The organism is Vibrio sinaloensis (assembly GCF_000808535.1).
Taxonomy (GTDB): domain Bacteria; phylum Pseudomonadota; class Gammaproteobacteria; order Enterobacterales; family Vibrionaceae; genus Vibrio; species Vibrio sinaloensis_D.
Window position 1 is genome coordinate 57,672 of the sequence record NZ_JWLV01000013.1, and the last position, 57,671, is coordinate 115,342.

At 46.7% G+C, this 57,671-nt stretch carries 55 protein-coding genes (2 of these 55 cut by a window edge); 21 read left to right on the top strand and 34 right to left on the bottom strand.

Annotation, left to right across the window (positions count from 1 at the left end; genetic code table 11):
* The 10 genes from RJ47_RS10385 to RJ47_RS10430 form a co-directional block, all read left to right on the top strand.
* Positions 1 to 1,225: the 3' portion of an NAD-dependent malic enzyme gene (locus RJ47_RS10385; RefSeq protein ID WP_039483684.1), read on the top strand. It extends 473 nt beyond the left edge of the window; only the last 1,225 of its 1,698 coding nucleotides appear in the window; its start codon lies off the left edge, out of view; it ends in the stop codon at positions 1,223 to 1,225.
* Between the two features lie 321 nt (positions 1,226 to 1,546).
* The gene (locus RJ47_RS10390; protein ID WP_039483686.1) at positions 1,547 to 3,583 is read left to right on the top strand and encodes a methyl-accepting chemotaxis protein; all 2,037 of its coding nucleotides are present in this window, start codon (positions 1,547 to 1,549) and stop codon (positions 3,581 to 3,583) included.
* Positions 3,584 to 3,678: 95 nt separating this feature from the next.
* A complete protein-coding gene (gene rlmA / locus RJ47_RS10395) occupies positions 3,679 to 4,500 on the top strand; it encodes a 23S rRNA (guanine(745)-N(1))-methyltransferase (protein ID WP_038138957.1) in 822 nt (273 codons plus the stop codon).
* Between the two features lie 79 nt (positions 4,501 to 4,579).
* Positions 4,580 to 5,509, top strand: a complete 930-nt coding sequence (locus RJ47_RS10400) for a ChaN family lipoprotein (protein WP_039483688.1) — start codon at positions 4,580 to 4,582, stop codon at positions 5,507 to 5,509.
* Positions 5,510 to 5,685: 176 nt separating this feature from the next.
* On the top strand, positions 5,686 to 6,039 hold the full coding sequence (locus RJ47_RS10405; RefSeq protein WP_038138962.1) for a hypothetical protein: 354 nt from the start codon (positions 5,686 to 5,688) through the stop codon (positions 6,037 to 6,039).
* A 115-nt stretch (positions 6,040 to 6,154) separates the two neighbouring features.
* Complete coding sequence (locus tag RJ47_RS10410; protein WP_039483690.1) at positions 6,155 to 8,044, top strand: BCCT family transporter; 1,890 nt, start codon at positions 6,155 to 6,157, stop codon at positions 8,042 to 8,044.
* A 166-nt stretch (positions 8,045 to 8,210) separates the two neighbouring features.
* Positions 8,211 to 9,788, top strand: coding sequence for an alkaline phosphatase (locus RJ47_RS10415; protein ID WP_039483692.1), 1,578 nt, complete (start codon positions 8,211 to 8,213; stop codon positions 9,786 to 9,788).
* A gap of 124 nt (positions 9,789 to 9,912) precedes the next feature.
* On the top strand, positions 9,913 to 10,218 hold the full coding sequence (locus RJ47_RS10420) for a ribbon-helix-helix domain-containing protein (RefSeq protein ID WP_005471854.1): 306 nt from the start codon (positions 9,913 to 9,915) through the stop codon (positions 10,216 to 10,218).
* 81 nt (positions 10,219 to 10,299) lie between these two features.
* On the top strand, positions 10,300 to 10,695 hold the full coding sequence (locus tag RJ47_RS10425) for a VOC family protein (RefSeq protein WP_039483694.1): 396 nt from the start codon (positions 10,300 to 10,302) through the stop codon (positions 10,693 to 10,695).
* Between the two features lie 11 nt (positions 10,696 to 10,706).
* Positions 10,707 to 10,994: a putative quinol monooxygenase gene (locus tag RJ47_RS10430; protein ID WP_039483696.1), complete on the top strand. Its 288-nt coding sequence runs from the start codon at positions 10,707 to 10,709 to the stop codon at positions 10,992 to 10,994.
* Between the two features lie 31 nt (positions 10,995 to 11,025).
* Here RJ47_RS10430 and RJ47_RS10435 read toward each other — a convergent pair whose 3' ends face one another.
* Together RJ47_RS10435 and RJ47_RS10440 are read right to left on the bottom strand one after the other, a co-directional pair.
* On the bottom strand, positions 11,026 to 12,699 hold the full coding sequence (locus tag RJ47_RS10435) for a mechanosensitive ion channel family protein (protein WP_039483699.1): 1,674 nt from the start codon (positions 12,697 to 12,699) through the stop codon (positions 11,026 to 11,028).
* A gap of 139 nt (positions 12,700 to 12,838) precedes the next feature.
* Positions 12,839 to 13,276 (bottom strand): YcgN family cysteine cluster protein, encoded by a 438-nt coding sequence (locus RJ47_RS10440; protein WP_038212878.1) that lies wholly within the window; start codon positions 13,274 to 13,276, stop codon positions 12,839 to 12,841.
* Between the two features lie 134 nt (positions 13,277 to 13,410).
* On the opposite strand from RJ47_RS10440, the gene RJ47_RS20835 reads away from it, so the two are divergent.
* The 5 genes from RJ47_RS20835 (at position 13,411) to RJ47_RS20695 (ending at position 18,289) form a co-directional block, all read left to right on the top strand.
* On the top strand, positions 13,411 to 13,659 hold the full coding sequence (locus tag RJ47_RS20835; RefSeq protein ID WP_072016683.1) for a YkgJ family cysteine cluster protein: 249 nt from the start codon (positions 13,411 to 13,413) through the stop codon (positions 13,657 to 13,659).
* Between the two features lie 145 nt (positions 13,660 to 13,804).
* Entirely contained in the window at positions 13,805 to 14,512 is a 708-nt protein-coding gene (locus tag RJ47_RS10445; RefSeq protein WP_039483702.1) for a winged helix-turn-helix domain-containing protein, read from the top strand.
* A 1-nt stretch (position 14,513) separates the two neighbouring features.
* Positions 14,514 to 16,121 (top strand): ATP-binding protein, encoded by a 1,608-nt coding sequence (locus RJ47_RS10450; RefSeq protein ID WP_039483705.1) that lies wholly within the window; start codon positions 14,514 to 14,516, stop codon positions 16,119 to 16,121.
* 107 nt (positions 16,122 to 16,228) lie between these two features.
* Positions 16,229 to 17,230 (top strand): DUF2860 family protein, encoded by a 1,002-nt coding sequence (locus tag RJ47_RS10455; protein ID WP_039483707.1) that lies wholly within the window; start codon positions 16,229 to 16,231, stop codon positions 17,228 to 17,230.
* A gap of 15 nt (positions 17,231 to 17,245) precedes the next feature.
* The gene (locus tag RJ47_RS20695) at positions 17,246 to 18,289 is read left to right on the top strand and encodes a PKD domain-containing protein (RefSeq protein ID WP_052237935.1); all 1,044 of its coding nucleotides are present in this window, start codon (positions 17,246 to 17,248) and stop codon (positions 18,287 to 18,289) included.
* 56 nt (positions 18,290 to 18,345) lie between these two features.
* Here RJ47_RS20695 and recR read toward each other — a convergent pair whose 3' ends face one another.
* The 6 genes from recR to RJ47_RS10495 all read right to left on the bottom strand — a co-directional run bounded on the left by recR (position 18,346) and on the right by RJ47_RS10495 (position 24,059).
* Positions 18,346 to 18,948: a recombination mediator RecR gene (recR, locus tag RJ47_RS10465; protein ID WP_005471790.1), complete on the bottom strand. Its 603-nt coding sequence runs from the start codon at positions 18,946 to 18,948 to the stop codon at positions 18,346 to 18,348.
* A 16-nt stretch (positions 18,949 to 18,964) separates the two neighbouring features.
* Positions 18,965 to 19,294, bottom strand: a complete 330-nt coding sequence (locus RJ47_RS10470) for a YbaB/EbfC family nucleoid-associated protein (protein ID WP_006959389.1) — start codon at positions 19,292 to 19,294, stop codon at positions 18,965 to 18,967.
* Positions 19,295 to 19,367: 73 nt separating this feature from the next.
* Positions 19,368 to 21,506, bottom strand: a complete 2,139-nt coding sequence (gene dnaX / locus RJ47_RS10475) for a DNA polymerase III subunit gamma/tau (protein WP_039483708.1) — start codon at positions 21,504 to 21,506, stop codon at positions 19,368 to 19,370.
* 28 nt (positions 21,507 to 21,534) lie between these two features.
* Positions 21,535 to 22,080 (bottom strand): adenine phosphoribosyltransferase, encoded by a 546-nt coding sequence (apt, locus tag RJ47_RS10480; RefSeq protein WP_005471880.1) that lies wholly within the window; start codon positions 22,078 to 22,080, stop codon positions 21,535 to 21,537.
* A gap of 170 nt (positions 22,081 to 22,250) precedes the next feature.
* Positions 22,251 to 22,616 (bottom strand): YbaN family protein, encoded by a 366-nt coding sequence (locus tag RJ47_RS10485; protein WP_043886846.1) that lies wholly within the window; start codon positions 22,614 to 22,616, stop codon positions 22,251 to 22,253.
* 342 nt (positions 22,617 to 22,958) lie between these two features.
* Positions 22,959 to 24,059 carry a response regulator gene (locus RJ47_RS10495; RefSeq protein ID WP_039483709.1) on the bottom strand — a complete coding sequence of 367 codons (1,101 nt, stop codon included), beginning with the start codon at positions 24,057 to 24,059 and terminating at the stop codon, positions 22,959 to 22,961.
* A 250-nt stretch (positions 24,060 to 24,309) separates the two neighbouring features.
* Here RJ47_RS10495 and RJ47_RS10500 point away from each other — a divergent pair, with 250 nt between their 5' ends.
* The gene (locus tag RJ47_RS10500; RefSeq protein ID WP_038139001.1) at positions 24,310 to 25,185 is read left to right on the top strand and encodes a LysR family transcriptional regulator; all 876 of its coding nucleotides are present in this window, start codon (positions 24,310 to 24,312) and stop codon (positions 25,183 to 25,185) included.
* A gap of 41 nt (positions 25,186 to 25,226) precedes the next feature.
* On the opposite strand, the gene RJ47_RS10505 is transcribed toward RJ47_RS10500, so the two are convergent.
* From RJ47_RS10505 to fadI, 3 genes are all read right to left on the bottom strand, one after another.
* On the bottom strand, positions 25,227 to 25,775 hold the full coding sequence (locus tag RJ47_RS10505; RefSeq protein ID WP_038212861.1) for an NAD(P)H nitroreductase: 549 nt from the start codon (positions 25,773 to 25,775) through the stop codon (positions 25,227 to 25,229).
* 97 nt (positions 25,776 to 25,872) lie between these two features.
* On the bottom strand, positions 25,873 to 27,996 hold the full coding sequence (gene fadJ, locus RJ47_RS10510; protein ID WP_039483710.1) for a fatty acid oxidation complex subunit alpha FadJ: 2,124 nt from the start codon (positions 27,994 to 27,996) through the stop codon (positions 25,873 to 25,875).
* Positions 27,996 to 29,303 (bottom strand): acetyl-CoA C-acyltransferase FadI, encoded by a 1,308-nt coding sequence (gene fadI / locus RJ47_RS10515; RefSeq protein WP_038192973.1) that lies wholly within the window; start codon positions 29,301 to 29,303, stop codon positions 27,996 to 27,998. The genes fadJ and fadI overlap by 1 nt, the downstream gene beginning before the upstream one ends.
* A 621-nt stretch (positions 29,304 to 29,924) precedes the next feature.
* On the opposite strand from fadI, the gene RJ47_RS10520 reads away from it, so the two are divergent.
* From RJ47_RS10520 to RJ47_RS10535, 4 genes are all read left to right on the top strand, one after another.
* Positions 29,925 to 30,488: a sigma-70 family RNA polymerase sigma factor gene (locus tag RJ47_RS10520; RefSeq protein ID WP_038139014.1), complete on the top strand. Its 564-nt coding sequence runs from the start codon at positions 29,925 to 29,927 to the stop codon at positions 30,486 to 30,488.
* Positions 30,481 to 31,212 carry a DUF3379 domain-containing protein gene (locus RJ47_RS10525; RefSeq protein WP_039483711.1) on the top strand — a complete coding sequence of 244 codons (732 nt, stop codon included), beginning with the start codon at positions 30,481 to 30,483 and terminating at the stop codon, positions 31,210 to 31,212. Before RJ47_RS10520 ends, RJ47_RS10525 begins: the two co-directional genes overlap by 8 nt.
* A 265-nt stretch (positions 31,213 to 31,477) precedes the next feature.
* Complete coding sequence (locus tag RJ47_RS10530) at positions 31,478 to 32,782, top strand: outer membrane protein transport protein (RefSeq protein ID WP_039477238.1); 1,305 nt, start codon at positions 31,478 to 31,480, stop codon at positions 32,780 to 32,782.
* Between the two features lie 324 nt (positions 32,783 to 33,106).
* Complete coding sequence (locus RJ47_RS10535; RefSeq protein WP_039483712.1) at positions 33,107 to 34,405, top strand: outer membrane protein transport protein; 1,299 nt, start codon at positions 33,107 to 33,109, stop codon at positions 34,403 to 34,405.
* A gap of 68 nt (positions 34,406 to 34,473) precedes the next feature.
* Here RJ47_RS10535 and RJ47_RS10540 read toward each other — a convergent pair whose 3' ends face one another.
* The 23 genes from RJ47_RS10540 to sixA all read right to left on the bottom strand — a co-directional run bounded on the left by RJ47_RS10540 (position 34,474) and on the right by sixA (position 55,888).
* Positions 34,474 to 35,244 carry a VacJ family lipoprotein gene (locus RJ47_RS10540; protein WP_039483713.1) on the bottom strand — a complete coding sequence of 257 codons (771 nt, stop codon included), beginning with the start codon at positions 35,242 to 35,244 and terminating at the stop codon, positions 34,474 to 34,476.
* 65 nt (positions 35,245 to 35,309) lie between these two features.
* Positions 35,310 to 36,527: a c-type cytochrome biogenesis protein CcmI gene (ccmI, locus tag RJ47_RS10545; RefSeq protein ID WP_039477228.1), complete on the bottom strand. Its 1,218-nt coding sequence runs from the start codon at positions 36,525 to 36,527 to the stop codon at positions 35,310 to 35,312.
* Positions 36,527 to 37,006: a cytochrome c-type biogenesis protein gene (locus RJ47_RS10550; protein ID WP_039483716.1), complete on the bottom strand. Its 480-nt coding sequence runs from the start codon at positions 37,004 to 37,006 to the stop codon at positions 36,527 to 36,529. The genes ccmI and RJ47_RS10550 overlap by 1 nt, the downstream gene beginning before the upstream one ends.
* The gene (locus RJ47_RS10555) at positions 37,003 to 37,557 is read right to left on the bottom strand and encodes a DsbE family thiol:disulfide interchange protein (RefSeq protein ID WP_038139030.1); all 555 of its coding nucleotides are present in this window, start codon (positions 37,555 to 37,557) and stop codon (positions 37,003 to 37,005) included. Before RJ47_RS10555 ends, RJ47_RS10550 begins: the two co-directional genes overlap by 4 nt.
* Positions 37,557 to 39,515, bottom strand: coding sequence for a heme lyase CcmF/NrfE family subunit (locus RJ47_RS10560; protein WP_005471649.1), 1,959 nt, complete (start codon positions 39,513 to 39,515; stop codon positions 37,557 to 37,559). The genes RJ47_RS10555 and RJ47_RS10560 overlap by 1 nt, the downstream gene beginning before the upstream one ends.
* A complete protein-coding gene (gene ccmE / locus RJ47_RS10565) occupies positions 39,512 to 39,997 on the bottom strand; it encodes a cytochrome c maturation protein CcmE (protein ID WP_005471672.1) in 486 nt (161 codons plus the stop codon). The genes RJ47_RS10560 and ccmE overlap by 4 nt, the downstream gene beginning before the upstream one ends.
* Positions 39,994 to 40,200: a heme exporter protein CcmD gene (ccmD, locus tag RJ47_RS10570; RefSeq protein ID WP_038139035.1), complete on the bottom strand. Its 207-nt coding sequence runs from the start codon at positions 40,198 to 40,200 to the stop codon at positions 39,994 to 39,996. Before ccmD ends, ccmE begins: the two co-directional genes overlap by 4 nt.
* A 2-nt stretch (positions 40,201 to 40,202) precedes the next feature.
* On the bottom strand, positions 40,203 to 40,955 hold the full coding sequence (locus RJ47_RS10575; protein ID WP_039483719.1) for a heme ABC transporter permease: 753 nt from the start codon (positions 40,953 to 40,955) through the stop codon (positions 40,203 to 40,205).
* Between the two features lie 110 nt (positions 40,956 to 41,065).
* Complete coding sequence (gene ccmB, locus RJ47_RS10580) at positions 41,066 to 41,734, bottom strand: heme exporter protein CcmB (protein ID WP_038139041.1); 669 nt, start codon at positions 41,732 to 41,734, stop codon at positions 41,066 to 41,068.
* A gap of 1 nt (position 41,735) precedes the next feature.
* Positions 41,736 to 42,356, bottom strand: a complete 621-nt coding sequence (gene ccmA, locus RJ47_RS10585; RefSeq protein ID WP_039483721.1) for a cytochrome c biogenesis heme-transporting ATPase CcmA — start codon at positions 42,354 to 42,356, stop codon at positions 41,736 to 41,738.
* A 192-nt stretch (positions 42,357 to 42,548) separates the two neighbouring features.
* Positions 42,549 to 43,043 carry a DUF2802 domain-containing protein gene (locus tag RJ47_RS10590; protein WP_038192988.1) on the bottom strand — a complete coding sequence of 165 codons (495 nt, stop codon included), beginning with the start codon at positions 43,041 to 43,043 and terminating at the stop codon, positions 42,549 to 42,551.
* On the bottom strand, positions 43,043 to 43,537 hold the full coding sequence (locus tag RJ47_RS10595) for a chemotaxis protein CheW (protein WP_005471655.1): 495 nt from the start codon (positions 43,535 to 43,537) through the stop codon (positions 43,043 to 43,045). Before RJ47_RS10595 ends, RJ47_RS10590 begins: the two co-directional genes overlap by 1 nt.
* Before the next feature lie 37 nt (positions 43,538 to 43,574).
* Positions 43,575 to 44,660 (bottom strand): chemotaxis protein CheW, encoded by a 1,086-nt coding sequence (locus RJ47_RS10600; protein WP_039483724.1) that lies wholly within the window; start codon positions 44,658 to 44,660, stop codon positions 43,575 to 43,577.
* A complete protein-coding gene (locus RJ47_RS10605; protein ID WP_005471673.1) occupies positions 44,653 to 45,429 on the bottom strand; it encodes a ParA family protein in 777 nt (258 codons plus the stop codon). Before RJ47_RS10605 ends, RJ47_RS10600 begins: the two co-directional genes overlap by 8 nt.
* Before the next feature lie 9 nt (positions 45,430 to 45,438).
* Positions 45,439 to 46,560, bottom strand: coding sequence for a protein-glutamate methylesterase/protein-glutamine glutaminase (locus RJ47_RS10610; protein WP_005471743.1), 1,122 nt, complete (start codon positions 46,558 to 46,560; stop codon positions 45,439 to 45,441).
* A gap of 24 nt (positions 46,561 to 46,584) precedes the next feature.
* Entirely contained in the window at positions 46,585 to 48,813 is a 2,229-nt protein-coding gene (locus RJ47_RS10615; protein WP_039483726.1) for a chemotaxis protein CheA, read from the bottom strand.
* A gap of 9 nt (positions 48,814 to 48,822) precedes the next feature.
* Positions 48,823 to 49,542 (bottom strand): protein phosphatase CheZ, encoded by a 720-nt coding sequence (locus tag RJ47_RS10620; protein ID WP_039483728.1) that lies wholly within the window; start codon positions 49,540 to 49,542, stop codon positions 48,823 to 48,825.
* A gap of 36 nt (positions 49,543 to 49,578) precedes the next feature.
* Positions 49,579 to 49,947, bottom strand: a complete 369-nt coding sequence (cheY, locus tag RJ47_RS10625) for a chemotaxis response regulator CheY (RefSeq protein ID WP_009600177.1) — start codon at positions 49,945 to 49,947, stop codon at positions 49,579 to 49,581.
* 43 nt (positions 49,948 to 49,990) lie between these two features.
* Complete coding sequence (locus RJ47_RS10630; RefSeq protein ID WP_038141019.1) at positions 49,991 to 50,725, bottom strand: RNA polymerase sigma factor FliA; 735 nt, start codon at positions 50,723 to 50,725, stop codon at positions 49,991 to 49,993.
* Positions 50,718 to 51,605, bottom strand: coding sequence for a MinD/ParA family protein (locus RJ47_RS10635; RefSeq protein WP_038141016.1), 888 nt, complete (start codon positions 51,603 to 51,605; stop codon positions 50,718 to 50,720). Before RJ47_RS10635 ends, RJ47_RS10630 begins: the two co-directional genes overlap by 8 nt.
* A gap of 12 nt (positions 51,606 to 51,617) precedes the next feature.
* Positions 51,618 to 53,099 carry a flagellar biosynthesis protein FlhF gene (flhF, locus tag RJ47_RS10640; RefSeq protein ID WP_038141014.1) on the bottom strand — a complete coding sequence of 494 codons (1,482 nt, stop codon included), beginning with the start codon at positions 53,097 to 53,099 and terminating at the stop codon, positions 51,618 to 51,620.
* Positions 53,100 to 53,129: 30 nt separating this feature from the next.
* Positions 53,130 to 55,223, bottom strand: coding sequence for a flagellar biosynthesis protein FlhA (flhA, locus tag RJ47_RS10645; RefSeq protein ID WP_038141013.1), 2,094 nt, complete (start codon positions 55,221 to 55,223; stop codon positions 53,130 to 53,132).
* 200 nt (positions 55,224 to 55,423) lie between these two features.
* Positions 55,424 to 55,888 carry a phosphohistidine phosphatase SixA gene (gene sixA, locus RJ47_RS10650; protein ID WP_039483730.1) on the bottom strand — a complete coding sequence of 155 codons (465 nt, stop codon included), beginning with the start codon at positions 55,886 to 55,888 and terminating at the stop codon, positions 55,424 to 55,426.
* A 317-nt stretch (positions 55,889 to 56,205) separates the two neighbouring features.
* On the opposite strand from sixA, the gene RJ47_RS10655 reads away from it, so the two are divergent.
* Positions 56,206 to 57,671, top strand: partial view of an insulinase family protein gene (locus RJ47_RS10655; protein WP_039483733.1) — the 5' portion only. The gene runs 1,309 nt beyond the window's last position; 1,466 of the gene's 2,775 nt are visible here — the first part of the coding sequence; the start codon lies at positions 56,206 to 56,208; the stop codon falls past the right edge of the window.

The window sequence follows — 57,671 nt, forward strand, 5'->3', positions numbered from 1 at the left end:
AGACCAAGGCATTGGTGGCATGGGTATCCCTATTGGCAAATTGGCGCTGTATACCTCATGCGGTGGGATCAGCCCAGCTCACTGCTTACCGATCGTTCTTGATGTGGGTACCAATAATCGCGAACTGCTTTCCGACCCTATGTATATGGGGTGGCGTCATCCACGAATTTCAGCAGACCAATACCAAGAGTTCGTCGACACATTTATCCAAGCAGTGAAACGACGCTGGCCAAATGTGCTGCTGCAATTCGAAGACTTCGCCCAGTCAAACGCCACTCCTCTTCTGGAGCGATATCGAGATCAACTTTGTTGCTTCAATGATGACATCCAAGGTACCGCCGCCGTCGTGGTTGGCACCCTGCTGGCCGCATGTCGGCGTAAAAATGAGAGGCTTTCTGATCAACGCATTGTCTTTGTCGGTGCTGGTTCCGCTGGATGCGGCATTGCCAAGCAAATCATCCGTCAAATGATGGCTGAAGGTGTCACTGAGCAAGTCGCGACAAAAAACCTCTTTATGATTGATCGTGAAGGACTCCTTACCGAAGACACTCGTCACTTGGCTGAATTTCAAACCACGTTAGTACAGAAAAAAGCCGACTTATCAACATGGTCAAATCAACAAGCGTTGACCTTACACAATGTCATCGAGCAAAGTAGTGCAAGCATACTCATTGGCGTCAGCGGACAACCTGGACTGTTTGATCAAACCACCATAGAACTGCTTTGCAATAACGCACACCAACCGATTGTGTTACCCCTTTCTAACCCCACATCACGGGTTGAAGGTACACCAGACAACATTCTGAACTGGAGTAAAGGCAAAGCAATCGTGGCAACGGGCAGCCCTTTTGAACCTGTTGAGTATTACGATGAACATGGTCATCGACAAACAAGAGTGATTTCCCAATGTAACAACAGTTATATTTTTCCGGGAGTAGGACTTGGCGTTGTGGCTGTAAGTGCAACGCGCATCAGTGATTCGATGCTAATGGCAGCAAGCCGAGCTTTGGCAGAGTGCGCTGGACATAGCGAAAGCAACCAAGGTGAAATACTTCCTCCACTGGACGAAATACAAGCGATAAGTAAGCACATTGCCTTCGCAGTTGGAAAACAAGCCATTGAGGAAGGGTTGGCGCTTCCCCTTTCAGAGGCTGCACTGAACAACGCGATTGAAACTACCTTCTGGCAACCTCAATACCGCCATTATCGACGCACATCGTTCTAACCCATACAGCAGGAGCAACCATGGCTCCTGCTCGCTTAACGGCTAAGTTTTATTATCAGGAGGTTACGTTGTAGAGACCTGATGGATTCCTTGTCAATTCAAGGACAATCCACTGAGCAGTGGACGCAACAAATACACAAGGCAAAATTTCCACCCTCATGCAATAAAGCACTTCCTCTTCGGGTCTACTCCTAGCTAGCCGTTGGCTAACGCCCTACTTTTGACAAATTACTTAATAAATATCAATTAAGTCATTTATATAAGTCGATAGCATACATTCCATAATAACCAATCAATTATAAATACTAGGAACGACACGACATGTTGCAAAAATATAGAAATCAAAGCGTCGGTTTCCAACTCAAGTTGGTGATCACCTTGTGTCTGGCGGTCGCATTTTCAAGCATATCGGTACTGGTTTACCGCAATGCGTCTGATGTATTACTTGAAAGTACCCTTAAAGAGCATCAGTCCAAGGTTGAGGCTATGGCCAAAACCATCGCAGGACAATTCAATGCGTATCTGCATACAGCGAAAGTTCTGGAATCGACTTTTCGCAATGGTTACCTTGCCGGCGTTTTTATCGAAGATTACACCGTTGATTTCCAAGGCCATCAGGTTGCAAATATTACCCAATACAGTGAAAGTTTAATCAATGATACCAATATCGTGGATAGTTTCACTCGAGATACGGGCGCAATTGCCACCATCTTCGCGCCTCTGGGCAATGATTTTATTCGCGTTTCCACATCCCTTAAAGACCCACAAGGTAATCGGGCTGTAGGTACGACACTTGGCCAAGACCACCCTGGTTATCGACAGCTTATGAATGGTCAGCCGTACTACGCTCAGATAAAACTGTATGGTCAACGCTTCATTACTTATTACGCGCCACTTAAAGACGTGCATGGCAAGGTGAACGGGATTACCTTTATCGGACTCCCCGTAGAGCGCGCTACTCAGAATTTGTTTTCCTCTTTGGAAGACGTCAAATGGGGTGACACCGGATACACCATTATTCTAGACAATGCGAAAGACAACTTAGGGCGCTACCTACTGCACCCGAAGAACAAAGAAACCGATCCACCGATTCAAAACACTCAGGACTACAATGGCAATAAGCCCTTCGACAAAATATTTGAACAGACAAGTGGACTGATCCGTTACCCTTATGAAAGCAATGGAAACGTTGGTGAGAAATACCTTGTTTATATTGAGGTGCCAGGGTGGGATTGGAAACTGCTAGGCGGTACTTTTATTAGCGAAGTGACAAAAGGCAGCCGCACATTACTGAACATTATCGTCATTATTTCTCTGATCGTTGCTGTTGGCACATTTGCTATTCTTACCCTCGTGCTCAACAAGACACTCAAACCACTGACCATCCTCAATGGTTATATGAGTCGACTTGCTAAAGGTGAAGTCAGTATCTCCATCCCGAAAACAGGCAGCGAATCACGCAATGAGATCAACAACTTGAATCTTGGTGTAGCAAACATGGCCAGTCAGCTAGACAATCTAGTCGGCCAAATTCGCTCAACCAGCGATCAAGTAGAGCAAAACTCCACCAGCGTGGTAAGCGATGCACAGCGCAATCTCGACCAATCCGACTTACAGCAAGAACAAGTAGAGCAAGTCGTTACCGCCATCGAAGAAATGGCTGCGTCAGCTCAATCTGTCGCCCAACAAGTGGAAAGCATTGCTGAAAACGTTCGCTCAGCCAATACCGATAGCCAATCAGGTTTAGAAGTCGTTGAGGGAGTGTGCATAGACGTCGCTCAATTGAATGATCAACTCGATCAATCGGCTGCGGCTATTGAACAAGTCAATGTTGATAGCGAAAGCATTCAGACCGTCACCAAAATGATTGATGAAATCGCTGAGCAGACAAATTTGTTAGCACTTAACGCCGCGATTGAAGCGGCAAGAGCTGGAGAACAAGGCCGAGGTTTTGCGGTAGTCGCGGATGAAGTGCGCACTCTTGCACATCGAACTCAAACCTCAGTGCAAGACGTTGTCTCCATTATCGAGAAATTAAGAGGGTCAACCAGTAATGCGGTCAATATGATGGCGCAAAGCCAACAAAATGCGAATAAAGTTTTGGATAAAGCCCAAGAAGCAGGCAATGCACTGGAAGCCATCGCGAGCCAAGTCGAAGCAATTGCAACCCAAGCAGATGCGATTGCGGCGACATCCGAAGAGCAAGCACAAGTCTCTCAAGAGATTGCGACCAGTGCGCATTCGATCAATGAACTTAACCGCCAAAGCCGAGACACCAGTGCGAAAACGTCAGAGAGTGCTGCAGAGCTTCAAAAGCAAGCGCAAGACTTGAAGCAGCAAGTTGACTTCTTCCACTAACCTCATCAAGAGCCGAAGTCATTCGGCTCTTTTTCCTTCGCCTCAGTTGCCTCTTTTTGTTAAAATCTCGCTCCCACATCTGTATTGAGCATGATATGAACTACCAGTGCCCTCTATGCCATCAAGCACTTTCCTTTTCACAGCGTAGCTTTCGTTGCGTCAACAATCACGCCTTTGACTTAGCCAAAGAAGGTTACGTCAATTTGATGCCAGTACAGCATAAGCGCTCTAAAGATCCCGGCGACAACAAAGAGATGATGCAAGCGCGCCGACGCTTTTTGGAAAAGGACTACTATCAGCCGATGAAGCAAAAGGTCGCTGAGCTTTGTGCTGAATTTATAGAAAGTGATGCGCCAAGCCTGTTGGACATCGGCTGCGGTGAAGGCTATTACACTACCGAAATGGCTACGCGCTTAACTGCAAAATACCCCGATGCACAAACCTATGGCCTAGATATCTCGAAAGTGGCCATCCGTTATGCAGCAAAACGCTACACAAACTGTGCGTTCAGTGTCGCCTCGAGCCATCGTCTGCCTTTTTCCGACAACAGCTTAGATGCCGTTGTACGAATATATGCACCTTGCAACGCTGAAGAATTAGCGAGAGTAGTAACCGATCAGGGCGTTGTAATCACCGTGACACCAGCAGCGCGTCACCTCTACCAATTGCGCGAAGCGATCTACTCAGATGTGCGACTTCATAGTGAAGCCCCTGAAGAAATTTTAGGTTTCACCTTAGAGAGAGAAGAAAAGCTCAGCTACGTGATGCCACTTGCTCAAGGTGATGCTTACGATCTGCTACAGATGACGCCGTTCGCATGGAAAGCCTCAGACACACTAAGAGAACAACTTCAATCGGCTACACTGTACGAATGTGAGGCGGATTTCATGTTGCGCGTTTATCGCAAACAGAGTTAATGGATAATAATTCTCATTATTATTGAAACATCAATAAGCCTCCAGTAGTATGCACGCACTAATTTCTGGAGGCTTTTTAATGCGTACTCTATTCGCGACTTCGCTTATTACTCTTTTCCTAACAGCCTGCTCAACCACGCCAGAGCAGCGTCCGACTACCTTCTATGATTACAGCTTGCTCTCTCCTGACGCTCAACCGGTCTCGTTGACTCAACTGCCAAAAACACTGGCCAACGCTGATGTCATCTTAGTCGGTGAATGGCACACTCATGCAGGTGTTCATCGCTTTCAAACCGACCTATTGAGACAATTGGTGCAAGAGCAGAAAACCATTGCCCTTTCTATGGAGCAATTCTCACGCGACAAACAAAATGTGCTGGATGAGTACCTCGCGGGGACCATTGGTGAGCAAGTCCTAATCAATAACGGCAACGCTTGGCCAAACTACGAGAGTGACTATCGCCCATTGGTTGAGTTTGCCAAAACAAGCGGCCTTGACGTCATTGCCGCCAACGCACCTAAGCCTATTGTGCGCTGCATCGGACGCCAAGGTGTCGATTACCTCGATAAACTGACGAGCAAAGAGCGCTCATTCCTCGCCAGCGACATCGATACCTCAAACTCGCCATACAAAGAGAAGTTCATGGCTTCAATGCACCATGGCAAACCAGAACAAACAGAGAAACAATTTGCCGCTCAAGTCACATGGGATGAAACCATGGCAGAAAGCATTGTCTCTTATTTAGCGCAGCATCCTGGCACTCAGGTCGTTCATATCGCAGGCAAGTTCCACACTGAGCTTGGTCTAGGAACCAAAGCATCCATTTTAAAGCGTAACCCTGATCTAAATGTTGTGGTGATTACGCCGGTGGCAAGCACCGACACTGACAGTGGCGACGACTACCGCTTGTTGGTGAGCGCGCCTCCGGTTCGTTATGTACAAATGGAAAACCGCATGAAAGCCTACCAAAAATTGAAGGGACGCAACGACAATCTGACTTGTCGCTAAAGCCTTATGGCGGGCTATTTCACCGTGTGGCCCGTCAACATTTCTTCCAGTCTCCTCTTTCCGCCAAACAGGCATACTTTATGCTTGTGTGAATTTCATACAAATTACGCATATTTTGCACAAGTTTTTCACAGGACGGCCGATACATTGGCTAAGGACAGTATAAGGAGTTCACTATGACGCCAGTAGGAATGGAGCCAGCAAAGCTAGCGACTACCCAGCAGATTAAGCCTCAGACACGTCCGATGGATAACGCACAACCTACGACACCACTGAAAGTCGAGCAAAACAAAGTTACCCTGTCAGAAGAAGGCAAAGCGCTCTTGGCGGCTCTACAGGAAATAGACAAAGAGTCTAACGTAGACAAAAGCGAGAAGACGGTTGGCGATAAAGTCGAGTCTTTTGCACACGGCGCGCTCGGGATGGATCACCCCGATAAGATAAAAGAGGAAGACGATAGTTCATACACGGCAGGGCAATTCCTTTCCGCAGCGGCAACTGTAGGCGGAATTCTACTCGCTGTTTTGTAACCCTGTATACGCTGTAACCGATTAGAATTATTGCTCTTATCGACAAACGATGACGTTTGTTGAGGAGCCATGCCGCATTCCATAATCAACCAGTTTTTGTTTATGGAAAAAGATCGTGAAAAACGCATTTTCGCTTATAGATAAGCCCACCTTTTTTGGTGCGATAGGCCTTCTGCTTGCCGTTGTATTCCCTCTCATTTTGTTCCCGCAGCAAGGGGCCGATTGGATAGCTGTCGCCAAAACCTTCATGACCGACAAACTCGGTTTCTTGTACCTTGCACTTGGTATTACTGCCTTCTTCTTCATGATTTATGTCGTATTTAGCGACATGGGCCAAATCAAACTTGGCGACCCTGATGAAAAGCCCGAGTTCGCGACCTCTTCTTGGGCAGCCATGCTGTTTTGTGGCGGTATCGGCGCAAGTATCCTCTACTGGGGCTGTATCGAGTGGGCCTATTACTACCAAAACCCACCGTTTCAACTAGACCCTGGCAGCGAAGAGGCGGTTCGCTGGGCCGCGACATACGGTATCTTCCACTGGGGGCCAATCGCTTGGTCTATTTACCTTATCCCTGCCCTGCCAATTGCTTACTTCTTCTATGTCCGAAAACAGCCGGTACTCAAAGTGTCTAGCGCACTCATGCCTGTGATTGGCGAAGAGCGCACCCAAGGCACCGCGGGCAAAGTGGTGGATGTTCTGTTTATTTTTGGTCTTCTTGGCGGCGCTGCTACCACGCTTGGCTTGGCTGCCCCGCTCATTGGTGAAGGGCTCTATTTCTTGTTCGGGATAGAGCAAAGCACGCTTAGCCAAATTGCTATTCTGCTAGTTTGTACGGCAATCTTCGCTTACTCATCGTATGCGGGGATGGAAAAAGGCATCAAAATCCTCAGCAACATCAACTTCTGGGGTGCAATGGGCCTACTCGCCTTTGTCCTAGCCGTCGGTCCTACCATTTTCATGCTGGAAACCGGTCTAGACTCGATTGGCCGCATGTTGTCGAACTTTTTCGTCATGGCGACTTGGGCAGAGCCTTTCGGGGGATATGGCAGTTTTGATGACACACATTTCCCTCAGGATTGGACGATATTCTACTGGGCATGGTGGCTAGTCTTTGCACCGAGCATGGGCCTGTTTGTCGCTCGCATTTCACGAGGCCGCACAATCAAACAGATGGTGTCGGGCTCTATCTTCTTTGGCTCATTGGGCTGTTTTTTGTTCTTCATGGTACTTGGCAACTACGGTTTGTCACTTCAGCTATCAGGAGAGCTCGATGTGGTTAGCATCCTCAATACACAAGGGGCAACCAAAGCCATTTTCTCGATGCTGGATGCGCTACCAATGGGCACCTTGGTGATTGCGGTGTTCACCCTACTCTGCGTCATTTTCACTGCCACCACATTCGACTCCATCTCTTACATTTTGGCGTCTGTGGTCCAAAACAACGTCACCGAGGAGCCGATGCGCTGGAACCGTATGTTCTGGGCGTTTGCTCTTTCGTTCTTGCCGACGGTTTTAATGTTCCTAGGTGGTTTAAGCACACTGCAAACCGCCGCCATTGTTGGTGGTCTACCACTGCTTGGCATCTCGGTGATGCTGATGATTTCAGCCGTTCGTGCCACCTCGTTGGACTTGCGCCATCAAGAGGATTACGTTGAACCGACCATCAATATCGAAGAGCTGCCTGAAATGGACCCTTGGTCTTTGGAAGGCATGGCACTGGCACGTTTTGAGCGAAGCCGTGACGCAGCCCAAGAAGCGGCGGAACAAGAACGTCAAGCATTGGCAAACGTGATGAAAGTGAAAAAGCGCATCCGTGCGTTTGCTCTTGAACATGATGGAGAAGAGGCATTTTCAGATCATCATCTGCCGCAAGAGCTGCAAGACGAACTTCAGTCTGCGCTTGATGCCGTCGCAAAAGCGCAAGATGCCAAAGAAGCAGCATCGGAACAAGCGCAAACGGCACGAAGCGAGTTCAATCAAGTGGTTCTCAACGCCGCTAACTAGTTTTCTTTAGCCTTCCTTAACTCAAGCCTACTGAACGTAGGCTTTTTTCATTCTTTTCAATCAAAATCGAATAAATACTCAGTTTTATATTTATGACATAAATACGAAACACAGTTGACACAAACCAGTGCTTTAATCAGCTCGCTTATCAAATAAGGACAATTCAATGAAGCACTTAATCAAACCTGTTATTGCCGCAGTGGCAACGTCTACGCTCTCGTTCAACGCACTTTCAGCGGAAATCAAAAACGTGATTTTGATGATTGGTGATGGAATGGGCCCCCAGCAAGTTGGCCTGCTTGAGACCTATGCCAATCAAGCGCCGAACTCCATCTATAACGGTAAAAAAACCGCGCTGTACAAACTGGCTCAAGAGGGTGTGATTGGTTCATCCCTCACCCATCCTGAAGACGCGATCGTCGTCGACTCTGCCTGTTCAGCCACCATGCTTGCAACGGGTCAATACACCGCCTCGGAAGTGATTGGCGTTGACTCTCAGGGCAACCACATTGAAACCGTTTTGGAAAAAGCGAAAAAAGCAGGTAAAGCGACTGGCCTGGTTTCGGATACTCGTTTAACCCACGCCACACCAGCCGCTTTTGCTGCACATCAACCTCACCGCTCACTGGAAAACGAAATTGCGTCAGATATGCTGGCGACAGGTGTGGATGTCATGCTATCTGGCGGCTTACGCCATTGGATCCCGAAATCCACCAATGACAAAGGGGAAACATACAAAGCGCTTCAAACTCTGACGCAAGGTGACGTTTACCTCAAATCAAAACGTAAAGATGAACGCAACCTGCTTACCGAAGCTCAGCAAGACGGATACCAGCTGGCTTTCAACCGCTCAATGCTCAATGATGCGAACGGTGACAAATTGCTAGGCTTGTTCTCCTACTCAGGAATGGATGACGGCATCGCATACAGCAACAAAAAAGCGGATACAAAACGCACTCAGCCAAGCCTGAAAGAGATGACTGAGAAAGCGATCGATGTTCTATCGAAAGACAAAGACGGCTTTTTCTTAATGGTAGAAGGTGGTCAAATCGACTGGGCGGGTCATAGCAATGACGCAGGCACCATGCTGCATGAAATGATCAAGTTTGATGAAGCGGTTGAATCGGTATACCAATGGGCCAAAGATCGTGACGATACCATCGTAATTGTCACTGCGGATCATGAAACCGGATCGTTTGGTTTCAGTTACTCGTCTCAAAACTTGCCGAAGCCTCAAAAGCGTTCTGGAGAAGCCTTTGCTAAGCGAGACTACGCACCGAACTTCAACTTTGGCTCATTTGATATCCTAGACGGATTATACAACCAAAAACAAAGCTACTACGGCATGATCAGCCAATTCCAAAAGCTGGACAAATCACAGCAAACCCCGCAGAAACTGGCTGAGATTGTGAACCAAAACAGCGCGTTCCCGATTACCGCAAAACAAGCGGAAAACGTCCTGGCGAGCAAGCCAAACCCTTACCGTCTTGCGCAACACAAGTACTTAGCGGAAGAGAATGTCCCTGCGATCAACGACTTTGACGCCTTCTTCCCATACAACGACCGTGGCAACCTGTTAGCAAGAGAGCAAGCTACTGGGCAAAATATTGTTTGGGGAACAGGAACACACACTCACACTCCGGTAAACGTTTTTGCATGGGGACCCGCTGAAAAGATCCTGCCTGTTTCCAAAATCATGCACCACTCAGAACTGGGTGAGTTCATTAAACAGCAGGTTAACTAAGCTGATTATCACCAACTTGCACTACTCAGCGCCCTTCGGGGCGTTTTTTTGTTTGCGGCGCAGTGATTGACTCTCAGCGAGGGAGAGATAAGAATAGACCCAGCAATAACTAAGGTCTTCGAACATGTGTGAAATATTCTCCCAACAGCCACAAGAAAACTACCAAACGGTCGCTCGCTCCATTCGCATTGATGGCCACGCCACCAGCATTAAACTTGAGGCCAGCTTTTGGCAAATCCTCGAAGAGATCGCTGCAAAGCAAGAGATGTCACTCCCTCGCTTTATTAGCTCTATTCACAACGAAGCCTTGCAGCACAACGGTGAGATTAGCAACTTCACTTCGCTACTTCGCTGCGCGTGCCTCATTTACCTGCGCCAACCAAATAATGTAATGGAAGAGGTAAAACAGCAACTGCATGAGTTCGCGTAAAAATGGCCGTGTCGTACTCTAGTACTACCTAATCTGTTTTCGCTGCCCGTATTCTACCCAAATCAGAAGTAAGAGGCAGTTATGACAAAACTCATTCACTCCATGGTCAGGGTTAGCGACCTTGCCCGCTCAATCGTTTTTTATCGCCAAGCCTTAGAGCTTGAAATCAAAGACCAGTTTATGTTCGATGACTTTAGCTTAACCTACTTGGCAAATGCGGAAACCGGGTTCGAGCTAGAGCTGACGCACAACCACGGCCAAGAAGAACCCTACAGTCATGGCACTGGATATGGGCATTTAGCGGTAAGTGTCGAAGATATTGAGCAAGCACACAAACGCATTAAAGCTCTGGGCATTGACGCATCGGATGTCAAAGCGCTCGATCACAATGGCACTCACCTTGCGACCTTCTTTTTCATCACCGATCCAGACGGATACAAAATCGAGTTTTTGCAGCGCCAAGGGCGTTATCTTTAAAGAGTATGACTATGATCCATTTAACCGCGACTTTTGACGCCAAAGATGGCGCCGAGCAAGATTTACAGACGCTATTAACAGCGCTAATTGAACCCACTCGTAATGAGCCAGGCTGTGTGTCTTACCGTTTATTTAAAGATACAAACGTAGCAGGCCGTTTTGTTTTTCAAGAACAATTCGCCGACCAAGAAGCTTTCGACTTTCATAGCCAGCAACCCTATTTGCAAAACTTACTCGGCCAGCTTGATGGCGTCTTGAAAGGTGAACCCGTCATTACTTTCTTCGAAGAAATCGAATAACAAAGAGCGCCCTAAGTGGCGCTCTTATTGTTTATCCCTCTTGCTCTTTCACCATATGCAAATGAACATCTTGCTGTGGGAACGGAATGGAAATTCCTTCTTGGTCAAAGCGCAGTTTCACTTCCTTAGTGACGTCCCAATAGACATCCCAGTAATCGTCCGTTTTTACCCAAGGGCGGACAATAAAATCGACGGATGAAGTATTCAAGGTGTGCACTTTAATGTTCGGCTCAGGTGAACGTAAGACCAATGGGTGCGAGGTGACGATATCAGTCAATACTTGTTCTGCTTTGAGCAAGTCATCACTGTAACCGATCCCAAATACCATATCGACGCGACGAACACGCTCATGAGTCACGTTCTTAATCACATCCCCCCAAATTTTGCTGTTAGGAATGATGATGATTTGGTTGTCGAACGTTTTAATCGTCGTATTGACCAAACTCATATGGCTCACCTTACCATCCACACCACCCGCAAACACGAAATCGCCAACATCAAATGGGCGATAAATCAGCAGCATCATGCCCGCCGCAAAATTGGATAGCGTATCTTGTAATGCAAAACCGATAATTACCCCAGCAATACCAAAACCGGTTAACACTGGCGCAAGGTTCAAGCCGACTTGTGACAGCGAAACCAGAATACCAATCACCCATACGATGTTACCCGACATGTTAATAAAGAACTCTTGCATCAACTGAGAGAGTTTTAAATTCTTCGAGATCACCGTTTTACTCACGACTTTGCGAGTCAATTTCGCCACCATGCTGGTCGCTAAAATCAGTAGTGCAAACACAAACAGTTGGAACAGGTGCTGAGGCGCGTTGTTGGCAATCCAATCCCAAATATTGGTCGACCAATTAGACAGAATCGACAACAAGACTTGCCCGTCGAGTAAATCCTGGGTAATGCTGCCCGTCACCTCAAAGATCAATCGCTTGTACTCAGACGTATCGATATTCAACTGATCAGCGATCGAGATAAGCGAGTTTAAGCTGTCGACCGCGATGTTCATGCGTTGCTTAATCACCAACTGAGTCAATTGAAGCGACGACTTTTCAGATTCAGGGCTCACCGTTAACTGCTTGCCAACGACACTCACCTGCTGATTGAAGTACTCGACAGACGCAGATATCAAGCGTAAGCGTTTACTCACTAACTCACTAAACGTCTGTTCAGCGAGCGTTTCATCAACACCCAACTGCTTCAACCACTGAATATTCTGCCAGTTGGCTTCAATGATGGTATCGAGATAATGCTGCAACTCTTGGTAGTCATTGAGTAACGTCAGCCGTTCTTCTTCTTTGGCTGTGTTGATTTTTTCTGATAGCGTTTTGATTTTCTCTTCCAAAAAAACTGATGCATTTTGGGAATACTTTTGCTGCATCTCAACTTGTCTAACGAGCTCATTCTTCGGAATCGAGTCTCGATTGATGGCCGCAGATAAAGCGCTTCTTAAATCCTCATTTTTCTGGAAAAGCTTAAGCTGCAACGCGTCTTTTTCTTCGCCACTGGCATTCATTAGCGCATCGGAGAGATCTTTTAAGTCCGAGTTGATGGTTTCGATGTTCAACTGAGCTTCAGACTTAACCGGCTCTGTCACTTCTTGCGCAGCAAACGCCGAGAAACTCAGCATGGCCGCCAGTAGCACAAACACAATACCTTTTGGTAACCCTAAACAACGGTGAGAAAGCAATCGCATGACAACCTCAAACAATAAGTCTTTGTTTCTTTTGTAGATAGCAGTAAGTGTACACCACAAACAGAAAAAGAAATGCGTGCTGAACGTTAAAGAACAGCAAATAGAAAAACAGCCGCATAATGCGGCTGTTTCAAAGAGATTAACGGTTAGGATGATTTAAGATGTGGTCCTCCCAATTGACCACTTCTATCTCATAGACCACTTTGTTGCGCACACTTTCCCCTGCCGCATGCATGGCCGATTTAGAGCCTGTAATCAATGGATGCCACTCAGGCAAGTTCTGCCCTTCGGCGAGCAAACGATACGCGCAGGTATGAGGAAGCCACGTGAAGTCTTCAATATCGTCTTGAGTCAGCTTGGTACACTCTTCATCGTAATTGAAGCGATTTGGGTAATCTTTACACGAGCATGTCTTACTATTTAACAAACTGCACGCAACATTGGTGTAATAGATTTCATCGGTATCTTCATCCATGAGCTTGTGTAGGCAGCATTTACCACAACCATCGCAAAGAGACTCCCACTCTTGTTCGGTCATCTGCTCTAGTTTTTTTGTTTGCCAAAATGGTGCGCTCATTGGTGTTACTTCGTTATCAAACAGGGGTGCGATTTATACCGTTTAGACTTCCAAAATTCAAGGGCAAAGTTTGAGCTGATCACGCTTGGCTTTTTTGCTAATATCCCGCTCTTGCAAATTTCGAGGTCAGTTTGATGGATTGTCGCTTAGGTTGCGGCGCGTGCTGTATTGCGCCCAGTATCTCTTCTTTTATCCCGGGAATGCCCAATGGCAAGCCTGCTGGGGTTCGGTGTATCCAATTGAATGACGACAATCTGTGTAAATTGTTTGGTAAGCCAGAACGTCCCAAAGTCTGCCATGAGTTTAAGCCTTGTCCGGTAGTGTGCGGAAAAACCAATCAGCAAGCACTGAACAATATTGCAGAGTTAGAGAGCCTGACCTAAAAACACCCACGCTCGAGTTACATCTGCCCTTTGCATTTATTTTATAAAACTCATCACAAGTTTTTCTCTTCGTCACAATCGGTCACACTGGTGGTCATTCATTCAGGTTATAGTTCCCACACCACAGATTCACTGTTGCGGAACTATGACCATCACTCCTACTTTTCACATCATCCTAGTTGAAGATGACAATGAACTCGCAGAGTTGATTCAAGACTTCTTACAAAACTACGAATTCAGCGTCAGCATCGTCGGTGACGGCATTCGCGCCGTGGATACCATTCTTAGCCAACAGCCCGATCTCGTGATCCTTGATGTCATGTTACCTGGTCAAAGTGGCATGGATGTATGCCGAGCGATTCGTTCTGGATATACGGGAATGATATTGATGCAAACCGCACTAGATGACGATATTGATCAAGTGATGGGGCTCGAGTTGGGTGCCGACGATTACATCGTAAAACAAGTAAAACCAAGGCTGCTCTTATCGCGAATCAGAGCGCTGCTTCGTCGCCAAGAGCGGAAGTTTTCCTCTAAGCACGAGCTTCGCTTTGGTGATTTAGCGATCAACTTGCAGCATCGTAGTGTCGAACTCAATCAGCAAGCCATCAAACTCACGACATCCGAATTCGAATTACTGCTTTTATTAGCCAAGAATGTTGGTGAGGTGGTCTCAAGAGATGACATTGCGCAGCACATTAGAGGGTTTGAGTATGATGGTTTAGACCGCTCGATTGACAGACGAATCTCTCGATTACGGCGTTCGCTCAATGACGATCCAAACCAACCTGAATTGATAAAAACAATCCGCGGCGTTGGATACCAACTCTGCATGACATCACTAGGGGCTTGATATGATTCGAGCGTTTTCTATTTTGTGGCTAGTGGTTTTTGTGCCGATTGTCCTGCTCATCATTCCCACGAAAATCAACCCGATTCAGCGGCTCAACGAAGCCTTCTCAGAACACTTTTATCAGCAGATCTACTCGGTTAATTTTGAGCTGCTGTCAAACAAACTGCTTAACCAACCCAACGAGCAGTGGGACATCACCATTCAGCGCTATGCCACTGAGTTCGCCTACCCATTAAAACTCGACTCATTGTCTGACTACGAGTTTGATCAATCACTGCATGAATCACTGAAAAATGGGCAAGTATCCTTTCTTTACGGTGACCCTATGGCACTGATTCAACGTGTCGCTTCTAGCGATAGAGTCATCTATTTTGCCCTCAATGAATCCACAGAGCTTGCGGTTCTTAACCAAGCTAGAGGGACGTTATTTCTTGCCGCAGAGCATCTTCGGTCACTCCCGAAGGAAGAATGGGATGCCGATCTGGCAAGGCAAAATCAGTTGATTCCCTTCTCAATTCGGTTAAAAACACAGTCTGAATTATCCGATGACGCCCTGTCTGCTCTTAAACAAACCATCAATGGCCCCGTGAGCTACGTGAACAACATGGGACAAGTTGAGTTACTCGCCGCCATTGAGCCTGGGCTATGGCTACATGTACAAGACGACCTATCGCAAACCACTCAGCTGAAGTTAACCTCAGCCATTGGCGTTCTGTTTTTCTTATTGATCTCACTTGCTCTGGTACTGTGGATCTTCCCGTTGTGGCGCGACTTAAAACAGCTTGTCGCTACTGCCAATGAATTTGGGCGTGGGCATCTGTCACGACGAGCAAAAGAATGCAAAATGACGGTCGCATCCCAACTTAGCTTTTCATTCAACAAAATGGCAGACAATATCGAGAATTTAATCGCAGGCCAAAGAGAGCTGACCAATGCCATCGCCCACGATTTGCGCACGCCTCTGTACCGATTGCGCTTTGCCCTCGAAATGCTGGATGACGAACAAACATCGGCAGCTCAGAGGGAAAAATATCGCCGTACTATCGACTCGAGCATTGAAGATCTCGACCATCTCATCAATCAGAATTTAGTGTTGGCCCGCTACAATCGAGTCGCAGATATTAACCAATTCTCACAGTGCCATTTCGCCGACTGCTTAAAGCAAGAAGTCGAACACTTCACCCTTGAGCATCCCAACTTGATCATCAACCTTGAGGTGTCGCAAGATCTGCAACAGCAACAGGTATTCATTGACCAAAACGGACTGATGCGGGCGGTCAAAAATCTTCTGAGTAATGCCAGTCGTTACGCTGCCACAACCATCACGCTCAGTTTTCAGTGCCAGCATAAGCACTACGTCATTTGTGTCGAAGACGATGGGGTTGGAATCGCGAAAACGGATGTAGAACGCGTTTTCGAACCTTTTGCACAACTTGAAAACCAAGAGCGTGGCAGTGGGAAAGGACATGGGTTAGGCTTAGCGATCGTCAAACAAATCGCCCATTGGCACAGTGGACAAGTACTCGTTGACGACTCATCACTCGGTGGCGCTAAATTTATCATTCAGTGGCCTCAGTCTTTTACGATGCAACCGTCCAAATCATCTTAATGTGACAAAAATGGACACAAACTGTCCACGATTCGTCAACGACCCATAAGTAGGGTGAATGGTAATTTTAATTCGCATTACTTTATTGCTAATTAAAAGGACGTCACATGATTTCTCGCTTCACTCTATATCGTTGGTCATGCTGCACGCTGCTCGCACTCTTGCCCATGAGTAGTCTCGCACAAACCGACGCATTTACTCCCGGATTCAGCGGCACTCTCAGCATCAATGCCGGATGGAGTCAAAACCAGTCGCAATCCAGCACCCACGATGACAATGCCAGCACTGCAAGTCTAGATGATGAAGGTGAACGCATCGCTCAAGCCGCGCCATTTATTCTTGGTCGCTTACAATACAGTTTTGGCAATACATTGATCTACTTGGGAAATAGCGAAGAGCAAATCACGCAAGCACAGTTTCAGGCCGAGCTAGGAGTCTCCCAAAAAATCACGAAAAACCTTGTGGCAACTGGCGCTCTATTTGGCAACTTACCCGGAATGGATGAGGTGTGGGAAGACCCATATCTAACCAATCAAGACAGACAAACGACCGACCAACGCGTATCGGGAGGCCGCCTCTCACTAGACTTCAATGCTCCTTTCCCTGTGTCTGTGAAATATGCGTACGCTACCAGCGACATAGATCAAGATGATATTGGTTTGTCACTTAGCCTCTCGCCCGTGCAGCGTGATCAACTTGCTAGAGATAGCCAATATCACCGCTTTGGGACCGAATTAACTTTCCCCCTTCATCCAAGTCTGATTCTGGCACCTGCACTTTACTACACAGTTAGAGATGCGAAGGGCGATGCACACGACTTCGAACAGTTCAGCGCGCAACTGTCCGTCATTTTAAGTCTGCGTCAACATAGTATTACCACCACAATTCGAAATAGCAGTAGCGCCTTTGACAAAGAGAACCCCGTATTCAATCAAAAACAAGATCAGAACACTGTCGGCGTCTTTTCTGTTTATAGCTATCAGCAACTCTTTGGCTGGCAAGGTACTCAGTTGCATGTGATGGCGGGTTATCAAAAACAGGACTCCGACATCAACTTCTACGATAGCGAAAATACCTTTCTTTCAACGGGCATTAGCTACAGCTTTTAACCAAGGAATAACACGATGAACTACTTGAAAGTACTGAGTATTGCGTTAGTGCTGTTCACATTCGGCTGTGTCGATGATGCAAGCGATACTGAAAAATACACTAAACCCACTGTGAACGCAGGCTCGGATCAGTTGCACACGCTTCCGCAGGCTAGTGTCACCTTAAGAGGCTCAGCCAAAACTTACCCCAAACACCTCTACAAGATTAAAACGACGCGATGGAGCCAGATCTCAGGTCCTCAGCAACTTGCTATTTTGAACGGTGACAGCTTAACCGCAACACTGATCAATCCAACCATTGCAGGCACTTACGAGTTTGAACTGTATGCAAAAGACAGTATCGGAAGAACCAATACTGATAGGGTCAAAATCATTCTTAGAGAGCAGCAAGTGTTGGTCAACGCTCGATCAACATCAACTTACCTTGATGACTACCAGTTGATGTGGGATTCAGTGTTCCATCGTTTTGCCGATCAGTATGACGTCGAGCAGCAGTGGCACCGAATCTACCAAGCCTACTGGGTAAAAGCAGCAGACGTCGCCAATGAATCAGAATGGCAACAACTCATCGATACCCTAAAACGTGAAATGGCAAGCGAGCATAATCAACGCGGGCAACCAGTGCGAGATGATCAACCGACGTTTGCCGTTGACTGGTCGAGTGAAAATGGTATTGCGACAGTCACCCTAATCGAGCCCAATCAAGCCACACCGACCGAACTGCGTAAGGCGATAGACTCACTATGGGCAGCGTTAACCGATAGCTATGAGGTTAACATTAACGTTAAAAGCAGTGCGCCGCTTACCGAGCAGATCCGATGGACCTTGATGGAGAGCTTCGCTCAACAAACGATGGATGTGTGCTTACTGGATGGAGAGAAATCTAACTCTTGCGTCACGGTCAATGCCAACAAGCGGCTTGAAGGTAAACGCCTCTTCGCTTCAGATACCAGTCGCGATAGCGTTTTGAATCGATTTTTACTTGCAAGCCAAAATGGTGAAAGCCGCCTGATGATTAGCCCTACAGTGACTCAAGAAATAGAGCGCTTTAGACACTAAGCCTATAGACGTAAAGTGGCTCACAACAAAAAAGCGATGCTCATGGCATCGCTTTATCAACTTAACTTTTGTCGACCTAACAACGAGTGGGATAACGTTGTACCGTCTACCAGTTCGAGCTCGCCCCCGACAGGAACCCCGTGAGCAATACGGCTTGCCGATACTTGGCTTTCTTTACATAGCTCAGCAATGTAGTGTGCTGTTGCTTCGCCTTCAACGGTGGGATTTGTCGCCAAAATTACTTCGCTAATATCACCACGGCGTAAACGATAGTCCAACACATCAAGACCAATATCGCTCGGTCCGATACCATCTAACGGCGACAAGTGCCCCATCAAGACAAAGTAACGTCCGGAATACTGCCCCGTTGCTTCCACTGCTGCAATATCAGCAGGGCTTTCAACCACACAAAGCTGGCCATTTTCTTGCCGCTTCGGATTGGTACAGATATGACACACTTCCTCTTCTGTGAAAGTACGACATTCGCTACAGTGGCCAATTTCGGTCATTGACTGGCTTAGGGCATCCGCCAGTTGCAAGCCACCTTTTCTATCTCGCTGTAACAAATGAAAGGCCATACGCTGCGCCGACTTGGGGCCAACCCCAGGTAGACAACGTAAGGCCTCCATCAATTGTTCCAGCATATGACTGGTACGCATTAACTAACCTTGTCGATTAGAACGGCATTTTCATACCTGGTGGTAATTGCATACCGCCAGTTACGCCAGCCATTTTCTCTTTTTGAGTTTCTTCAACGCGGCGAGCAGCATCGTTAAATGCAGCAGCGATAAGATCTTCAAGCATCTCTTTGTCGTCTTCCATCAAGCTTTCATCGATTTCAACACGACGCACACTGTGACTACCAGTAATCGTCACTTTCACAAGGCCAGCACCAGACTCACCGGTCACTTCCATATTTGCGATTTCTTCTTGAAGCTTTTGCATACGCTCTTGCATTTGCTGGGCTTGCTTCATTAGATTGCCCATACCGCCTTTACCAAACATGTTTATCTCTCTGGTTAGTTAGCTTGTTTCGTTATTAGATGGGGCTGAACTCAATCGCTTTCAACCCCGACAATTAAATTGGTCGTACACTCTCTTTATCAAGTTCAGCCGCGAAACGTCGCTCGATAAAGCGAACGTGTTCATCATTTTCTAGGCTGGTGAATGCTTGCTGCAATTTACCCTGATAAAGTTTGTCTCTTAATTCTAACGGGGTTTCCCCCTTATCGCCCACTTCCACGCTCAAGTGGCACTCTTCACCCAATACGCTATTGAGCGCCTGAAGCAGTTCGCTCTGCGCGCGGTCGGTGTTCAGGTGCGCCTGCTCTGGTCTTAGCGTTAATGAAATAGAAGAACCACTGCGCTCAAAATGCGAGTTCAGCGCGAGCTGCTCGGTCAGCTTGGCGGTCTCTAACTTGCTGATCAATGACGCCCAGTCACTTTGCTCTAAGCTCTCAACCACCAGCTTCTGTATCATTTCTGGTGTTTTTTCATGCTCTAGGGCTTTCTTTAACTGTGTCGGTGTAAGCTCAGTTTTCTGCTGCTCTTTTTGCGGCAGAGTTGGCTTCCAGCGATAAGGCTCATTCTCTTCTACAGGTGTTGCAGTCGATTGTGGGTTTGACAAAGGCGACACCTGCGATGCTCCACCGTGCTTTTGAGCAACACGGTCGAGCACAGAATCTGGTTTAGCAGATGTCGCTCTAGCCTTTTTTGGCGCGTTTCCTGATGCGTCAGGATTTGGTGTCAAACCTTTACGCTGAGATCGCAGTTGATGGCGCAATCCGCTTATCGGTGATGTTCCTCTGCTCGTAGGCGGCTGCTCTGACTGTGCAGGTGGACGCTGTTGAGGCGCGCCTTGAGAGGGAGCATGCCCTTGCATTAGAGCATCATCATACATTGGCGGCGCATCGTATTGCACAGGCTCATTCATATAGCCCGGAGGTGGAGCGTCATAACCTTGATCTGGCACCGATGGCTGAGTGTGCGGCATTGGCGCTGAGGGGCTTTGCTCAGTCATCGCGCTTTGGGAAGCCGGAGCAGGTTGAGGTTGTGACGTTGCCTGCGGCGCACTAGCAACTGGCGCAGGGCTGACCTCAGGTGCGGTTGAAATCGCGTTTGCTTGCGGCTGAGAAGCGGGGCTAAATGCCATCATGCGCAGCACAACCATCTCTAAGCCAATTCGCTCAGACGGTGCTAACGGCAGATCTTGACGACCTTTCAACGCAATTTGGTAGTACAACTGCACATCTTGCGGAGAGAGCGCTCGGCTAAGCAGCTCTATCTTTTCAGCGTCAGGCTGCGCTTTGTCTAGCGTTGAAGGCAACGCTTGGAACATCGCCATACGGTGCAGTTGGGTCGCGAGTTGTTGCAGCAACCCATCCCACTCTACCCCGTTTTGCGCGAGCTGGGTCACCATCTCCATTGCTTGTTGTGGCTGTTTGGAACTGATGGCTTCAAGTAAATGCAGTGCCTGATCCGTATCTAGCGTTCCCAACATGTGGGCAACGCTATCAGTTAACACAGTACCATTGCCAAGTGCGATAGCTTGATCGGTCAAACTGAGTGCATCGCGCATACTGCCATCCGCAGCGTGTGCGATCATACCAAGAGCACGAGCCTCACTGGTCACTTGCTCTTTAGCTAAAATATGGTCTAGCTGCTCATGTATAGTATCGACACTGATTGGCTTCAGATGGAACTGTAAACAGCGAGACAATATTGTCACTGGTAGTTTTTGAGGATCCGTGGTCGCGAGCAAAAACTTCACATACTCTGGTGGCTCTTCAAGCGTTTTTAATAACGCATTGAAACTATGGCGCGAGAGCATATGAACTTCATCGATGAGGTAAACTTTGAATCGACCGCGAGCCGGTTTGTACTGAACGTTGTCCAGCAATTCACGAGTATCTTCGACCTTTGTGCGCGACGCAGCATCAATCTCTAGCAAATCAACAAAGCGACCTTCATCGATTTCTTTACAAGTGGCACATTGACCACATGGCGTCGAGGTAATGCCTGTTTCACAGTTTAACCCTTTGGCAAACAAACGACCGATTGTCGTCTTGCCGACCCCTCGCGTACCGCTAAATAGATACGCGTGATGCAGTCGATTCTGGGCTAACGCATTTTCGAGTGCTGTTAAGACATGGCTTTGACCGACAACTTCCGTAAATTTTGTCGGACGCCATTTTCGCGCTAAGGCAAGATAACTCATGAATTAAACCTATTAATAACTTACCCGATTAGTGACCTTCAAATTCACAGATGCTGTAAACATTAAGACCTAGGCCCTCAAGACGCTTGTCTCCGCCAATTTCAGGAAGATTGATTACAAACGCCGCGTGCTCTACCACACCACCAAGCTGACGAATCAGTTTAGTCGTCGCTTCGATTGTGCCGCCTGTTGCCAGTAGGTCATCAACCACAAGGACTTTGTCGCCTTCTTTGATCGCGTCTGTGTGAATTTCTAGTGTGTCAGTACCGTACTCAAGTTCATAAGATTGAGCGACAGTTTCACGTGGCAGTTTGCCAGGCTTACGGACAGGAACGAAACCAACACCAAGCTCTAGTGCTAAAGGCGCGCCAAATAAGAAGCCTCGTGCTTCGGTGCCCACAACTTTAGTGAATCCCATCGATTGGTACTTTTCCACCAGAAGTTTGATGGTTGCGCGGTACGCCGCTGGATCTTCCATCAAGCTAGTGACATCGCGAAATAGAATGCCTGGTTTCGGGTAGTCTTGAATGCTTTTAATACTAGATTTGATCAGTTGGAGTGTTTCAGTTGTCATAATTCATTACTTAGATTGGCTAGGCTTGTCGGTTTATATAATTAGCATTTTCAAGCAATAGCGTGGGTTCTCTGCACAATGCATTGCTGAATCTATTCAACATGCTGACTAAAAGGTTTGTGCCTAAAAAACAAACGCCCACTCGAAGGTGGGCACGCTTCCTTGCAATCTTAGTGATTTTCTTGCTCGTCAGCAAGGCGCTCAATCACAGGCAACCGAATAAACCAAACCAGAAGTGCCACCAGCATGATCACTAGCATAATTTTTAGCCAGAAATGGGGAACAAACCATATTGAGAAACTGAAGCTCAGCAAAATATAAACGGCACCTCGGGTTTTCACCTTGGTGGTAACCGCTTTGTGGTTATGCCAATTGTCTAATATTGGTCCAAAGGTTTTGTGTTGGTGCAACCACCGATGAAATCGAGGACTGCTGCGCATAAAGCAAGCGCTAGAAAGTAAAATGAAGGGCGTGGTCGGTAACAAAGGTAGGAATATGCCCAGAATGCCCAGGCACAAACTCAGGATACCAACAATATTTAAGCTAAGTCTGCGAATACTGATGGCATGCCCCTAGAAAAATTTAGAAGCCCGCGTATCCGTTAAGTACACGAATCCAAGTCAAAGTAGCTGGAAGTGTAGGGATAAGTAGGACTGCAATAAAACCTAAAAAGTAAAAGATATTATAAGGTTCTTTAAAATCTTTGTCTGCCATGGATTACTTCTCTGATGTAGGTGACGATTTATTTAAGACCAAGTGAAATAAGAGTTAACACTATGGGCTTTTTTTGTTTCGGCGGACTATACCCTATTCTGTGTTCTGGAAACACCGAGTAAAAAAAGGGTTATTAAGATTTTATGACTTGAGGCGAGCAGCGCTTAAGCACTGCCACCACGGTAGATGTCTAAGGTAAAGCTACTCGATCCCAAGCAACTAAGGGCAATCTGACAAGCAGACTGAATCGGCAACTCGTTGGTGATAAAGTTCTTCACGCAGTTATCGCCAAGCGTAACCCCGGGCTGAATATGTTGAGAGATATAACCATTTGACCACTGGCAATCAAGACCAGCGGGTAAAATGGATAGCGTCCCTTCAGAGAGGTCTGCAACGCCAAACAAAGCTTTAACTGGCGTAGAGCATTGCGAGCACTTGATCCCCTTCTCCAGCAAATAGGCGATGTCTTTTAAATCGGCGTTGAAACACTTGAGGTTGCGTAAATAGTCATGGAACAAGGCACGAATCAAGAGTGTGGTTGCAGCACCGTGCTCACCTTCACTTGCTGAATCAACGATATAAAACGCAAACTGTCCGTTCATTAACCAAGCGTAATCAAACACGATAGGCATCACTTCGGTAGACTGCAAAATGCGGTAACTGCACTTCCAGTCCCCTTGCGAGGTATCCCGTTCAGGAAGCAGGGCGTGAAGCAAATCTTTGGCGGCACTACGATTTTCCTGCAAGAACTCAAGATGCCAATGCAGCTCTTGCTCTTCGGGCACATCCCCACTATCAACACGGAACCATTGGCTTGCAAAATCGCGTTGGTCACTCAAATGATTATCCGAGTCGTCTAAGGTATTCTCAATCGCGCACATTAAATGCTCGTAATTGCCAATCGGTTTGGGCAAGAAATCCTTTATTCCGTAACGAAGCGCTTTTGCAACATCGGCCATATCGTCTGTCGCAGACACCACAATCAAAGGCAGCGATGGATACTCCAAGCTCACCTCTTCCACAAACTCGATGCCATCGAGTACTGGCATGGCGAGATCGCACATGATGATATCCGGCTCTGCGCTCTTAAGCTTCCTTAAACCGTCTAATCCGTTCTCAGCCTCGACGACTTTGTATCCTTGAGATAGAAGGAAGCCCGAGGTGATGCGACGAAAGATAGGATCATCGTCAACCAACATGACAAGTTTTTCACCAGGGGCAATATTGGGAGTATCGCTCGGTGCAACTTCAACTGTTTTATACATAAACCTTTGCCTCACACAACTATAAAGTACAACGTGTTTATTATTGTTATTCGGTCTAGTGACCTTTGTTTCAAACGCCCTTTAAAAGTAGTCACGAACGGCTGTTTATACAAATCTTCCACTTTTGCTCTGGGTTGCATACTATATGTATGGAATATCAAATATCGATAAAGATGTTGATATGTCTCAACCTTTGACATTTGATATAGATATAAATTAACCAAATTCGTAAAAAAATGTGTCTACTAAAATGAAATTAGATGATCTCAACTTGTTCAGGCTTGTGGTCGAAAATGGGAGCTACACTGCGACTTCCCGAAAAACTATGATCCCTGTTGCAACGATTACTCGACGCATACAGGCTTTGGAGGATTCTCTAAACCTGCGTCTACTGAATAGGCACGCGCGTAAACTTTCCCTGACAGAGGCGGGAGAGCGCTTTTACAGCGAATGTTCACCGCTACTCGACCGATTGACGCTCACCGCAGAAGAGATCTCCGATGAATGTCGCGGTGCTGCAGGTAAGATTCGTATAACGGCGCCATCAAACTTAACCAAGCGTATGATGATGCCAATGTTTAACGACTTCATGAAACAATACCCAGATATCAATCTGGAGCTGACAACAAGTAACCATTCAGAACAACTTGATCCAACGGAATGGGACGTAATCTTCCGAGTCGGCCCTCAACGAGATTCCAGCTTGATCGCTCGAAAAATAAACTCGGTAGAAGATATTTTGGTCGCGAGTCCAGAGTATTTAAAAACGAACCCTGCACCAAAACACGCAGAAGAGTTGCACAATCACAGCCTGTTAAAAGGCGCCCCACTGTTAAAGTGGCAACTGTCTAACCAAAATGGTGAAACAGTGGTTAACAATGACAAAGGCCGCTTTCAAGCTAACGCACTTAATGTAGTTCGTAGCGCTTGCAGTGACGGCTTAGGTATCACCTTGATGCCTGATGTGATGCTAAAAGAGTTCATCGATGACGGTAGTTTGGTACGAGTTCTCGAAGACTGGAGCGCAAACCCTCGCGATATCTATATGCTTTACAACCATAAAGATCACCTGCCAGAAAAAGTGCGCCTGTTCATCGATTTTGTTATCGCCTACAACATCCACTGACAAAAAAAGAGCTTGGTATGACCAAGCTCTTTTTGATTTGATTACAAATATTCAACGAATTTACTCAGGTCGCGCTCTGGCACCTTCATTGGCGTACACCCTGGAGTGCCTAGGTAAAGGAAGCCGACGATTTCATCCTCTCCCTCGAGACCAAATGCCTTGTGGACGGTTGGATGGAACATCCATTTTCCTGAGCGCCAAAACGCTTGAAAGCCCTGCGCAACAGCCGCCATTTGCATTGCTTGAACGGCACAACCCGCAGACAAATGTTGCTCAAAGGCGGGCACTTTTTCATGTTCGGTCACTTTCGCGATCACAGTGATCACCATCGGAGCTCGAAACGGTGCGTTTTTCACCTTTTCAATGACAGCGTCGTCACTCTTATCTTCTACCGCCGCTTTCACCAGAATGTCCGATAGTTTGTTTAGCCCAGACCCTTGTGAAATCACAAATCTCCACGGCGTTAAGCCCGCGTGATCAGGTGCTCGCAAACCGGCGCGTATGATGTTTTCTAGCGCTTTCCCTTCAGGAGCTGGCGCTGACAATTTGGCAATTGAGCGACGGTTGAGCAATAGTTCTAAAGCGTCCATTTGAAATCCTTAAGCTTTACTTCTTGTTTTTCTTGATAATAACTCTCAAATAGAAAAAAGGCGAACCTTATGGTTCGCCTATGCCTGTTACATGAAATTACTCGTAGAACGGTTTATCTAGCCCTGCTCGCGTCAGTAGGCCATCGCAAGGTGCAAATCGATCACCGTATTTCTCCGCGTGTTGATTCATGATCTCGACCAGTTTCTTCACGCCGATTTGGTCCATGTAGCGGAAAGGACCGCCCAAGAATGGTGGGAATCCGATACCAAAAATGGCACCAATATCACCGTCACGCGGGCTGCGAATAATACCTTCATCCAAACAACGAACGGCTTCATTGAGCATAGGTAGCACACATCGCATCGCCATGTCTTCTTGCGCCATCTTGGATTCTGGGCTCAGTCCAAGCAATTTGTAGACAGACTTGTCGACTTCCTTCTTTTTACCCTTGTAGGTGTAAAAACCTTTACCGCTTTTACGCCCTTTGCGACCATCATTCAAAAGCGTATCGAATACGTCTGGCCCTTTAAATCGCTCGCCAAGCTCATTGACCAAGATCGGCATAATCTTCGCGCCAATATCAACGCCGACTTCGTCAAGCAAAGTGATTGGTCCGACAGGGAAGCCGAAGTTGAGCAGCGCTTTATCTAGGTGTCCAATCGGCTCACCAGACATTAGAACTTGCGCCGCTTCGTTCATGTAAGGGGCAAGAATACGGTTGACATAAAAACCCGCGCAGTCTTTGACAACAATTGGCGTTTTGCCTTGTTTGCGAGCAAATTCCACGACCGTCGATACCGTCTCGTCCGATGTTCCCTCGTGCGGAATCACTTCCACCAGTGGCATTTTTTCAACTGGGCTGAAGTAATGCAGGCCGACAACGTTTTCAGGTCGCTGCGCTTTCTCGGCAATCTGCCCGATTGGAAGTGACGACGTATTTGTTGCGAAAATGGTGCTATCTTTAGCATTCTCTTCGATATCTGCGACCATTTTCTGCTTGAGGTCGAGATCTTCGAACACCGCTTCGATCACAATGTCGGTATGGTTGAAGCTGGTGAAATCTGTCCCACCAGAAAGCTGTAACATCTTCGATTGCAATTGAGCTTTCGAGATAATACGGCGCTTGCGCTGAGTTTCGAACAACTTGTAGTTGTACTTCAACGCATTCAATACCCCATCTTCTGAGACATCTTTGATGCGCACCGGCACTTTCGCTTTAGCCACGCTGACATGGCTAATCCCCGCGCCCATCAAACCACCGCCTAAAACAGCCGCTCGCTTGACAGGTAACGGCTCTGCGTCACTGCCGTTCTCTTTTTTCATCTCTGTTGTTGCAAAGAAGATTGAACGTAGCGCCTTAGATTCAGAGGTCATCACAAGCTCAGCAAAACGCTCGGCTTCTTTCTTCTGGCCCTGCTCGAAGCCTTTCTCTAAACCGTAACGAATCACTTCTAAGATGGCGTCTGCGGCTGGGTAGTTTCCACGGGTTTTCTCGAACGTTTTCTTTGCCGCTTGATCAAAGATCACCTTACGTCCAAGACCGGTGTTTGAGATAAGTTTCTCTTTGGTCGAGACTTTACGCTTGCCTTTGCTTTTGCCTGCGTTCTTTTCAACAAAGCTTTTCGCGACATCGAGCAAGATGGTCTCAGGCACTACAGCATCTACGACACCGAGCTTTTTCGCTTTCTTGGCGCGAAGCTGCTTACCGGTTAAGATCAAATCTAGCGACGGCAGTAAACCAATCAAACGAGGCAGACGTTGCGTGCCACCAGAACCAGGCAGTAACCCAAGCTGCACTTCTGGCAGCCCTAGGCGAGTTTTATCGGAGTCAGTACATACTCGGTAATCACACGCTAGTGCCAGCTCTAAACCGCCACCCAAACAAGGACCGTGGATCGCGGCAACAACGGGATAAGGCAAATCCGAAAGATGTTGGAACATCTGCTGACCTTTCTCAGCCAATGCCTGTGCTTCTGCTGCCGTTGTACATGCATCTAACATTCGAACGTCAGCGCCAGCGACAAAGTTGTCTGGCTTCAATGAATGTACGATCAATCCTTTAATGGACGATTTTTTCTCATCAAGTTGAGCAAACACGTCTTCCATTTCTTCAGCAAAAGCCGCTTGAAGCGTATTCATCTTCTCGCCTGGGACGTCTATCGCCAACCAAGCGAAGTCATTTTCATCAATGTTTAGCTTAAATGCTTTCTGCTCGCTCATTACTCAACCTCCAAAATCATAGCTGCACCAAGACCACCTGCCGCACACGCCGTGTTCAGCGCCAAACCGCCACCGCGGCGTTTTAGCTCTCGTAATGTTTGGGTAATCATTCGTGCGCCCGTTGCTGCGAAGGGGTGGCCATAGGCGATAGAACCGCCAAGGACGTTAAACTTGTCCATGTCGATTTCACCAATCGCTTTAGAGCGGCCAAGGTGTTGTTGTGCAAATGCATCGCTAGCAAACATTTTCACGTTTGAAAGCGCCTGAGCAGCAAAGGCTTCATGCATGTCAATCAAAGTAAGATCAGAAAGCTCAATTCCCGCTCGCTCTAGCGCCATAGGCGTTGCGAATGACGGCCCCATCAGCATATCCGTTTCAACGCCAATCGCAGAAAAAGCGTAAGAACGGATATAGCCCATAATGTCTAGGCCGAGCTCTTTTGCTTTCCCTTCACGCATCAGCATGATTGCTGCGGCGCCATCAGTTAGCGGCGTACTGTTTGCTGCGGTCACACTGCCATACTGTCTATCAAAAGCCGGACGCAACTTCGCATACCCTTCTAGCGTCGAGTCATAACGGATATTGTTGTCTTGCGAGATCCACTTTTTATACGGCTCTGGGAACGCGGTCATCACCTCGCCTTCAATCTTGCCGTCTTGCCAAGCCTGAGCCGCTAACGTGTGAGAGCGGTGCGCTAAAGCATCTTGCTCTTGACGAGAAATCCCGTGTGATTTGGCCATTTGCTCTGCGGTCTGGCCCATCGATAAGCCTGTTGAGTATTCAGCCACCGCCGGTGGAACTGGCATTAAGTCTTTCAGGGATAGGCTTTTTAGAATCTTGAGTTTTTGGCCAACTGTTTTGGTTTTGCTCAGTGCTAATAGGTTCGCAGCCAACTTTTTGGAGACACCAATAGGCAATACCGAGGAAGAATCTGCCCCGCCAGCAATACCGACATCAATAGTCCCAGACATGATGCTTTCCGCAACATTGACCGCAGACTGAAAGCTCGTTGCACATGCTCGCGTCACGCTGTAGGCATCAGTGTTAATGTCCATGCCCGTTCCAAGCACAATTTCACGTGCGATATTCGGTGCTTCAGGCATTTGAACCACTTGACCAAACACAACTTGATCGATCAATTTTGGGTCGATCTCTGTCCGTGCCATCATTTCGCTTACTACCATTTTGCCTAGGTCAACAGCTGGCACTTTGCTGAACTCAGTGCTTTGACGCGCAAAAGGGGTACGCAAACCAGCGACAATTGCAACGCGCTCACCAGAGCGGGTTTTCACTTCCTGCTTGCCCATTGTTTCTCCTTGGATATTAAGAGGTCTGACCACGTCATTGTAACGAGATTGTTAACGCAATCAAACAATCGTTTGAATAAACGTGATTTAGAATAGAAAAGTGGTCGCATAGACTTTGCGAAAAGAGAAAACAATAACGGCTATTTATATAAATATTATCAAGATGTTGTTAGACTTTTGAATCAAAGACCACATCAACCGATCTTTGGCGAATCTAGAGGCAAAAAAAAACCACACAAAACTGTGTGGTCGGAATGTATAAAGCAATTAACTTACGCCAATTGAAATAATCAGTTTCCTGATTAGGAGAAAGTAAAGTCAGCCTTCAAAAGGAAGTGTCATCTTGCTCAACATGTCAGTGAAACACTGACTAGATGACAGGTGTTACTATAACCGCTGTGAGACGGTAGATTTTGAAATAGATCAATTTTAGGTGAGTTTCTAAAGCTCAATAGCATTTATGTTGCAACGAAATTGATGAAGGCGCTCCTAGAAGGCGCACATTGTATAAAATAGAAGCAGTAACCCATCGCTTGCTGACTTTTGATTCCAACGGGACAGGTTGAACACACGTTAAAAACGTTCAGCAAACTCATCCACAGAGCAGTTAGGGAGGCTCTTGTGTCGATTCTCAATTTTTTTGGAAAGAAAAAGTCTTCCGATCCGGTCAACTCGGATATGGACAGACAAAGAAAATATGAAGCGCTCGTGAGAGCCTATCACAGAGACCTCTATCGCTACGCGTATTGGTTGTGCAAAGATCCCACCATCTCCGAGGATTTAGTACAAGAGACCTGCTTACGTGCGTGGAAGTCTCTCGATAGTCTTCAAGACGAGAAAGCCGCCAAATCTTGGTTAATCACCATATTACGCAGAGAAAACGCTCGTCGCTTCGAGCGCAAGCAGTTTGATCTGGTTGATATCGATGACCACGGAAACGATGCTAAGGTCAGCGATGACCCGCATCATCAGACCGAGTGGATTCAGGCACAAATTATGAAACTTGATACCGATTATCGAGAGCCACTATTTCTTCAAGTTGTTGGAGGGTTTAGCGGTGAAGAGATCAGCGAGATTCTCGATCTTAATAAGAATACCGTGATGACACGCTTATTCAGAGCTCGCAATCAGCTAAAAGAGATGATCGACCCAGAGAGTAACCAAAGAGGACAGCATAATGGATGATTTAGAATTTCGTCGCCGCATCATGTCCGACCCTAAATGCAGAGATAGCGAACTCAACGCCGCGATAAAAGAGAGTGAATCCAACGCTAAATTCGCCGATGAGATTTTAGATCTGGATGCTCAAATCGCTAAAGCGATGAATGTTGATGTCCCTGAGGATCTGGCTGATCGCATTTTATTCAATCAAACCTCGAACGTCCAAGAAGATAATGTCGTTCGACCTAATTTTGCCCGCCGAGCAATGGCCATGGCAGCATCAGTTGCTTTTGTCGCTGGCTTGTTGGTTGGACAAGTTAACTGGGGAAACATCGTTGTTTCTCCTGCACAAGCGAGTTTAGCATCAACAGCGATCAAGCATGTTGTTGACGAAAAGCCGTTCGTGAATCATCTAGACGAACAAGTTAAATCCTCGCAAATCAACGCGAAAATGGTGCCGTTTTCTCATTCATTGAGTGCGCACTTCCCTTACCACGTGTATTACTTAAATCACTGTGGTTTTGGTGAGTCCAATGCACTGCATATGGTGTTTAGAGGCGAAAAAGGCAAAGTGACTCTGTTTCTGACAGGCATTGCCGCCAATGACGTATCCGAATTTGCGGAAGATGGAATGGTAGGTATCATTGAGCCAATGGGCGAAGTGAGCCTCATTTTGGTTGGCGATAAAGGTGAAAATGTCGCTAAAATCGCCGAAAACATCCTAGATATCATCAAACCTATGGGTTAATAGGAAACAATCTTCAAACAGATAAAATAAGGCTCGATTCGTTATCTGAGCCTTATTTTTTACCCACCATATAGAGCTAAAACTCTAAAACAGTACTTTTTGCAGCACAATCCTGCCAAATAGGCGTCATTTCTGTAATTTTACCTTCCAATTAGCCAATGGTCGGATTTCTATATCCTATACTTGGGTCTAGTATCAGCCACAACTGAGCTTTTGCTCAAAAATATCGCCCAGCTAGAGGCGAACCAAAAAGGAAAAAGCACAAATGAACAAGACGCGTCTGTTTAAGAAATCACTATTAGCAGTGACCATTACCACAGCAACTCTCGCTTCGCAGCAAGCTCTCGCTGCAGGCTTCCAACTTAACGCTCAATCAGCAACAGGTATCGGCCGAGCATTCGCCGGTGACGCAGTTATTGCAGATAATGCTTCTGTTATGGCACGTAACCCAGCAGCGATGGCGCTATTCGACAAGACAGAACTTTCTTTAGGTTTTGAAAGCATCACTTCAATGATTGAAGTGAAAGATGCAAAGTATACGCATATGGATGGCATTACATTTGTTCCAACTCCGGGACCAAAGTATTCAACGAAAGATGCGGATTACGACGACGCGGGTGATACTTCAATTGCACCAAATATTCACCTAATTGTTCCAGTTAACGATACGTTTGCTTGGGGTATTAACGCCTACTCTAATTTCGGCACCAAAACCGAATTTAGCGATGATTACGTAGCCAGCGAATATGCAGGCCTAACAGATGTGAAAAGCATGAACATTGGTCTTGCTGGTTCTCTAAGAATCAATGAACAATGGAGTGTTGGTGCTGGCCTAGATCTAATTTATGGTCAAGGTAAACTTGAGCGTAACCTAAGTAATGAACTTAACGTTCCTGGCAAACCGCAACTTACAGGTGCTAAAGCGCTTGATGCCGATGCGTCTGGTTTTGCACTAGGCTTCAATGTAGGTACAGTCTACGAGCTTGATGAAAATAACCGCTTTGGTTTTTCATACCGCTACAGCCCAACACTAGCAGCTAAAGGCGACATCTACTACGGCGGTCAAGAGCAGAGCGACACTTTGTACATGCCGCTACCAGATATGGCGGAGTTCTCTGGCTACCACCGTATTGAAGACACTAAGTTTGCCGTTCACTACAGCGTTCAATACATTGGCTGGGGTGTTTTTGACAAACTAGAAGCTGATAAAGCTGGCGAACTAAACACTTACGAGTGGCAAACGGGCATGCACTATGCACTTGGTGGTACTTACTACCTAAACCAAGACTGGACGTTGCGTGCTGGCTACATGTATGACACAAGCGCTCAAGATAAAGTGACTTCGATTTCTGTTCCAGATTCAGATCGTCAGTGGTTCTCTGCAGGTTTCACTTACCACCTAGATTCAAAGTCTAACATTGACTTCGGCTTTACTTACCTAATGGGTAAAGACGTAGACGTGAAAGAGTCTCAGTATGATGACGCAACTGGTGCTCTAGTCTCTTCGATCGAAGCGACAACACACGCAGATGCAATTCTATTAGGTCTACAATACAGCCGTAGCTTCTAATAAAACGAAAACTCTATTTCAAAGGCCAGTGTTCACTGGCCTTTTTGCTATCTACACGACAATAATCACCTGATACAACAAGCTTTCCCTATCCCCTTTCGGTTACTGAGCTTACACGTGTATCGATAACCCCCTCTCAGACACTACATGTGTACGCTGAAATATCAAAACAAGACGTTAACATTTAGTGTTTTCATCTTTAGTATTCGATTTGTGACAAATTAAATTTCAAATACCTGCAATACACTGTTTTTAATTTTTAAAGTAATAGCTCTAACCTTATCATCACCCGACTGATTAATTCGAACCTCAGCGAACATTATAATGAAAACGAACAAGACTCTCTTATCACTCGCAGTGGCGTGTAGCCTAGTGAGCACCTCTGCAGCCGTTAATGCTGCAGGCTTCCAACTGGCAGAATACTCAGCAACAGGTCTAGGCCGTGCGTACGCTGGCGAAGCAGCAATGGCAGACAACGCAAGCGCACAATGGCGCAACCCAGCGATGCTAACTCAACTTGATGGCACTCAAGTGTCTGTTGGTGCAATCTACGTGAATCCAAATGTTGATGTGAAAGGCACAACAACATTCGCAGGAAATGAGATAGAAGCGAAATCAAACGACTTCGCTCACGATGCAATCATTCCTAACTTCTATATTTCTCACCGTTACACTGAAGAGCTCGCGATTGGCTTTGCGCTTGGTACCAACTACGGAATGGAAACCGACTTAGGCAAAGACTTTGCTGCCTCTCACTTTGGAAACGAAGCAAGCATTATTACAAAAGAAGCTAACCTAAACCTTGCTTACCAACTTAACGAAGCGGTAAGCATTGGTGGTGGTGTTCGCTATGTGATGGGCGAAGGTAGCTTTGGCGCGACGGCTCCAGAGAAAAATGCACTCGCATTCTTGGGACTCAAGAAAGGCACACCTCTCAAATATATGGAAGGGGAAGATACCGCTTGGGGCTGGCAGCTAGGCACTGCGTGGCAAATCAACGATCAGCACCGTATCGGCTTTACATATAAATCAGCGGTTGACCTTACACTTGAAGGTGATGCCAAAATAATGCAAGTTGCCCCAGGTACGCCTGTTGCAGAAGATACTGGCTCAATGGATCTAACTCTGCCGCAAACTGCTGAACTAGCAAGTTTCCACCAACTGACAGAAAAGTTGGCGATGCACGCAAGTATTAACTGGACAGATTGGAGCAGCTTTAAAGAGCTGTATGCAGATCTAGACACTCTAGAATCTCAGACAGTAAAAGTTGAAAACTGGAAAGACAACTACCGCTTTGCAATCGGCGCAACTTACCAAGTGGATCCAAAGCTTGCGCTACGCACAGGTATTGCCTATGACACATCAGCAGTGAGTGATAAAAACCGTACTATCACGATTCCAGAAACGGATCGCACATGGTTGAGCTTAGGTGCAAGCTACGAATTTACCAAACAGTTCTCTCTAGACGGCGGCTTTACTTACATCTTTGCTAAAGATGCATCAATCACTGAATCTCGCGGCTATGAGTCAGATGATAAAGCTCAGCTTATCGGTGGTAAATTTGAGGGTGAGACAACGGGTAATGTTTGGCTAATCGGTCTACAAGCCAACTATACGTTTTAACTCTCACTAAAAGACAAAAACGAAAAAGGCTTGGTCAATCCAAGCCTTTGTTTTATTTCAGAGTTAGACTAAAAATCATCTAGGTATTCGTCTAAGTAAGCTTCTTCTTCTTCATCGTACTGCTGAGTTTCGATTTCCGCTTTGAAGTCTTGACGTTGCAAATACGCATCGCGGGTGAGCGCATAAGGATCTGGAGAGTTATGCAGCATTGACTCTTGCGGCACTAAAGCAGCGCGGCTTTCCATTCCTTCTAATGCCCATTTCCCCAACCCAGCCCAGATATTCAAATAAGAAAGCGGAACATACATGCCATCCACCACGTCTGTTGCTTCGCGAACTGTCCAAGGGCCGTATCCTGGAAGCATGATATAGGGACCATTGCCAACACCATAATGACCGACAGCATCACTGAACGCTTTGTCACTGTGGTCAGTAATACCAGCCGCAGACGCAACATCTATCAATCCAAGCAAGCCGAATGTAGAGTTAATCCAGAAGCGGTTAAAGTGATCGACCGCTTTTTCACCGTTACCCATCACAATGTTATTGATCATGCTTGATGGCTCGTCAAGATTACTTAAGAAGTTCGCCACACCTTGCCTGACAGGAACAGGAACGTAGTCCACATAGGCCAATGACACTGGTCTAACTAAGTAAGGGTCTAAATAATCGTAGTTAATACTCCACATCGCACGGTTAAAACCTTCGATGGGATCGCTACTATGAGATTCATAAGACGTTGACTCAGACTCTTCAGTAGTGTCGGGAGCGCTTGCGCAGCCAGCAAGTAGAACACTTGCAATCAATGCGAGCCAAATCTGAGACGTAAAGCTTTTCATTATTATTTTTTCCATAAAAAAGGCCGGTTAATCACCGGCCTCTAATCAATGATAATCCGCTGCTATTAATAACGCTTATCAATCATAACTTCAACAGGTTCGCCCATTGTAACGGCTTCACTTTCACCAAACCAGTCCCCTTCTTTGGTCGCCACATTACCATCACTGTCGATGCGTGCTCGTACCATTAAAGATTCAAGAGAAGAAAGCTTACGCTCAGCAATCATACTGTTGCCGTCATCGAGTACAACGGTGCGCGGTAAACTGCCAACTGGGTATCGCGCGGCCGCCACAGGCATCGGCGAACCATCTGCCGTGTGAACAGATACGATCAGCGCTGCATTTGGATCAGCCGTCACGTCATCCGCAATGTTGATCGTTACAGACACTGACTGCCCTGACCCCACTTGTTGACCCATTTGCTTTTGCGCATTTTCAATGCTTCGGCTAAGCATTTCATAACGGCTGTCTTCTGGACCAATCATTTGCTGCATAATGCTCCAGTATCGAACCGCGGCTGGGAAGTCTTGACGCTCAAACGCATCAAACGCCAGTAGTGAGAAGACACGCAAATCGACATAATCTTTCTGGACTAGGTTACCCAGAATGCGACGTGCGTTTTCCTGGTCAACATCATCTTGAGACAACATCAATGCTTGAGCATAACCCAGCATAATATCATTGCTCTCTGGCTCTAAGTTGTATGCCTTTTTCATTGAACCGATAGCGGTATCAACGTCACGATTAGCTAAAGCAATTCGCCCAAGCAACAACCAACCTGTTGAGTCTTCAGGCTCGTAATGAAGTCGAGTGCGCAATGCCAATGTAAGATCACGCATTTCATCATCACTCAGCTGAGCGCCTTCTGGTGACATGAGCTTCTTCGATAACGCTGGCAAGTTTGATGTCACTTCCTGCCATTGTAGGACATCTTGCTGCGCACCAAATTTGTGGTACATGCCATAAGACAAACCGACAACTAAGAGCATGGAAGGAATCATCACCGCCATTGGTGATATCGCGTTTTCCTGCGAGTTTTTGCTATCAGCTGGAATATCGTCGAGCAGCGATTGCTTGAGGTCGTCGATCAGGTCTTGTTGATTTTCGACTAAGCCTTCTTCTGCTTCCTCTTCGAGTTCCGTCAAACGGTCTTTATAAAACGCTTTGTTTAATTCATCGCGTAGCGCTTCATCATTGTTCGCTTTTTGTCTCATCACTGGCAATGCGATAAGTACGCAGCTGAATACAACAAGAATGATCGAAGCTATCCAAAATAGTGTCATTACTGCTTGTCTCCATCATTCTTTTCATCAAGTAGCGCTTTTAAACGCGCTTCTTTGTCTTGGTCCCAATCTTCAGTCTGTTCAGGCGTTACTTTCTTAGTTCGGCTTCTCAATACAATGAATCCGAAACCAAATAAGAGCACGCTGATCGGACCGAGCCAAAGAATGGCAGTGGCCGCGGTAAACGGAGGATTGTAGGTCACAAAGTTTCCGTAGCGAGCGATCATGTAATCAATGATTTCTTGCTTTGATTTACCCGCTTTGGTCATTTCATACACTTTTTCGCGCAGATCGACAGCCAGTTCTGCATTGGAATCAGCAATGGTGTTGTTTTGACATTTTGGACAGCGCAGCGTGTTACCAAGCTCTTTAAACTGCTGTTCTTGCTCAAGCGTATCGAACTCATGAACTTCAATCGCCGCATAAGCTGCCATTGAGAATGCCATCGCCGCAAACAGTGAAAGCATCAGCTTTTTCATTGTTTCGCCTCCGCAAGTAGCCCTTCGTACATAGGCTTAAGCTTTTCGTTCCAATTGCGATCGTTGACGTCTCCAACATGGCGGTATCGAATCACGCCATTCGCATCAATCAGGAAAGTTTCAGGAGCACCATATACGCCAAGGTCTAATCCCAACATACCATTACCATCAAACAGGCTAATAAGGTAAGGATTACCAAGATCATTCAACCAACCAATCGCTTTGGTTCGATCATCTTTGTAGTTCATACCAATGATCTTCACGCCCTCACCAGCTAGTTGGTTTAGGTATTGGTGCTCTGCATAACAAGTAGGACACCATGTCGCCCATACGTTCAGCAGTAGAGGCTCACCCTTGAAAATTGCTTGATCGTACAATTTACCCGGTTCAGCAAGATCCTCTAGACGAAACTCTGGCACAGGTTTACCCACCAAGACAGATTCCAGTTTGGTCGGGTCGTCACCTTGAGAGTTTTTTACCAACTGAGTAGCAAAGATAGCCACTAAACCCAAAAATGCGACGAGCGGAATAAACAGTAATTTCTTATTCATTATGCCTCCTGCTTTTTGGCGCTTTTTCTGAAACGGTAACGTCTATCGCTGATGGCAATCGCACCACCTAATGACATCAGTAATGAGCCAGCCCAAATCCAACGAACAAATGGTTTGTAGTAAATGCGTACTGCCCACGATTTGTTGTCATCAAGACGCTCACCCATCGCAATATACAAATCACGCGTGATACCGCGATCAATAGCAGCCTCAGTCATCATTGAACGAGCGGTTCGGTAGAAACGTTTTTCTGCGTGGAGCGTGTTTACATATTTTCCATCTAGCGTAATTTCGAAATCAGCAATGTACCCGTCATAGTTCGGGCCATCTTTGTCACGTAGACCTTTGAAGTAAAAATCGTAACCTTGGATTTGATAATGCTCACCCGGCGCTAAACGTACATCTCGCTCGATACTGTAATTTTGCACCATTGCGATACCAATGATAGAAACAGCAAGACCGATATGACCAAGCATCATCGCCCAGTGGCTACGCTGAAGCTTTTTAACACCTTCCATAAATGGGTGGCGGTGTGTCGCTCGCTGATGAAGCTCAAAGCCGTGCATGAAGATGATCCAAAGTGCCATCAACCAGCCCAAATAAGCCATCGGTAAGAAGAAGTCCGAGAAAATCAGGGTGAAAATACCCGCCAAAACAACCGACGCTACACCTGAGATGAGCATAGGCTTTTTCAGAGATGACAGATCATCACGCTTCCAACGGATCAGAGGACCAATACCAAGCAAGAATGAGAAAGGAATCATCAGCCAAGCAAACAACATGTCAAAGAAAGGCGCACCGATCGATACTGAACCCAGACCGATTTGCTTGTGAACCAAAGGCAATAAGGTACCGACAAGAACAACCACAAGGGCAGCGATCAATAGGACGTTGTTAGCCAACAATGCGTTTTCACGTGAGACCAAATCAAAGTTGCCTCGCACTCGCACCGATGCACCTTTGAGTGCAAACAGTAGCAAAGAGCCACCAATGACAAACACGAGGAAGCCAAGGATAAACATACCGCGAGATGGATCAGACGCGAAGGCATGAACCGAGACCAAGATCCCCGAACGCACGAGGAATGTACCCAACAAACTCAGAGAGAACGCTGAGATCGCCAGTAACACAGTCCATGCTTTGAAGGTGCCGCGTTTTTCCGTCACCGCCAATGAGTGCATCAGCGCCGTACCTGCGAGCCATGGCATAAAGGAAGCGTTTTCAACGGGATCCCAGAACCACCAGCCGCCCCAGCCAAGTTCGTAATACGCCCACCAAGAACCAAGTGCGATACCCAGCGTTAGGAAAAGCCACGCCGCGGTAGTCCATGGACGTGACCAACGAGCCCACGCAGTATCAAGACGACCCGTCATTAATGAAGCTATCGCAAACGAGAACGCCACAGAAAAACCAACGTAGCCCATATAGAGCATTGGCGGGTGAATGATTAATCCTGGATCTTGCAGTAGAGGGTTTAGGTCACGCCCGTCAACTGGGAAGAACGGCAATGTGCGTAAGAATGGGTTTGAAGTCACGATGATAAACAGCAGAAAGCCAACCGTAATCATCCCCATCACCGCGAGTACTCGGGCTACAGATTCTTGTGGCATACCGCGACTGAAACTCGCTACAGCAACCGTCCACGCAGCTTGAATGAGAACCCAAAGTAATAACGAGCCTTCGTGAGCCCCCCAGACCGCAGTTAAACGATAGTACCAAGGCAACTGGCTATTGGAGTTCGTCGCAACATAGTTAAGGGTAAAATCATTGGTGTAAAACGCCCAAAGAAGAACGATAAAAGAAACCAGAATCAACAAGAACATACCCCAAGACAGAGGTCTTGCGGTGTTCATGAGCATGGTATTGTTTCTTGAAGCCCCCACCAACGGCAGAATACTGAGTAATACTGCCATCGCTAGCGATACGATGAGGGCAAAGTGACCAATTTCAGCAATCATTGACCGCTTCCTTGTTTTTGTTGTTCTGTGTATTGAAGAGGTTCATGCGTTTTCTTCATCGCTTCTGCGATCTCCGGTGGCATGTACTCTTCATCGTGTTTCGCTAGCACTTCAAACGCTTCAATAGTCGTTGCGTTTTTCAAAACGCCTTGTGCAACAATGCCCTGTCCTTCTCTAAATAGATCAGGAAGAATCCCGTTGTAGAGAATCGTCACTTTCGGGCCAACATCGTGCAGGTCAAACGATACCTGTAGTGAACTAGGGTCACGTTTTACAGAACCTTCCACAACCATACCGCCGATACGCAATCGCTGACCAACCTCTGGTTTGGTACCGTCTGGTTTACCATGGACAAGTTCAGTCGGTGTATAGAACAAATCCATGTTTTGATTGAGCGCATACAGCATTAAACCGATGGTCGCGCTGATACCAATAAAGATGGCAAGAACAATGCCGAGCCTCTTTTTACGTCTTGGGTTCATAATGTGTTCTCCAAATTCTTAGCTGCGTCAATGCGTGCTTGTCGATCAATTTTTGATTGGACTTCTTTTAATAAAGCGTTACCGCGACGGACACTGGTCCAAAGAATAATCAACATGGATAAAAACGTAATGCCAAAAGCACTCCATACATAACCGGCGTAACCGCCCATAGCGAAAAAGTCGCTCAAAGATTCAAAATGCATGTTTAGTTACCTCTCTGAGACTTAGCAGCCGCAAGCTTCGCCACCCAAGGGCGATGACTCTCGTTTTTAATGATTTCGTTACGGAAACGGACCATAGTGACAGAACCAAAGAAGAATGCGAAACCAAATATGTTTAGTAACAGCGGCCAAAGCATGTTGCTTGAAATTGATGGTTTTTCAAATTTGGTGATGGTCGCGCCTTGGTGCAATGTATTCCACCATTCAACAGAGAAGTGGATAATGGGCAGGTTAACCACGCCAACAATTGCCAAGATACCAGCCGCTTTTGAGGCTGTTTTTTGGTCATCAAACGCGTGATAGAGCGCAATAACGCCAAGATAGAGGAACAATAGAATCAGTTCTGAGGTAAGACGTGCATCCCACACCCACCAAGTGCCCCACATTGGCTTTCCCCAGACAGCCCCTGTTAGAAGTGCAATAAAGGTATACACGGCTCCGATTGGTGCCATCGCCGATGCGGCTAAGTCTGACAAGCGAATTTGCCATACTAGACCAATGAAGGCTGCTATCGCCATCGACATATAGACACCCATCGACCAAATAGCGGACGGGACGTGGATATAGATAATTCTGAAACTGTCACCCTGTTGGTAATCTGACGGGGCAAATGCAAGTCCCCATACGGTACCTACGGATAAACACAGCAGGGCTAGTATGGAAAACCAGGGCAATAGCTTACCGCTGAGCTGGTAAGCAGATTCAGGCTTGGCATAGGGATGGAGCCATTTCCACATGTTTAGTTCTCACTCTTACTTCAGTCTGTCTTTCATCGCATTCACGACTTTGACAATTATTAGTTTTGTAATTTATAGAAAGGGAAAAATTCGTGCTTGATCAAAAACAATTAATTGACGCTTACTCGAAGCGCTGCCGCAATCGCAAAAGGTGTCAGAGTCAACGCTCCCATAAACATTGCTCCTAAGATTGCCAGTTGACCGTTATACGCAATACCCAGCGAGGCTGCATCAATGGCAGACGTCGCAAAAATCAAAATTGGAATGTACAGCGGAAGCACTAGAAGACTGAGTAGCACTCCGCCTTTTTGCAAGCCAACTGTTAACGCAACACCAATCGCGCCGATGAAACTTAAGGTTGGTGTACCGACAAGTAACGTCAAGACAACCGAAAGCCAGGTATTAAAATCCAACGACAATAATATTGCTAAAAGAGGGCTGATTAAAATTAGAGGTAAGCCCGTTAATATCCAATGTGCTGCAACTTTGGAGATCACCACGACAGGCAATGGAACAGGCATTAGCATCATCTGCTCTAGCGAGCCATCCTGAAAGTCGTCACGGAACAATCGCTCCAAAGACAATAACGCCGAAAGCAATGCTGCTACCCAAACAATACCAGCCGCGATTCTCGCTAACAGGTTAGGCTCTGGTCCGATGCTCAACGGAAACAGAGTGATAACAATGATGAAAAACCACAAAGGATTTAGAACATCAGCTTGTCGACGAAAAGCGATTAAAAGCTCTCGACGAACGATACTATTCATGGTTCCTATCATGTTATTCACCCAGTTTAATTTTTCTAAGTTTCGGGTTGTCAGTGAACATATCTTGGTGCGTCGTTAACATGACGATTCCGCCTTGCTCCGCATGGTTGAGAAACAGCGCTTCCAATACCTTCACACCCTGCTTATCAATCGCAGTTAGCGGCTCATCTAAGATCCACAACTTGTGCTGGCTCAACCATAATCTGGCTAACGCTACACGTCGTTGCTGACCCGCAGAGAGTTGGGCAACGGGAACATCTTCTCGACCTGCCAAGCCTACTTTGGTCAAAGCTTGGTAAATAGTTTCTTTATCAATTGACGCTTTTGAATGAACCGACAGATAAAAGCGTAAATTCTCGTAAGCTGTTAAGTCGCGTTTTATGCCTGTTGAATGACCTAAAAACAGCAAATCTTCATGAAAAGAATCACGGTTAGATTCAATACTCTCGCCGTTCCAAAAAATTTCTCCCTGATCGCGGTCACCTAGTCCGGTGATGATGCGCAAGAGAGTCGTTTTACCCGTACCATTGCGCCCTTCTATTTGGACTAATTCACCGGAATCTATACTAAAAGAGAGGGATTCGAAGAGAATTCTTTCATCTCGGATGGCGGTAAGTTGTGATACTTCTAACATGGTCGGTCACTACTAAATTTTTGAGTCGCTATATTACCACAGCCATATCGCCACAACACAGCATTAGACCTATACGAATCACGAAACTAAGTAAGAATCTGTTAACAATTAAACATATCGTGACTCAACTACCACTAAATGGTTACATACTTACATAAAAAAAGGTGCCGTATGGCACCTTCATAAGTTTGGTTATTTTCTAGCACGTCTTTGACGAGGTTGAGATTTTTGCCGCTCAGGACTGCTCTCCAACGGAGGAACTTTCTCTTTACCTGCTATCTTTTTTTGCAGTGACATCATCAGCTCAGCTTCGGCTTTAGGTAGCTCGCACTCTTCAATGAGTTCGTTTAAATCTGCCCCAAGCTGAACCATTTTGCTCGCTCTTGAGTAAAGACGACCGTCGCTATCTTCTTGCTCTAGTTCGGTAATACGTTCGTTTAGATGCTGAATGATATCCTGCTGTTCACTGACTCGCTGCCCTAACCCAACAACCACTGAACGTACTTCAAGCAGTTGTTTGTTCGACTTTTGCAGCTCTTTATCTAAGTGGCGATTCTGTTGACGCAGTTGATCAGCCACTTTTGTTTGCCCTGAGCGCAGACGTATCAGTGCTAGCACAAATAACAGAATGACTAGAGCCACTACGCCAGCGATCACTGGCATACTGGCTAACATACTCTCATCCATTATAGGTGAGCCATCTCATCCCATTCTTCATCAGTTAGAAGCTTGTTCAAATCAACAAGGATAAGCAGCTTACCGTCTCGGTTACTCACACCCTGAATGAACTTCGCACTTTCATCGGTACCCACACTTGGCGTGGTATCGATTTCTGAAGAACGCAAGTAAACCACTTCAGCCACACTGTCTACCAGAATACCGATAACTTGGTGTTCAGATTCAATAACAATAATACGTGTGTTATCCGTAATTTCGCCTTCGATTAAACCAAAACGAGAACGTGTATCGATAACGGTAACAACATTACCACGTAGGTTGATAATACCTAGTACGTAATCTGGAGCACCCGGTACTGGCGCAATTTCAGTGTAACGAAGAACTTCACGAACTTGCATTACGTTGATGCCGTAAGTTTCTTCCTCTAACTGGAACGTCACCCACTGAAGCACTTCGTCATTAGACTGGTCTTTTCTTACTTCTACTTCACTAGTTTGAGACATACCTATTCCTCTCTACGCCTAAATTGGCACTCATGTACTATTTGTCTAACGCTTTTACATCAAGTCCTGCATTAAGCATAGCTATCAATGCTTCAACATGAATCAATGCACACATTTTTTCTTTTACCATTCCAGCTAACCACGGGCGTTTACCCGCCGTTTCTCGCCAGCGAACCATGCTTGGGTCGAGAGCTTCGGTGCCCTTTAACTCAGTAGAGGCAAGGCCCCACATACTCGCGCCTAGCATCACAATGTATTGATAAGCCTCTTTGTGAGAATCATCTTTAAGTTTTTCTGGCATGACCCATTTAGCAGTGTCTACTACGTCAAGTTGCGCTTCTCGACTGGTTTGTAACCCTAAATACCAAACAGGTCGACCAATCAGATGGTTAAGCTCAGCAATCCGATGTATTCCCCCTAACTCATCGAGCGGAACCGCAAATGTCACACCATTGACATCAAAGTAGAGGACTTGAAAATCAGTACTTCTCGCTGTGGATTGCCAGTTATCCAGCCCATTGCCACCAGTCTCGGTTTCTAGCTGAACACTAACTTCTGGTTCAACTTCGTCAATTTGATCGACCTCAGCGACGTCATCAGCAATTTCAATCTCGACTGCTGGTTCTGCTAGCGCTTCTTGAGATACGCTCTCGACGACTATTTCAGGCTCAGAAATATCCCATTCTTGAATCTCGTCTTCAACAACAACTTGAGCTTGAGCGATCTCTACGGTGTTTTGCTCTAAGACCTCTTCTAAATCTAACTCTGCCACAGGGTTGGTTGTTTCCAACTGCTTTAGCAGCCTTTCGACATCATCGAGATTTGGGACTTCTATCTCTTCCGATGGCAACTGGAAATAGCTTTTTTCATCGACAGACTGCAGCATCGGCTGCAAAGAGTAATCTTCAAGCTCCTCTGGCTCTGGCTCTGGCTCTGGCTCTGGCTCTGGCTCTGGCTCTGGCTCTGGCTCTGGCTCTGGCTCTGGCTCTGGCTCTGCAGAGAGAGTAGCCTCTGACTGCTCTTTGGCAACCAGTATTTCTTCCTCTTCTACACTTTCTTCAAGTAGCGCAGTGAAATAATCGTCTAGCGCTTGCTCACTGGAAAGCAACGACTGGCTACTCATCGATAGACAGCCTCTCTAAATAAATCAACAACTGCTTGTAAGCAAACACACCTCTACTACCCGATGCAAAGTGAGACACAGGTAAGTGCTTTAAGCTTGCATCGCGGAACTTAGTGTCGATCGGTACAGCAGAAGACCAAACTTGGCTTGGATAATCTTTTTTGAGTTGTTGAAGCGTTTGTAACGATGCGCGCGTTCGCTTGTCGTACATGGTTGGTACGATCGTAACTTTGAACTCTTGGCCTCTCGATTTCTGCATAATCGCGAGCGTACGAACCATACGCTCTAAGCCTTTCATTGCTAAAAACTCGGTTTGCACAGGGATAAGAATACGATCGCTCGCGGCAAGCGCGTTGACCATCATGACACCCAAAATCGGGGGACAATCGATGAGCACGTAGTCGTAGCGCTGACGTAACGCATTCAATGCTCGCTTCAAAATCAAACCCATGCCACTGCGATTACCCATCACACGATCTAAGGTTGCTAACGACATGTGAGCGGGTATCAAATCGATACCCTCAATATCTGACTTCATGACTAACGGCATCACTGTATGCTCGTTAAACTCTTTAAGCTGAAACAGATCAAAGAGGCTTGCTGGCACACCGTCAGAGTCATAACCAAGATAAGTCGTCAATGAAGCGTGAGGATCCGTGTCTACAAGTAGAACGCGTTTCCCTTGCTTACTTAGCAAACCAGCCAACGTAATGGTGGTTGTAGTTTTACCTACACCGCCTTTCTGGTTTGCTATGCTCCATACAATCATGCGTAACCTCTATGCTAGACCAACTTCAACTAACATGCGCTCTGCAATACGGTCGAGCGGTAGGTCTTCTGTTGAAATGCCAGCTTTAGCCACCGCTTGGGGCATGCCATAGACCACGCAACTTTCTTCATCTTGCGCCCAGATTGTCGCACCAGTGCCCTTGAGCATGCGCGCGCCTTCTCGGCCATCTGCACCCATCCCAGTCAGAACCATTGAAAGTACTTGATCTGCATAAATTTTCGCCGCACTTCCAAAGGTAACATCAACACAAGGTTTGTAGTTCATACGCTCACCGCCATCGATAATGCGAAGCTTCGCATTCCCTGGGCGACCGTCGATCATCATCTGTTTACCGCCTGGCGCCAAATAAGCGACACCGGGTCTTAGAACATCACCATCTTCCGCTTCCTTAACCTGAATTTTGCATAATGAATTTAAGCGACTAGCGAAAGCAGCAGTGAATGTCGCCGGCATATGTTGGATCAACACAATCGGATGCGGGTAATTGGCCGGTAATTTTGTCAATATTTTTTGCAATGCAACCGGACCGCCTGTTGACGTACCAATCGCGGTTAACTGATATTTTTTACCCGTTGCTTTAAAACGCGCCGCAGGTTTTGCTTTTACCTGAGGAGCCGCTTTTGTTTGCAACGGTGTACGACTCGGAGCGGTTGGAGTGGTTGACGTCCTTGGCTTGGTTACCGGAGCAATCGTTGGGCGACGCATGAACGTACGCTTCGACGCGATTTGAATAACACGTTGCTGAAGCAAAGAAACAGCCTCATCTCGATTGCGAGCTATGTCTTCAAACTTCTTCGGTAAAAAGTCCAACGCACCAGCGTCTAGAGCGTCTAGTGTCGCTTTCGCTCCATCATGCGTAAGTGATGAGAACATCAAAATTGGGATAGGACATTTTGCCATGATTTCACGGACGGCGGTTATACCGTCCATGACTGGCATCTCAATATCCATGGTAATAACGTCAGGCTTTATTTTGAGCGCTTTCTCTACCGCTTCTTTACCATTGGTTGCTACATCAATGACTTCCAGCCTCGCTTCAGAGTTGATAATTTCACTCACTCTGCGGCGGAAAAAACTCGAATCGTCAACAACTAATACTTTGATCGCCATATATTTCCTTTTATATCTCGCGACTTAGATTCGAGAAGCAGCGGCATACTGCTTAAGCAAGTCAGGCACATCGAGGATCAACGCGATATGACCATCACTGGTGATTGTTGCACCCGCCATACCTGGAGTACCTTGTAGAAGGTTATCTAGAGGTTTAATAACAACCTCTTCCTGACCGATTAAGGTATCCACAACAAAACCAACGCGCTGGCTACCAAGCTGAACAATCACGACGTGGCCGTGACCTTTGCGTAGCTCGACGCGACCAGCCTGCGGAGCTAACCAGTTTTGTAAGTAGAACAATGGAATTGACTTGTCACGAACGATAATTGTCAATTGACCATCAACCACGTTAGTTCTGCTTAAATCCAAGTGGAATATTTCGTTCACACTTGCTAACGGAAGCGCAAATGGGTGACCAGCAACACCGACCATCAGCGTTGGCAAAATAGCCAATGTTAACGGTACTTTAATGGTGATCTTCGTTCCTTTACCCATTTCAGAGTCGATATCGATAGAACCGTTCAACGTATTGATGGCCGTTTTCACTACGTCCATACCCACGCCTCGACCAGAAATATCTGAGATTTGCTCTTTACTTGAGAAACCAGGCATGAAGATTAGGTTGAAACACTCTTTGTTGGTCAAGCGAGATGCCGCATCTTCATCCATGATGCCACGTTTAACCGCGATACCACGAAGTTTATCAGGGTCCATACCGCCACCATCATCGACGATGGCAAGCTCAATATGGTCACCTTCTTGGGCTGCAGACAGGATCACTTTACCCGTTCTAGGTTTGCCGGCAGCAACACGATCATCAGGCATCTCGATACCATGGTCGACTGAATTTCGAACCAAGTGGATCAGTGGATCCGCTAGCGCTTCTACCAGGTTTTTATCTAAGTCTGTATCTTCACCACGCATTTCAAGCGTGATGTCTTTATTTAAGCTACGCGCCAAATCACGTACAACGCGAGGGAAGCGACCAAACACTTTCTTGATTGGCTGCATACGCGTCTTCATCACCGCGCCTTGAAGGTCTGCTGTAACCACATCAAGGTTAGCAACCGCTTTCGACATCTCTTCGTCGTTGCTATTTAAGCCAAGACTCAGCAGTCGATTTCGAACCAGAACGAGTTCACCCACCATATTCATGATGATGTCTAACGTCGAGGTATCAACACGAACCGTTGCCTCTGCTTGAGGCTTCTTAGCTTGAGTGGCGACTTCTTTCTTCGCTGCTGGTTTCACTTCAGCCTTTGCTGCTGGTTGCGCGGCAGGTTTTGGCGCTGGTGCAGGAGCGGCAGGTTGTGCAGGAGCAGGAGTCGGCGCAGCTTGAGCGTTAACTGCTGCTGGTTTGGTCGCCGCTTCCAGTTCTTCAATAGACGGGCCTTTACCCGAACCATGCAGTTCATCGAGCAGCTTTTCAAACTCCTCGTCAGTCATCAAATCGCTATCGCCAGCCATCGCCGCAGAAGGTGCTGACGGAGAAGTTGGAGGTGGTGGTGGCGGAGCAGAAGCAGTCGCTGGTTCGTTCTCGCCTGGCGCTTTACCAACACCATGCAGTTCATCCAGTAACTTCTCAAACTCATCATCGGTAATATCACCGCTCATATCAGCAGCAGGCTGCGAAGCGGGTGGAGTAGGCGCAGCAGGTGCTTCTACTGTGCCTGGCGCACTGCCTTTACCGTGCAACTCGTCTAACAGTTTTTCGAATTCATCTTGCGTAATTTCGTCAATAGAACCTGCCGAAACGTCCGCACTTGGCGCTGGTTCAGGCGCAGCGACCGGCTCTGACTGAACAGGCTCTGGAGCTACTACAGGCGCCGGCTCTTGAGCTACGGGAGCTTCGTCTTGTGATTCAGGGTTACTTAGACGATGAAGTTCATCTAGCAAAGATTGCTCAGCGAGTGGCAAAGGCTCGCGGTCTTGAACGGCTTGGAACTGTTCATTGACAGTATCTAACGCCTTAAGCATCGTATCCATCAAGCTTGCACTAACAGAACGCTGCCCATTGCGCAAGATATCGAACACGTTTTCTGCACCGTGACAGGTGTCAACCAGTTCAGTCAATGACAGGAAGCCCGCACCACCTTTAACGGTGTGGAAACCACGGAATATCGCGTTCAGTAGATCTTTGTCGTCAGGGTTATTTTCTAGTTCTACCAACTGCTCGGAGAGTAGTTCTAGAATCTCCCCTGCTTCCACCAAAAAATCCTGAAGAATATCTTCGTCTAAATCGTAGCTCATATGTTACCTCTAAAACCCAAGACTCGAGAGCAAATCGTCTACTTCGTCTTGTGATGAAACGGCATCATCCCTTTCATGAGGGTTAAGAATCGGACCTTCCGGCGCCGTAGATGCATCTTTCTTGTTATCTGAGTTGTCATCCAGTTGGGTGGTGCTAAACGCCGTTAGGATTTCAACCAACCGGCCTTCAACTTCATTTACTAGCGTAATAACGCGAGAAATGATTTGGCCGGTTAAATCTTGGAAGTCCTGAGCCATTAGAATTTCCGTCAGCTGACCTCGAAGTTCTGAACTGTCCCCTTCGACTTGACTCAGTAAGTCGTCAATTCGATGGCACAGTGCTTTGAATTCGGCGAGATCAATTCTGCCATGCATCAGCTCATTCCATTGTGGTCGCACTTTCAGTAGGCCTTCATGCAAATTGTCTGCAATCGGCATACAGCGGTCGACAGCGTCCATGGTTTTATTTGCCGCAACCTCTGTTTTGTCAATGACGTATTGAAGGCGATCCCTTGCGTCCGGGATTTCGTCATTGGCAATTTCACTCATGCGTTCATCAATTGTGAATTGCTTGATTGACTCATGCAGATCGCGAGTTAACTCCCCTATTTCTTGAAGCATAGGGTTGGTCGACGTCTCGTAAACCTCTCGAAGAAGAGTATCTGCTTCTTGCTGCTGGTCATTTTCCAACAGCTCGACGAGTTGCTTTGCCTGTTCTAATGAAATCATTCTTTTGACCTTTAGCTTCGCTAAGTCTTACCTTGACTATAGACGCTCAAAAATCTTATCTAGTTTTTCTTTAAGCGTAGCGGCAGTAAAAGGCTTAACGATATAACCGTTTACACCTGCTTGTGCAGCTTCAATGATCTGCTCGCGTTTTGCTTCAGCGGTAATCATCAATACAGGTAGGTGCTTCAGCTCATCGTCTGCACGAATATGCTTCAGAAGGTCGATACCTTGCATACCAGGCATGTTCCAGTCTGTTACGACAAACTCGAAGTCGCCTTTCTTCAACATCGGTAACGCCGTTAAGCCGTCATCAGCTTCTTGGGTATTATTGAAACCCAAGTCGCGAAGTAGGTTCTTAACGATACGGCGCATTGTTGAAAAATCATCAACAATAAGGATCTTCATGTTTTTATTCAAAATTGCCTCCACTGAGTTCGATATCAGTGTTTTACTCATTATTTGTCCATGCACTTAATTTAGTGCGTAGACGCTGCATTGATTGACTTAGTATTTGGCTAACGCGTGACTCGCTAACCCCAATAACGTCGCCGATTTCTTTTAAGTTTAACTCTTCATCGTAATAAAGCGAAAGTACTAGTGCCTCTCGTTCTGGTAAAGATTTGATCGAATCGATTAACGCTTTGCGAAAATATTCGTCTGCAACCCCTTGAAAAGGCGTATTTGCCTCTTCGTCACCATCAGGGGTGATGACATCTTCCGAGACTCCTAGGTCTTCAATCCCAACCAATCTCGAACAATTTATGTCCGTTAACGCGGTATGGTATTGAGTTAAACTCAACCCTAAGTGCTGTGCGACTTCGGCATCTGTTGGGTCTCGATTGAGTTCCCCTTCAAGTACCGAGATCGCTTGGCTAATCTCGCGGCTGTGTTTATGTACAGAACGTGGCACCCAGTCTCCACGTCTTATGTCATCTAGCATAGCACCGCGGATACGAATACCCGCATAAGTTTCAAAACTGGCGCCTTTTGTACCATCGTAGTTTTTCTGGGCTTCAAGCAAACCAATCATGCCTGCTTGAATAAGGTCTTCGACCTGAACACTAGGAGGTAACCGCCCGAGTAGATGGTGGGCAATACGCTTCACTAGCACCGAATACTTTTCTAAAAAAGCTCGCTGACTGTTTTGGTTTGCATATTGGTCATAGGTCAGGGCCTTATTCACCAAATGGTTCCTCTAGCATTTCTGTTCTATTTAGTAATCGTTCGACAAAAAACTCCAAGTGTCCACTCGGGGTTTTCGGAATTGGCCAAGTTAACGCTTTATTCGCCAGTGAACCAATCGCCAAAGCCGCAGGTGAACGCGGGAAAGCATCAACAACAATCTTTTGTTTCTTAACCGCTTGTCGCACTTTATCATCTAATGGAATACATGCTACGAGCTCAAGGCTAACATTCAAGAATCGCTCTGTGACCAAGGTCAACTTTGCGAACAATTCTCGCCCTTCTCGATAACTTCTGACCATATTTGCAACGATTTTAAAACGCTGAACATGATGCTCTTTGCTCAATAGTTTAATTAAAGCATATGCATCGGTGATCGACGTAGGTTCATCGCACACAACAACAACAACATCTTGGGCAGCGCGCGAAAAGCTGACTACCATATCAGAGATACCAGCCGCCGTATCAATTAATAATACATCCATTTCGTCTTCAAGGCTGCCAAAGGCACGAATCAAACCGATATGCTGCGCATGAGACAACTCTGTCATCGACTGTGTACCGGATGTCGCGGGAATAATTTTAATTCCGTGCGGACCTTCAACGATGGCATCTTTTAGGTCGCATTCGCCAGCCAGTACATGCCCTAAGTTTCGCTTCGGTCGAATCCCTAGCATGACATCGACGTTAGCCAGGCCCAAGTCGGCATCAAGAACCATGACTTTTTTGCCCTGACGAGCCATGCAAATGGCCATTCCTAACGTTACATTAGATTTACCAACGCCACCTTTACCGCCTGTGACTGATATGACCTTTGTTAACGAAGGTTGTGTTAAGCGGCGTAATCCGCTTGCTTGGTCTTGTATCATAGTATTTGTCATAATCGTCCGCCGCTAGAACCTTTCCGCTTCACTATTCCAGTAGTGAGGCTCGTCGTCTGCCGACTTCTCTAATAATTCGTTTGCCTTAGCTACCATGTATTTTGGCTGTGCAATCACTATGTCTTCAGGGACACGCTGTCCATTCGCGATGTAGGCGACAGGTAGGGCATTTTGCACTACCACACTTACAAATTCGCCAAGGCTTAGAGATTCATCAAGCTTAGTCATAATGCACCCCGATAACGGTATGCGCTTAAAATGATCAATCGTTTCCTGTAGGACTTTTCTCTGCGCCGTTGCAGGCAATACCAGATAACTATGGATCATTTCACCGCTTTCGTGCATTAAGGTGTCGAGCTGCTCAGACAGCCTGACATCACGCTGTCCCATACCCGCAGTATCGACAAGAATCAGGCGGCGATTCCTTAACTGATATATTACATCGGCTAACTCTTTGGAATCTTTAGCGACTTTTACAGCACATCCCATAATTCGGCCATATATGGCCAACTGCTCATGGGCACCAATTCTGTATGTGTCCGTGGTGACCAAAGCAACGTTGTCTGCTCCCCACTCCATTGCCGCTCGCGCAGCAAGTTTTGCAACAGTGGTGGTTTTTCCCACCCCCGTTGGGCCAAGCAGTGCAACAACACCACCTCGCTTCAAGATGTCTTGCTTGGAAATTGGTATTTGGTCCGAGACAAGACCTAGCAGCGCCTTCCACGCTTTGGTTGGTGGCGTGTCTTCAGGGATGTAACAAGCAAGCTGGTCAGCAAGATCTGACGAGACACCCATTCGTTCAAGACGCTTAATCAACATCGCTCTGAGCGGCTCTCTTCGCTCCACTTCTTGCCACATTAAGCCAGACACTTGGTGTTCAAGAAGACGACGAATGGACATCATCTCTTCTTTCATCTCTTCAAGATCTTCATTTGAAACGGCTTGCTCGTTCGGCTTACCGCGCTCATAACGGCTAGGATCTAGCTTGGCTTGTGGTCTTTCTATACGGCGATCTTCCGCGATAAGGCGGGCTAATGGAGAATCTTCTTTAAGTTGCACGCGCTCGTTGCTGTTTGAACGAGAAGCCGCTTGTCTTTGGAGCAAGGCAGAAAGCGAGTCGGTCTCTCTTTCATCGGTTTCATCTTCATGCTCCGGCTTACCGCCGCTGTATTGCTTGAGCATATTGGCGAAACGTTGCGTCATCGAGCGTCCCGAATCCGCGTGTGCTTGCAAGGTAACACGATCATCTTCAAGTTGACGTTTTGACGGCGTCGGTATCGTAGCAGGCGCTTGGCGAGGAGCATGTCTTGGACTGGAACCATAGCTGTTGTTTGCCGGACGATTTGTCGACCCATCGCTGTCTACAGCGGCAACAATCTCCACACCACCTGCGACTTTTTTATTAGACATGATCACCGCATCATCACCGAGCTCCCCTTTCACTTGGAGCAGTGCTGTACGCATGTCTTTGGCAAAAAATCGTTTAATCTTCAATTTGGGTACCGTTTATTCTCGCATTTAGAGCTAGTTACCAACCGCCTGAACAATGCGAATTTGTTTCTCGTCTGGGATTTCCTGATATGAGAGTACTCTCAAAGACGGAATCGTGTTCTTAACAAACTTCGCCAAGGTTGAGCGCAAAACTCCGGAGGTTAGTAACACCGCAGGTTCGCCTTTGAGCTCTTGTTCTTGAGTGGCTTGACTCAATGATGATTGTAGTCGCTCAGCTAAACCAGGCTCGATCCCAGCAGATTCACCACCAGAAGCCTGCATGGTCTGATGCAAAATTTGTTCCAATTCCGGAATTAGAGTGATTACTGGCAATTCTGGCTCTATACCATTGATTTCTTGAACAATTAGGCGTTTAAGGGAAATGCGAACTGCAGCGGTGAGAATGTCAGGTTCTTGACTTTTGCTCGAGTATTCGGACAAGGTTTGAACGATAGTACGAATATCGCGGATTGGCACACCTTCGTTAAGCAAGTTTTGTAGCACTTTAACCACAACGCCCAATTGGAGTTGGTCGGGTACAAAGCTTTCCACCAGTTTAGGTGTACTGCGGCCCAGCATCTCAAGTAGATTCTGTACTTCTTCATGACCAATTAACTGCGATGCATTGTTGGTCAGCAGCTGGCTCAGGTGCGTCGCAAGGACCGTCGAAGAATCGACAACCGTGTACCCTAACGCTTGAGCATGTTCGCGCTGCTCTTCTCGAATCCAGATAGCCTCTAGGCCGAAGGCAGGGTCAATCGTGGGCTCGCCGTCAATCATTCCATACACTTGTCCTGGGTTAATCGCGAGCTCCATATCAGGGCGAATCTCGGCTTCTCCAACAGCGACGCCCATCAAAGTGATGCGATAGCTGTTTGGTGTCAGTTCTAGATTGTCACGGATATGTACCGCAGGAATGAGGAATCCGAAATCTTGGGAAAGTTTCTTACGTACACCTTTCACGCGCTCTAACAGCTCCCCGCCTTGGTCTTTATCAACCAAAGGAATTAATCGATAACCGACTTCTAGTCCGACAATATCGACAGGCTGAACATCATCCCAAGAGAGCTCTTTTGGCGTGGGCGCTTCTGCTTCTGTCGTGGCGGGTAGATTGGGTTTTTCTGCTGCTTTTTTGTGTTTGCGATTGATCCAGTACGCGGCACCACCAGCCAAAGCAGCTAGCAGTAAGAATGCAAAGTGGGGCATGCCTGGAACAATGCCCATTACGCCCAAGATTATCGCCGTGATTGTCAGGGCTTTAGGGTTGTCAAACATTTGAAAGACAACCTGTTGACCCATATCTTCATCGGTATTTTGGCGTGTAACCATAATGGCTGCGCCAATTGAAAGTAGTAACGATGGGATTTGTGCAACTAGGCCATCACCAATCGTCAGTAGGGTATAGATTTGAATCGCTTCACCAAACCCTAAACCGTATTGCGCCATACCGATTGAGAGACCACCGATAATATTGATAAACAGAATCAAAATACCGGCAATGGCATCACCTTTAACAAACTTAGATGCACCGTCCATCGAACCATAGAAATCCGCCTCTTTCGTCACTTCTTGGCGACGGGTTCTGGCTTGGTCTTGATCGATTAACCCCGCATTCAAGTCGGCATCGATGGCCATTTGTTTCCCGGGTAATGCATCCAACGTAAAACGAGCGCTTACTTCAGATATACGCCCAGCACCCTTGGTTACAACCATGAAGTTGATGATCATCAAGATAAGGAACACGACCAAACCAACTGCGTAGTTACCGCCAATAACCACGCTACCAAAGGCTTCAATCACACTACCTGCCGCACCAGAACCCTCATGACCATAGAGCAATACCACTCGAGTTGATGCAACGTTTAGCGCTAGGCGCAACAAGGTCGCAATCAGAAGTACTGTTGGAAATGCCGCAAAATCAAGGGGTCTGCGAGTGTAAACCGTGACCAGCAAGACAACCATTGCAAGCGCAATATTGAAGGTAAAGAACAAATCGAGCAAAAATGCAGGAATAGGTAATACAACCATCCCCAACGTGGCCAAAACCATGACGGGGGCGCCAATCGCAGGCATCGCTCTTTGTGGGATAGAGGGTAATTTATCCGCAAATGGTAAAGAAAACTTCATAGATAGGCGTTAAATTTTCTATGGAATGAGAAACTTATTGGAATATGCAAGTTTCAGTCCATTTATCATGTCAAATAAATGACTGGCAATGATGGATAAACACCCCACCATAATACGGAGAAACAAAGGTAACTTCCGATTTGATAAATACGCATTGTCGTTGGCACAATGCGCAGTGATTTAGGGTGTTTACAAGAAGGTCACGGTTGAATATTAAAAGCGACGTCACCGCGCTGCTTTTCAATTGAATAGTCGATACAAATGAGCCCTGAAGTTGGGAACATTGGTGGTACCATCCCGGGAACAAACTCCGCTGTCAAATAGCCTACTAACGGCAGATGAGAAACCAGCAAAACCGAATCCAGCTTTTCCAAATCGGCTACCGCTTGTAGGTAATCCGCAACATCTTCAGCTTGACCGTAAGGCGTAATATCTTCATTCGTTTCGATGCTTTTAGCACTTAAATAGGTCGAAATCTCTTGCCATGTTTGCTGGGCGCGAATGTATGGGCTAACGATTACCTTATCAAACTGCTGGAATCCTTGCTGAGCACAAGCCTTCGCAACCGCAACTGAAGCGCTTCGGCCTCGGTCGGTTAACTCACGCTCTGCGTCACTGGGCGCGTAATGCTCCGCTTCTCCGTGACGCATGATAAAAATTTTCATGGCTTCATCCTAAACTATTCTCTGAATTATTATTGGTGACCAGAATTTATATTATTTGAATTGTCGCCCACACAATGCGCGTTGGGAGCTTCAAATCGATCACTCTCATCAATAATTATATCAAGTACTGTGGCAAAGACTCAGACTTCGTTAACACTCTTTGCGACAAATCCCACAGCCTGCGAAACCCTATTTTGCTCAGATTTCTCAAACAGATAGTTTGCACTGATGGATATCCGAGTCATAATTATTAGGGCCTGTTGACATTATCAATACTGAATTGGCTTACACATAATTACCTCATCGGAGACAATCACGTGCACATCAGCCCCAATGATAGCAATACATACCGTTACCTCACTTTACCTAATGGTATCAGAGTGTTGCTGACGCATGACGCCAATGCGCAAAAGAGTGCCGCGGCGTTGGCCGTCAACGTGGGCCACTTCGATGATCCTCAAGACCGAGAAGGGTTAGCCCACTATTTGGAACACATGCTATTTTTGGGGACCGAAAAGTACCCGAAAGTGGGCGAATTTCAAAGTTATATTAATCAACATGGTGGCAGCAACAATGCGTGGACTGGGACCGAACATACTTGTTTCTTTTTCGATGTATCCCCCAACGCTTTCCCATCAGCCTTAGATCGCTTTAGTCAATTCTTTACCGCTCCACTGTTCAATCCGGAAGCGTTGGACAAAGAACGCCAAGCGGTTGACTCTGAATACAAGTTGAAACTCAATGATGACTCGCGTCGCTTATATCAAGTCAATAAAGAAGTGATCAACCAAGCGCATCCGTTCAGTAAGTTTTCCGTTGGTAATTTGGAAACGCTGGGCGATCGGGGCGGCAAATCCATTCGAGATGAGATAATCGACTTCCACTACTCGCATTACTCTGCGGATCTGATGACATTGGCCATCATTGGTCCACAAGAGCTTGATGAGCTTCAAACCCTGTGCGAAGAGATGTTTAACGACATTCCCAATCATCAACTTGCGGGCAAAAAAATCGATGTTGAGTACTCGAACGCTGATTCAACCGCGATTTCGGTGTATGTAGAGCCGATAAAAGATCTGCGCAAGCTGATTCTCGCCTTCCCAATGCCTGGTATGGATAAGTACTACCAAACCAAGCCACTCTCTTACTTCGCGCATCTGCTGGGCGATGAAGGACCTGGAAGCCTGATGGTCGCACTCAAAGAACAAGGCTGGATTACATCCCTCTCCGCAGGTGGAGGCGCAAGCGGCAGTAACTATCGGGATTTCACCATTAGTTGCTCACTGACGCAGGAAGGGATGTCGCATACAGACGATATCATTCAGTCGGTATTCAGCTACATAACCCTTATCAAAACACAAGGAATGGATGAATGGCGATACCTTGAGAAAAAAGCCGTTCTTGAATCTGCGTTTCGCTTTCAAGAGCCCACAAGACCACTTGATCTGGTCAGCCACCTTGTCATTAATATGCAGCACTATCAGGCCGAAGATGTGGTTTACGGCGACTACATGATGCGAGGCTATAACGAGCAACTTCTCACTTCTCTGACTGATTATTTCTCAGTCGACAATCTTCGTGTCACACTGATTGCTCAAGGACTAGATTACGATAAAGAAGCGAAGTGGTACTTCACACCTTACGCGGTTCACCCGATTAGTGACCAGCAGCGATCACATTATCAAAAGCCATCGCCGCTCAAATTTTCTCTGCCTGATAAAAACCCTTTCATTTGCTACGATCTCGACCCTCAACCCATTGAGGGCAATGACACTGTACCTCA

Bases quoted from the DNA above. Each gene is read 5' to 3' on its own strand.
- RJ47_RS10425 (WP_039483694.1), top strand. From the start codon at position 10,300: ATGACAAAACTCATTCACTCCATGGTCAGGGTTAGCGACCTTGCCCGC.
- RJ47_RS10415 (WP_039483692.1), top strand. From the start codon at position 8,211: ATGAAGCACTTAATCAAACCTGTTATTGCCGCAGTGGCAACGTCTACG.
- RJ47_RS10505 (WP_038212861.1), bottom strand. From the start codon at position 25,775: ATGGACGCTTTAGAACTATTGCTCAACCGTCGCTCAATTGCCAAATTG.
- RJ47_RS10540 (WP_039483713.1), bottom strand. From the start codon at position 35,244: ATGAAAAGCTTTACGTCTCAGATTTGGCTCGCATTGATTGCAAGTGTT.
- RJ47_RS10495 (WP_039483709.1), bottom strand. From the start codon at position 24,059: ATGTATAAAACAGTTGAAGTTGCACCGAGCGATACTCCCAATATTGCC.
- RJ47_RS20835 (WP_072016683.1), top strand. From the start codon at position 13,411: ATGGATTGTCGCTTAGGTTGCGGCGCGTGCTGTATTGCGCCCAGTATC.
- dnaX (WP_039483708.1), bottom strand. From the start codon at position 21,506: ATGAGTTATCTTGCCTTAGCGCGAAAATGGCGTCCGACAAAATTTACG.
- RJ47_RS10500 (WP_038139001.1), top strand. From the start codon at position 24,310: ATGAAATTAGATGATCTCAACTTGTTCAGGCTTGTGGTCGAAAATGGG.
- RJ47_RS10590 (WP_038192988.1), bottom strand. From the start codon at position 43,043: ATGGATGAGAGTATGTTAGCCAGTATGCCAGTGATCGCTGGCGTAGTG.
- fadJ (WP_039483710.1), bottom strand. From the start codon at position 27,996: ATGAGCGAGCAGAAAGCATTTAAGCTAAACATTGATGAAAATGACTTC.
- ccmI (WP_039477228.1), bottom strand. From the start codon at position 36,527: ATGACACTATTTTGGATAGCTTCGATCATTCTTGTTGTATTCAGCTGC.
- RJ47_RS10470 (WP_006959389.1), bottom strand. From the start codon at position 19,294: ATGTTTGGTAAAGGCGGTATGGGCAATCTAATGAAGCAAGCCCAGCAA.
- RJ47_RS20695 (WP_052237935.1), top strand. From the start codon at position 17,246: ATGAACTACTTGAAAGTACTGAGTATTGCGTTAGTGCTGTTCACATTC.
- RJ47_RS10615 (WP_039483726.1), bottom strand. From the start codon at position 48,813: ATGAGCTACGATTTAGACGAAGATATTCTTCAGGATTTTTTGGTGGAA.
- RJ47_RS10535 (WP_039483712.1), top strand. From the start codon at position 33,107: ATGAAAACGAACAAGACTCTCTTATCACTCGCAGTGGCGTGTAGCCTA.
- RJ47_RS10575 (WP_039483719.1), bottom strand. From the start codon at position 40,955: ATGTGGAAATGGCTCCATCCCTATGCCAAGCCTGAATCTGCTTACCAG.
- RJ47_RS10450 (WP_039483705.1), top strand. From the start codon at position 14,514: ATGATTCGAGCGTTTTCTATTTTGTGGCTAGTGGTTTTTGTGCCGATT.
- RJ47_RS10435 (WP_039483699.1), bottom strand. From the start codon at position 12,699: ATGCGATTGCTTTCTCACCGTTGTTTAGGGTTACCAAAAGGTATTGTG.
- RJ47_RS10405 (WP_038138962.1), top strand. From the start codon at position 5,686: ATGACGCCAGTAGGAATGGAGCCAGCAAAGCTAGCGACTACCCAGCAG.
- RJ47_RS10605 (WP_005471673.1), bottom strand. From the start codon at position 45,429: ATGATTGTATGGAGCATAGCAAACCAGAAAGGCGGTGTAGGTAAAACT.
- rlmA (WP_038138957.1), top strand. From the start codon at position 3,679: ATGAACTACCAGTGCCCTCTATGCCATCAAGCACTTTCCTTTTCACAG.
- RJ47_RS10595 (WP_005471655.1), bottom strand. From the start codon at position 43,537: ATGTCTCAAACTAGTGAAGTAGAAGTAAGAAAAGACCAGTCTAATGAC.
- RJ47_RS10550 (WP_039483716.1), bottom strand. From the start codon at position 37,006: ATGAAAAAGCTGATGCTTTCACTGTTTGCGGCGATGGCATTCTCAATG.
- ccmE (WP_005471672.1), bottom strand. From the start codon at position 39,997: ATGAACCCAAGACGTAAAAAGAGGCTCGGCATTGTTCTTGCCATCTTT.
- ccmD (WP_038139035.1), bottom strand. From the start codon at position 40,200: ATGCATTTTGAATCTTTGAGCGACTTTTTCGCTATGGGCGGTTACGCC.
- RJ47_RS10430 (WP_039483696.1), top strand. From the start codon at position 10,707: ATGATCCATTTAACCGCGACTTTTGACGCCAAAGATGGCGCCGAGCAA.
- RJ47_RS10525 (WP_039483711.1), top strand. From the start codon at position 30,481: ATGGATGATTTAGAATTTCGTCGCCGCATCATGTCCGACCCTAAATGC.
- sixA (WP_039483730.1), bottom strand. From the start codon at position 55,888: ATGAAAATTTTTATCATGCGTCACGGAGAAGCGGAGCATTACGCGCCC.
- cheY (WP_009600177.1), bottom strand. From the start codon at position 49,947: ATGAAGATCCTTATTGTTGATGATTTTTCAACAATGCGCCGTATCGTT.
- fadI (WP_038192973.1), bottom strand. From the start codon at position 29,303: ATGGGCAAGCAGGAAGTGAAAACCCGCTCTGGTGAGCGCGTTGCAATT.
- recR (WP_005471790.1), bottom strand. From the start codon at position 18,948: ATGCGTACCAGTCATATGCTGGAACAATTGATGGAGGCCTTACGTTGT.
- RJ47_RS10635 (WP_038141016.1), bottom strand. From the start codon at position 51,605: ATGACAAATACTATGATACAAGACCAAGCAAGCGGATTACGCCGCTTA.
- RJ47_RS10600 (WP_039483724.1), bottom strand. From the start codon at position 44,660: ATGAGTAGCCAGTCGTTGCTTTCCAGTGAGCAAGCGCTAGACGATTAT.
- ccmB (WP_038139041.1), bottom strand. From the start codon at position 41,734: ATGATAGGAACCATGAATAGTATCGTTCGTCGAGAGCTTTTAATCGCT.
- RJ47_RS10390 (WP_039483686.1), top strand. From the start codon at position 1,547: ATGTTGCAAAAATATAGAAATCAAAGCGTCGGTTTCCAACTCAAGTTG.
- RJ47_RS10610 (WP_005471743.1), bottom strand. From the start codon at position 46,560: ATGGCGATCAAAGTATTAGTTGTTGACGATTCGAGTTTTTTCCGCCGC.
- RJ47_RS10455 (WP_039483707.1), top strand. From the start codon at position 16,229: ATGATTTCTCGCTTCACTCTATATCGTTGGTCATGCTGCACGCTGCTC.
- ccmA (WP_039483721.1), bottom strand. From the start codon at position 42,356: ATGTTAGAAGTATCACAACTTACCGCCATCCGAGATGAAAGAATTCTC.
- RJ47_RS10530 (WP_039477238.1), top strand. From the start codon at position 31,478: ATGAACAAGACGCGTCTGTTTAAGAAATCACTATTAGCAGTGACCATT.
- RJ47_RS10420 (WP_005471854.1), top strand. From the start codon at position 9,913: ATGTGTGAAATATTCTCCCAACAGCCACAAGAAAACTACCAAACGGTC.
- RJ47_RS10440 (WP_038212878.1), bottom strand. From the start codon at position 13,276: ATGAGCGCACCATTTTGGCAAACAAAAAAACTAGAGCAGATGACCGAA.
- RJ47_RS10400 (WP_039483688.1), top strand. From the start codon at position 4,580: ATGCGTACTCTATTCGCGACTTCGCTTATTACTCTTTTCCTAACAGCC.
- RJ47_RS10560 (WP_005471649.1), bottom strand. From the start codon at position 39,515: ATGATTGCTGAAATTGGTCACTTTGCCCTCATCGTATCGCTAGCGATG.
- apt (WP_005471880.1), bottom strand. From the start codon at position 22,080: ATGACAACTGAAACACTCCAACTGATCAAATCTAGTATTAAAAGCATT.
- RJ47_RS10620 (WP_039483728.1), bottom strand. From the start codon at position 49,542: ATGATTTCATTAGAACAGGCAAAGCAACTCGTCGAGCTGTTGGAAAAT.
- flhA (WP_038141013.1), bottom strand. From the start codon at position 55,223: ATGAAGTTTTCTTTACCATTTGCGGATAAATTACCCTCTATCCCACAA.
- RJ47_RS10555 (WP_038139030.1), bottom strand. From the start codon at position 37,557: ATGAATAAGAAATTACTGTTTATTCCGCTCGTCGCATTTTTGGGTTTA.
- RJ47_RS10445 (WP_039483702.1), top strand. From the start codon at position 13,805: ATGACCATCACTCCTACTTTTCACATCATCCTAGTTGAAGATGACAAT.